Source organism: Klebsiella sp. Sb-30 (assembly GCF_057652795.1).
This window is the reverse complement of record NZ_CM172749.1, coordinates 4,522,256-4,579,142: the sequence shown is the minus strand read 5'-3', so window position 1 is coordinate 4,579,142 and position 56,887 is coordinate 4,522,256. Positions and strand designations below refer to the sequence as shown.

Below are 56,887 nucleotides of genomic sequence, written 5' to 3'. Positions count from 1 at the left end.
GCCAGATGGCGGCGGTGGCCTTCGCCAGCGTGGCGCGCCAGGACGTCGAAAACGCCCGGCTGATGATTCCGTCATTGGTGCAGGCACAGAAGCTGAATGAAGATCAAACCCAGGAGCTGCGGGATATCGTTGCCTGGCGCCTGATGGGCAACGATGTGACCGAAGAGCAGGCCGTCTGGCGCGATGACGCTATTATGCGTTCGCAATCCACCGCGCTAGTAGAGCGCCGGGTGCGAATGGCGCTGGGCGCCGGGGATCGCCACGGGTTGAATACCTGGCTGGCCCGCCTGCCGATGGAGGCGAAAGAGAAAGATGAGTGGCGCTATTGGCAGGCGGATCTGCTGCTGGAGCGCGGGCGCGATGACGAAGCAAAAGCGATTCTCCGTTCGTTGATGCAGCAGCGTGGTTTCTACCCGATGATTGCCGCCCAGCGTCTGGGAGAGGATTTCACCTTCCGGATCGATAAAGCGCCAGAGAATCTCGATCCTGCGCTGACCTCCGGGCCGGAAATGGCTCGGGTACGCGAGCTGATGTACTGGAATATGGACAACACCGCCCGCAGCGAATGGGCAAATCTGGTGACCAGCCGGACGAAAGAGCAGCAGGCGCAGCTGGCGCGCTATGCCTTCAACCAGCACTGGTGGGATCTCAGCGTACAGGCAACCATCGCCGGGAAGCTGTGGGATCAGCTGGAGGAACGTTTCCCGCTGGCCTACAACGATCTCTTCGCGCGTTATATCAGCGGCAAAGCCATTCCGCAGAGCTATGCGATGGCGATTGCTCGCCAGGAGAGCGCGTGGAACCCGAAAGTCCGTTCTCCGGTTGGCGCCAGCGGCCTGATGCAAATCATGCCGGGTACGGCGACCCATACGGTGAGTATGTTCAGTATCCCAGGCTACAGCAGTCCGTCGCAACTGCTGGATCCCGAGACCAATATCAATATTGGCACTAGCTATCTGCAGTATGTATACCAGCAGTTTGGCAATAACCGCATTTATGCTTCCGCGGCCTACAACGCCGGTCCGGGGCGGGTGCGAACCTGGCAGGGTAATAGCGCCGGGCGCATCGATGCGGTGGCGTTTATCGAGAGTATTCCGTTCTCGGAAACGCGGGGTTATGTGAAGAACGTACTCTCCTACGATGCCTATTACCGTTACTTTATGGGACAGAAAGCGTCGATGCTGAGCGATGCGGAGTGGCAGCAGCGTTACTGATGCTCAGCAGATTACGCGTGACAAAACGGGCTGAACGCCGCGCTGTTACGCGAAAGCCATAGAGTATTGACCGGAGTATGTTATGCTTTGTACTCGTTAATGAGTACATCCGACAGGCGGCCTTGGTCGCCTGTCTCAACATGGCGGCGTAACATGACCCAACAATCCCCTTATTCAGCGGCTGTAGCCGAACAGCGTCATCAGGAATGGCTTCGCTTTGTGGCGTTACTCCAGCAGGCGTACGCCGACGATCTGCATCTGCCATTGCTGCAATTAATGCTGACGCCCGACGAGCGCGAGGCGCTGGGCACGCGCGTACGGATTATTGAAGAGTTGCTGCGTGGCGAGATGAGCCAGCGCGAGCTGAAAAGCGAGCTCGGCGCCGGAATTGCCACCATTACCCGTGGCTCTAACAGTCTGAAATCAGCGCCACCCGAGCTACGACAGTGGCTGGAGCAGGCGCTGCTTAACGGTAAATAAGGTTATGGAACGGGCTTAATGCCAGTACTACCGCCTGGTGGTAGACGCTGCTGCGCGTGAGCTTCCCGGCGGTAAAGACGCCGATAGCCCCTTCTTTACGACCAATTTCATCGATGCCGGTATGTTGTGACATCACCGGCCCTAGTGCTTCCCCGGCACGCACTTTTTCCAGAATCACCGCCGGCAGCGGCAGCGTCGCCGAGCGCGCTTCGCCGCGCTGATGACGATCCTCGATCACTACCCAGCTAAAGGTGCTGCCCTCATCGATCCCGGCTTCAATGGCCACCCAGAAGTCAGCATTTGGCTGCACGGCGCGCGCATTGGCGACCCTGTTTCGTGCGCCAGCACGCGTTTCCTCGTTACCAAACGGTTGTTCCGGCACACCACTCTCGACGGAGATGGACTCAATGTGGCAGGATCCTTCGCCGAAGATCTCGTTAAAAGCCTGTAGAATTGCCTGAATTTTGGCGGGATTAGTGGTAGCTGAGACAACATGGTGCATAATCAAACAACTCAGAATAAATTTACGTCATCGCAGTATACTCCAAATCGTTTTCGTTGCAGCGCGCGACGCCGGCAACCGAAATTGTGAAGAGCACAGAACGGAAAAATAGCATGTTACAGGTACACCTTGTTCGCCATGGCGAAACGCAGTGGAACGCCGAGCGGCGCATTCAGGGCCAGTCAGACAGCCCGTTAACCCCTCACGGCGAGCGCCAGGCCTGGCAGGTCGGCGAACGCGCCAGAACGTTAGGCATTACGCATATCATTGCCAGCGATTTGGGGCGTACGCGCCGGACGGCAGAGATTATCGCGGAAGCCTGCGGTTGCGATGTCATCCTTGATTCACGGCTGCGTGAGCTGGATATGGGGGTTCTTGAGAAACGTCATATCGACTCGTTAAGCGAGGAAGAAGAAGAGTGGCGTCGCCGGTTGGTTGATGGGACCCCGGACGGCCGTATCCCGCAGGGGGAGTCGATGCTGGAGCTGAGCGAGCGTATGCACGCGGCGCTGGCGTCCTGCCTGGAACTGCCTGCCGGAAGCCGGCCGCTGCTGGTGAGTCACGGTATTGCGCTGGGCTGTCTGGTCAGTACGATTCTGGGGCTGCCGGCACACGCGGAACGCCGCCTGCGTCTGCGTAACTGCTCAATTTCTCGCGTTGATTATCAGCAGAGTCTGTGGCTGGCATCGGGCTGGGTCGTGGAAACCGCGGGGGATGTGTCGCATCTTGACGCCCCCGCGATGGATGAACTGCAGCGTTAACGACGAATCGGGATCAGGTATTCGCAACGCAGCTGAATCGGCGTTTCTTGATCCCGGCTTTCATCCTCAGGGAAGAAGCGTTCGATATCCAGACCCTTGCGGCGGGTAAGGTTCAGCATTGGCATGCAGGTGCCATACACCGTCAGGATAAACTCCTGCAGTCCGCTTCCTAACCCTTCATAAGTGAACATCACATACTCGCCGCCTTCCAGAATTATCGGATGGGAGTTGTGCAGGTGGCCGTTGGCCATCTCCGGCGTCAGCGCAGTGGTGTAGAAGACCTCTTGCTCGTCATCTTTCTCGAGACTAGGACGCGGTTCATGCAGACCGTACAGCGTAGGCGGAATCGACGGTGAATTGCCGAGGAAATCACGCCAGAACTGAACGCGCATCTGGTTACGGAAGTCGGAGATCTCCTCCAGCTTGCAGGTGTAACTCTGAGTGATGCCAATCAGCTGGGTATTGCTCAGGGTGACAAACTCATGCTGCGGCATTGTGAATTCACCCAGGCGCAGCGGGGGACGCATCCCGTAAGAGCTCCAGTCAGGAGAGCGGCGGTACAGCGCCGGCGTTAACGAAAACTGCTTTTTAAACGCGCGGGTGAAGGTCTGCTGCGAGTCGAAACGATACTGTAGCGCAATGTCGAGAATCGGGCGGGCGGTCAGGCGCAGGGCGACCGCTGATTTGGATAAACGGCGAGCGCGAATATAGGCACCGATGGCTTGGCCGGTCACGTCTTTAAACATTCTTTGCAAATGCCACTTGGAATAACCCGCCTTGGCTGCCACATTATCTAGTGAGAGCGGTTGATCCAGGTGACCTTCCAGCCAGCTAAGGAGATCGCGAATAATCCCTGCTTGATCCATAAAATGTCCTCATCCTTAAACTCAGGTGCCTGCTACTAAGGTAGCGGATAATAGCATTTTTTGATGTTTTAGCATTCAGTGTTTTTTTTGCTTATAAATGCGATTTGTCAGCAAGTTTTTTAGCTGTTTTGGTAACGCTGTGATCTATAAACCTTTTCCGCTGAGTCTATAATCATCACTTAGCAAAATTTTAAGAAAATGGTAACAATATGAAATACAAGAGGTTAGTTGCGGGGCTGCTTTTACTGGCGGGATGTCAGGTTGCGCAGGCGGAACAAATTGGCTCCGTCGATACCGTATTCAAATTCTTTGGTCCGGATCATAAAATCGTCGTTGAGGCTTTCGACGATCCGGATGTTCAGAACGTAACGTGCTATATCAGCCGGGCGAAAACCGGCGGGATTAAGGGCGGTCTGGGTCTGGCGGAAGATACGTCAGATGCGGCAATTTCTTGCCAGCAGGTAGGGCCGATCGAACTGAACGATAAAATCAAAAACGGTAAGTCGCAGGGCGACGTGGTTTTCCAGAAACGTACTTCGCTGGTGTTTAAAAAGCTGCAGGTGGTCCGTTTTTACGATAGCAAACGTAATGCGCTGATCTACCTCAGCTATTCGGATAAAGTCGTTGACGGTTCGCCGAAGAATGCGCTCAGCGCCGTGCCTATCATGCCGTGGAATAAATAACGCGGCGCATCGTGGCATCTGATTCGCACATAAAAAAACGGCGCATTAAGCGCCGTTTTTACGTTGCGGGAGCAGGAAAACGAATGTTATTCCTGCAGGTCACCGCAGAAGCGATAACCTTCGCCGTGAATCGTGGCGATGATTTCCGGCGTATCCGGAGTAGATTCGAAATGCTTACGAATGCGACGGATGGTCACGTCAACGGTACGGTCGTGCGGCTTAAGCTCACGGCCGGTCATTTTCTTCAGCAGTTCAGCACGTGACTGGATCTTGCCCGGGTTCTCGCAGAAGTGCAGCATCGCGCGGAATTCACTGCGCGGCAGCTTGTACTGCTCACCATTTGGGCTGACCAGCGAACGGCTATTGATATCCAGTTCCCAGCCGTTGAACTTGTAGCTTTCTACGCTGCGACGCTCTTCGCTCACGGTACCCAGATTCATGGTACGGGAGAGGAGGTTGCGTGCGCGAATAGTCAGTTCACGAGGGTTGAACGGTTTAGTGATATAGTCATCAGCGCCGATTTCGAGGCCCAGAATCTTATCAACTTCGTTATCGCGGCCGGTAAGGAACATCAGCGCGACGTCAGCCTGTTCACGCAGTTCACGCGCTAACAGGAGACCATTTTTACCTGGCAGGTTGATATCCATGATCACCAGGTTGATATCATTTTCAGACAGGATCTGATGCATTTCCGCGCCATCGGTCGCTTCGAACACATCATAACCTTCTGCTTCGAAAATACTTTTTAACGTGTTGCGTGTTACCAACTCGTCTTCAACGATAAGAATGTGCGGGGTCTGCATGTTTGCTACCTAAATTGCCAACTAAATCGAAACAGGAAGTACCAAAGTCCCTGACCTGCCTGGTACATGTCGCAAATTAACATGCCCGGCGTAACATGACTAAAGTACGTAATTGCGTTCTTGATGCACTTTCCATCAACGTCAACAACATCATTAGCTTGGTCGTGGGTACTTTCCCTCTGGACCCGACGGTGTCAAAAACGGCTGTCATCCTAACCATTTTAACAGCAATATAACAGGCTAAGAGAGGCTGAACACCCCATAAAACTACGCTTCGTTGACATATATCAAATTCAATTGTAGCACGTTAACAGTCTTGTGAAATCATTGCATTAAAATGCTATTTATAGTCACAAATCTTACACAGCTCAAATGGTTGCGCTGGTAAATTGATAAACATGTTGAATCCAATGACCGTTCAGCGCGGTTGCGACAAATATCATTGGCAAACATATGGATAAATGCGTTCTGTTAACATACTCCGTCCCGTGGTTCGTTGGAAACAGTTTAGGCTTTTTTATGGGTAATAACGCGCAATTTTAGTGATTTTTGTTGCAAATTTGTAAATTTTCGCCGCGTAAAATGGGGATGCTTTTCATTTTCGCCGCGTGAGAGAGTAGAAGAGAGCCACCATGCACGTATCTATTGTATTAGTCGCCCCGGCCAGGGCAGAAAACGTTGGCGCGGCGGCACGCGCGATGAAAACAATGGGTTTTCGCGACCTGCGTATCGTTGACAGCGATGCCCACCTTCAGCCTGCGGCGCGTTGGGTTGCGCATGGATCCGGAGATATTCTCGATAACATAAGCACTTATCCAACGCTGGAACAGGCGCTGCATGACGTTGACTTTACCGTTGCGACAACGGCCCGCAGCCGGGCGCGCTTCCATTACTACGCCACGCCGCAGCAGCTGCTGCCGCTGATGGCGGAGAAAGCCGGGTGGATGAACCATGCGGCGCTGGTATTTGGTCGGGAAGATTCCGGGCTGACTAACGAAGAGCTGGCCTTGGCTGATGTGCTGACCGGCGTGCCGATGGTGGCCGACTATCCTTCGCTTAACTTAGGGCAGTCGGTGATGGTTTATTGCTATCAATTGAGCGCGTTGGTTCAGCAGACGTCGGCCGTTTCTGCCGGCGTCGATGAAAATCAGCTGCAGGCATTACGTCTGCGGGCGCTCGATTTATTGACCCGACTGGGCGTGGCTGAAGACCTCAAACTGACCGACTGGCTCCAGCAGCGAATTGGGCTTTTAGAGCAGCGAGACACCGCAATGTTGCACCGATTACTACACGATATTGAAAAAAACCTGCCAGAGTAAAATTCTGCTATAAGTTTTAAATATGGTTATATCTGCCAGTATCAAGCGCCGCGTATCGCAAATTCAGGTGAATTGTCAGGTCATTGTGGCGCATTGGCCCGCTGCAGCGTAGCGGGTGAAATGTAAAAATTCGTTGACTTAAACCGGCAGATACTTTAACCAATATAGGCACAGGACACAGACAGATAAAAATTACAGAGTACACAACATCCATGAAACGCATCAGCATGATGACAACCATTATCACCATCACCATTACCACAGGTAACGGTGCGGGCTGACGCGTACAGGAAACACAGAAAAAAGCCCGCACCTGAACAGTGCGGGCTTTTTTTTCGACAAAAAATCTAGGGGTAACAACCATGCGCGTGTTGAAGTTCGGCGGTACATCAGTGGCAAATGCAGAACGTTTTCTGCGGGTTGCCGATATTCTGGAGAGCAATGCCAGGCAGGGGCAGGTAGCAACCGTCCTGTCTGCCCCGGCGAAAATTACCAACCATCTGGTTGCGATGATTGAAAAAACCATCGGCGGCCAGGACGCGCTCACCAATATCTCCGACGCTGAACGCATTTTTGCTGAACTGCTGCAGGGCCTCGCCGACGCGCAACCGGGGTTCCCGCTGGCACAGCTGAAAGCCGTTGTCGCGCAAGAGTTTGCCCAGATTAAACACGTGCTGCACGGTATCAGCCTGCTTGGTCAGTGCCCGGATAGCGTCAACGCCGCGCTGATTTGCCGCGGTGAGAAGCTATCTATCGCCGTCATGGCGGGCCTGCTGGAAGCTCGCGGGCACAAAGTTAGCGTGATAAATCCCGTCGAAAAACTGCTGGCCGTTGGCCATTACCTCGAATCCACTGTCGATATCGCTGAATCGACTCGCCGCATTACCGCCAGCCAAATTCCGGCCGACCATATGGTGCTGATGGCCGGGTTTACCGCCGGGAACGAAAAAGGGGAGCTGGTGGTGCTGGGACGCAATGGCTCAGACTACTCTGCTGCCGTGCTGGCCGCCTGCCTGCGCGCCGACTGTTGTGAAATCTGGACCGACGTCGATGGGGTATATACCTGCGACCCGCGTCAGGTTCCCGATGCGCGTCTGCTGAAGTCGATGTCATATCAGGAAGCGATGGAGCTCTCCTACTTCGGGGCGAAAGTTCTGCATCCGCGCACCATTGCTCCTATCGCTCAGTTCCAGATTCCCTGCCTGATCAAGAATACCGGTAATCCACAGGCGCCAGGCACGCTGATCGGCGCCAGCCTTGATGAAGACGGTCTGCCGGTCAAAGGCATTTCTAACCTCAATAATATGGCGATGTTTAACGTCTCCGGTCCGGGGATGAAAGGCATGGTCGGTATGGCCGCCCGCGTGTTTGCCACCATGTCCCGCGCCGGAATTTCAGTCGTGCTGATTACCCAGTCGTCATCGGAATACAGCATCAGTTTCTGCGTCCCGCAGAGCGACTGTGCACGCGCAAAACGGGTGATGGAAGATGAGTTCTATCTGGAGCTGAAAGAGGGCCAGCTGGAGCCGCTGTCGATCATGGATCGTCTGGCGATCATCTCCGTGGTGGGAGACGGTATGCGTACGCTGCGCGGGATCTCGGCGAAGTTCTTCGCCGCGCTGGCCCGCGCTAATATCAATATCGTGGCGATTGCCCAGGGCTCTTCCGAGCGTTCTATTTCCGTGGTGGTCAGCAATGATGATGCGACCACCGGAGTACGCGTAACTCACCAGATGCTGTTCAACACCGATCAGGTGATTGAGGTCTTTGTTATCGGCGTCGGCGGCGTCGGCGGCGCGCTGATTGAACAGATCAAGCGTCAGCAGGGCTGGCTGAAGAACAAACATATCGACCTGCGCGTCTGCGGCGTGGCTAATTCACAGGCCTTGCTGACTAACGTGCACGGGCTGAATCTCGAGAACTGGCGCGCGGAGCTGGCCGAAGCGAAAGAGTCGCTGAACCTGGGCCGCCTGATTCGTCTGGTCAAAGAGTACCATTTGCTGAACCCGGTTATCGTCGACTGTACCTCCAGTCAGGCGGTCGCCGATCAGTACGCCGATTTCCTGCGCGAGGGTTTCCACGTGGTGACGCCGAACAAAAAGGCCAATACCTCCTCGCTGGATTACTACCATCAGCTGCGCCATGCCGCCAGCAGCTCGCGACGCAAATTCCTCTACGACACCAACGTTGGCGCCGGTCTGCCGGTAATTGAAAACCTGCAAAACCTGCTCAACGCTGGCGATGAGCTGCTGCACTTCTCCGGTATTCTTTCCGGATCTCTGTCGTTTATTTTCGGTAAGCTGGATGAGGGCATGAATCTCTCCGAGGCAACAACGCTGGCGCGCGAGATGGGGTATACCGAACCGGATCCGCGAGACGATCTTTCAGGCGTCGATGTTGCGCGCAAGCTGCTGATTCTGGCTCGTGAAACCGGCCGTGAGCTGGAGCTGTCTGATATTGTCGTCGAACCGGTACTGCCTGCACAATTTGATGCCAGCGGCGACGTTGAGAGCTTTATGGCACGCTTGCCTTCGCTGGATAACGAGTTTGCTTCCCGGGTTGCCCAGGCTCGTGATGAAGGTAAAGTCTTGCGTTACGTCGGTAACATCGAAGAGGATGGAACCTGTCGCGTGAAAATTGCCGCCGTTGACGGTAACGATCCGCTGTTCAAAGTGAAAAATGGTGAAAACGCCCTGGCCTTTTACAGCCATTATTATCAGCCGCTGCCGCTGGTGCTACGCGGCTATGGTGCAGGTAACGACGTTACGGCGGCCGGTGTGTTTGCTGACCTGTTGCGCACCCTGTCATGGAAGTTAGGAGTTTAAGATGGTCAAAGTATATGCCCCGGCTTCCAGTGCCAATATGAGCGTCGGGTTTGATGTGCTGGGCGCGGCGGTGACGCCGGTCGATGGCACCCTGCTGGGGGACAACGTTTCGGTCGAGGCGGCGGACAGTTTCAGCCTGCAAAACGTTGGCCGCTTTGCCAGCAAGCTGCCCTCAGCGCCGCAGGAAAACATTGTTTACCAGTGCTGGGAGCGTTTCTGTCAGGAAATCGGCAAAAAGGTTCCGGTGTCGATGGTACTGGAAAAAAACATGCCGATTGGTTCCGGTCTCGGCTCCAGCGCCTGTTCTGTCGTCGCCGCGCTGGTGGCGATGAATGAATTCTGCGGTAAGCCGCTGAATGAGATGCGCATGCTGGCGCTGATGGGGGAGATGGAAGGGCGCATTTCCGGCAGTATCCACTATGACAACGTTGCGCCCTGCTACCTGGGCGGCATGCAGCTGATGATTGAAGAGAATGGCATCATCAGCCAGCAGGTTCCGGGTTTTGACGAATGGCTGTGGGTGCTGGCTTATCCGGGAATTAAAGTTTCGACGGCGGAAGCGCGTGCCATCCTCCCGGCGCAGTATCGCCGCCAGGACTGTATCGCTCACGGTCGTCACCTGGCGGGCTTTATTCATGCCTGCTACACCCGCCAGCCGCAGCTGGCAGCGAAATTGATGAAAGATGTAATTGCCGAACCGTATCGCACCAAACTGCTGCCGGGCTTCAGCGAAGCGCGTCAGGCGGCGATGGAGATCGGTGCGCAGGCGTGCGGCATCTCAGGCTCCGGCCCGACGCTGTTTGCGCTATGCGATAAGCCGGAAACCGCGCAGCGCGTCGCGGACTGGCTGGGCACGCATTATCTGCAGAATCAGGAAGGCTTCGTTCATATTTGCCGGCTGGATACGGCGGGCGCACGAGTAGTGGGATAACCAATGAAACTCTATAATTTAAAAGATCATAACGAACAGGTCAGCTTTGCGCAGGCCGTTACGCAGGGGCTTGGCAAGCAACAGGGGCTGTTCTTTCCGCACGATCTGCCGGAATTTAGCCTGACTGAAATTGACGACATGCTGGAGATGGATTTGGCCTCCCGCAGCGCCAGAATTCTGTCGGCCTTTATTGGCGACGAGATCCCGCAGGAGATCCTCAAAGAGCGCATCGCCGCCGCTTTCACCTTCCCGGCTCCGGTCAGCAAGGTGCAGGATGATATTGGCTGCCTGGAGCTGTTCCACGGCCCGACGCTGGCGTTTAAAGATTTCGGCGGCCGCTTTATGGCGCAGATGTTGACCCATATCGCCGGCGACAAACCGGTGACGATTCTGACCGCCACCTCCGGTGATACCGGCGCGGCAGTTGCGCATGCGTTTTACGGCCTGCCGAATGTCAAAGTCGTTATTCTGTATCCGCGCGGCAAGATCAGCCCGCTGCAGGAAAAACTGTTCTGCACCCTGGGCGGCAACATTGAAACCGTGGCGATTGATGGCGATTTCGACGCCTGCCAGGCGCTGGTGAAACAGGCGTTTGACGACGAAGAGCTGAAGGTTGCTCTGGGCCTGAACTCGGCGAACTCCATCAATATCAGTCGTCTGCTGGCGCAGATTTGCTACTACTTCGAAGCGGTCGCACAGCTGCCGCAGGAAGCCCGCAACCAGCTGGTCATCTCCGTACCGAGCGGTAACTTTGGCGATCTGACCGCCGGTCTGCTGGCGAAGTCTTTAGGGCTGCCGATTAAGCGCTTTATTGCCGCCACCAACGCCAATGATACCGTGCCGCGCTTCCTGCAGGACGGCAACTGGGCGCCGAAAGCGACTCAGGCGACGCTGTCTAACGCCATGGACGTCAGCCAGCCGAACAACTGGCCGCGCGTGGAAGAGCTGTTCCGTCGCAAAATCTGGCGTCTGAACGAGCTGGGCTATGCCGCCGTGGACGATGAAACCACCAAACAGGCGATGCGCGAGCTAAAAGCTATTGGTTACACCTCAGAGCCGCACGCCGCCATCGCCTGGCGCGCGCTGCGCGACCAGCTGCAGCTGGGCGAATACGGTCTGTTCCTCGGTACCGCGCACCCGGCGAAATTCAAGGAGAGCGTCGAAGAGATCCTCCAGGAGACGCTGCCGCTGCCGAAAGAGCTGGCCGATCGCGCCGACCTGCCGCTGCTGTCGCATAATCTGCCGGCGGATTTCGCCGCGCTGCGCCAGCTGATGATGGGCAAAGCATAACGGCCTTTTTTCGCCGCACGATGTTCTCAGGCCGGGCCTCTACGCCCGGCTTTTTTATCGGCGAAAAAGGAGGAATTATGCAGAAAAAAGGCAGGGAAAATGGATGAATTACCAATAAATGCCGGGGGGCAAAGATTAGGATTGCGGAGAATAACCCGCACCGTTGCTCAGGGGTAATCTTTGGTTATCGCCCCCATGCGGGGACTGTTAATGAAGGGGAAACCTATGTCAACGCTGAAGTCTGTGATCCTTGCGCTTTCGATGTCGCTGGTGGCTCCTGCTGTGGTTCACGCATCGGAGATCACGCTGGTGCCGGCAGTCAAACTGCAAATTGGCGATCGCGACAATTACGGTAACTACTGGGACGGCGGTCGCTGGCGCGACCACGAATGGTGGGGCCGTCATTATGACTGGCGCGATAACCACTGGCGCGCACACGATGAGCATCGCCATGATCATCATGATGACCACGATCGCGGCCGCGGCCCGGATCGTGACTGGCGCCATCACTAAGTCTTCCCTCCCGGTCGCCATGAGGGCGGCCGGGAAGGGAATTAGCGTTCGTGGCGTTTAAAGACCATCTCATCTTTCTGACCGGAGGCTTCGGCGTCGAAGAAATAGCCTTCGCTGTTGAAACGGGTTAGCTGTTCAGGCTGGGTTAAGCGGTTTTCAATGATATAGCGGCTCATTAACCCGCGCGCCTTTTTGGCATAGAAACTGATCACTTTAAACTGGCCGTTTTTCTCATCGAGGAACACGGGCTTAATGATTCTTCCCTGCAACTGTTTTGTCTTCACCGACCGGAAGTATTCGTCAGAAGCCAGGTTAATCACGATATCATCTCCCTGAGCTTTCAGCGCCTGATTGAGTTTATCGGTAATCACCTCGCCCCAGAACTGGTAGAGATCTTTGCCTTTGCTATTTTCCAGCTTAATGCCCATTTCCAGACGATAGGGCTGCATCAGATCCAGCGGGCGCAGCACGCCGTAGAGGCCGGAAAGCATACGCAAATGTCGCTGGGCAAAATCGAAATCGTCTTCGCTGAGGGTTTCTGCCTGCAGTCCGGTATAAACGTCGCCTTTAAAAGCCAGAATGGCCTGGCGCGCGTTTTGCGGCGTGAAGTCCGGCTGCCAGTCATGAAAGCGGGTCGCATTCAGATCCGCCAGCTTATCGCTGATGCTCATCAGTTTGCCGATCTGTGGCGCCGAGAGCCGGCGCGCGACGCCGATCAGCTCCTGGGAATACTCCAGAAGTTCAGGCTGGGTGTAGCGTGCTGTGGCCAGCGGGCTTTGGTAGTCGAGCGTTTTGGCTGGTGAAATAAGAATCAGCATATCCGGTCCTTGCAGGGAATTTTCCGTGACTTTAACAAAAAAAGAGCGCGGTGGGATCGATAGCTGCGATTGCCGCGCTATTCACGCGGCACTTCATCCCAGGCTCCAGGCGCCAGCTGCTGGTTAATTTCCGGGTAGCGCGTGGCGTCAAAGGTCGGTCGTACGCCCAGTCGTCGCTGGGTGAGATAATCACTGGCCAGGATCCGTACCGTAGGCGACAGCAGTAAAATAGCGGTCAGGTTAGTGATGGCCATCAGCGCCATAATGGTATCCGCCAGCTGCCAGACAACCGGCAAACCGACCAGCGTGCCGGCGATAACCATGACCAGAGTGAGGATCCGCAGCGCCCAGATATGACGAGGGCTGTTAATGCGCAGAAATATCAGGTTATTTTCAGCGTAGATGTAGTTTGCGACGATAGAACTGAAGGCAAAGAGCAGCACGACGATCGCCACGAATCCCGCCCCCCAGCCGCCGACCAGTGATGTCATGGCGTGCTGGATGCTCTGGATACCGTTCGCGGCATCTTCCGCGTCGTCCAGCGGCGCCAGCATGATAATGACGGCGCTGGCGGTACAGATAACTATCGTATCGATGAGGACGCCAATCATTTGCACGATCCCCTGCGCCGCAGGATGCGGAGGCCAGGAAGCCGCTGCCGCCGCGGCGTTAGGCGTTGACCCCATCCCCGCTTCGTTCGAGAACATACCGCGCTGAAAACCACTGGTCAGCGCCTGGCTGATGGTATAGCCCACTGCGCCGGCAGCGGCTTCCTGCCAGCCGAACGCGCTGCGGAAAATGGACTCGAAAATGGCCGGCAGCGCCGTAATGTGCCAGAGGCCAATCAGCAGGCTGGTGGTCACCCAAAGCAGAGCCATCAGCGGCACAATCCACTGCAATAGCTTCGCCACGCCCCGCAAACCCCGCACGATAACCAGCAGGATCACCAGTGCCAGCGCGCAACCGGTAACGATAGCGGGAAGGTCAAAGGCATAGGTCATCGCATTCGCGATGGAGTTGGCCTGCACGGTGTTAAAAATAACCCCATAAGCCAGCAGGAGCAGGATAGAAAACACGATGCCCATCCAGCGCATTCCTAAACCCCGGGACATATACCAGGCCGGGCCACCGCGAAATTGCCCGTGGGCATCGCGTTCTTTGTAGAGCTGGGCAAGAGAACATTCGGCAAAGCTGCTGGCCATGCCGAGCAGCGCAGAAACCCACATCCAGAAGACGGCGCCGGGTCCGCCGGCGGAGATAGCCAGCGCGACGCCGACCAGGTTGCCGCTGCCCACGCGCGCCGCGAGGCTGGTGCACAGGGCCTGGAAAGAGGTTAATCCGCCGGGCTGAGGCTGGAGGCTTTTCTTTAGACTTTTCCCAAACTGGCGAACATAACGAAACTGAATGAATTTTGTTCGCCAGGTAAACCAGATGCCGGCGCCCAGTAACAGATAAATCATTACGGAGCCCCAGAGTATTTCATTGATAAAAGAGAAAAAATCAGGCATTAACCATCCTCTTGTCCATGCCGGAACGCTAGTGTAAGCGTTACCAATTCAGTGACAATCCCTTAGCTTTCAGAGAATTAATTCATCCAGTTTATCACACTCTGCGCTCTTGCATGGTCCGCAGTTGCGCTGAACATGCAGCGTGTTATCATCTTGGCAGACCGGTTACATCCCCTTAACTGCTGTTTAAGAGAAACACTATCATGACGGATAAATTGACTTCTCTGCGTCAGTACACCACTGTCGTAGCTGATACCGGAGATATTGCGGCAATGAAGCTGTATCAGCCTCAGGATGCCACGACTAACCCTTCTTTGATCCTCGGCGCGGCTCAGATTCCTGAGTACCGTAAGCTGATTGATGACGCTGTCGAGTGGGCCCGCGGCCAGAGCAGCGATCGCGCTCAGCAGATTATCGATGCTTCCGATAAGCTGGCGGTGAACATTGGTCTCGAAATTCTTAAGCTGATTCCAGGCCGTATTTCGACCGAAGTTGATGCGCGCCTCTCGTATGACACCCAGGCATCTATCGCGAAAGCGAAACGCATCATCAAACTGTATAACGATGCGGGCATCGGCAACGATCGCATTCTGATTAAACTGGCTTCCACCTGGCAGGGTATTTGCGCTGCCGAGCAGCTGGAAAAAGAAGGCATCAACTGTAACCTGACTCTGCTGTTCTCCTTCGCTCAGGCTCGCGCTTGTGCTGAAGCGGGTGTATTCCTGATCTCTCCGTTCGTTGGTCGTATTCTCGACTGGTACAAAGCGAACACCGATAAGAAAGAGTACGCGCCGGCTGAAGATCCGGGCGTCGTTTCCGTCAGTGAGATCTACGAGTACTACAAGCAGCACGGTTATGAAACTGTCGTGATGGGCGCAAGCTTCCGTAACGTCGGTGAAATCCTTGAGCTGGCCGGCTGCGATCGCCTGACTATCGCTCCGGCTCTGCTGAAAGAGCTGGCGGAAAGCGAAGGGGCTATCGAGCGTAAACTGGCGTTCAGCGGCGAAGTAAAAGCGCGTCCGGAACGCATCACCGAAGCCCAGTTCCTGTGGCAGCACAACCAGGATCCGATGGCGGTGGACAAGCTGGCGGAAGGTATCCGTAAGTTTGCGATCGACCAGGAAAAACTGGAAAAAATGATCGGCGACCTGCTGTAATCATTTGGGCGTGGCCGGGCTCCCGGTCACGCTACTTCTCCTGAACTCTGTCTGTATTTCCTTCCAGCGTGTATCATTCCGTCTAATTGTACTGTTTGAACGGAATAACGATGAATACCTTACGAATCGGCTTAGTTTCCATTTCCGATCGCGCCTCCAGCGGCGTCTATCAGGATAAAGGCATCCCGGCACTTGAAGAGTGGCTGGCGCGTGCGCTGACGACCCCCTTTGAGCTCGAGACCCGTCTGATCCCTGACGAACAGGTGATTATCGAACAAACGCTGTGTGAGCTGGTTGACGAGATGGCCTGCCATCTGGTGTTAACTACCGGCGGGACCGGTCCGGCCCGACGTGACGTGACGCCGGATGCCACCCTGGCCGTCGCCGACCGCGTTATGCCAGGATTTGGTGAGCAAATGCGCCAGGTTAGCCTACACTTCGTTCCGACGGCTATCCTTTCTCGTCAGGTTGGCGTTATCCGCAAGCAGGCGTTGATTTTGAATCTGCCGGGCCAGCCGAAAGCCATTCAGGAAACCCTTGAAGGCGTTAAAGATGCTGACGGCAAGGTTCTGGTGCACGGGATCTTCGCAAGTGTACCTTATTGTGTACAGTTGCTGGAGGGGCCGTATGTGGAGACAGACGCGGAAGTTGTAGCGGCTTTTCGCCCAAAAAGCGCGAGGCGCGAAACTTTATCCTGAATTTAATACTTTCCTGACATAACCTGCATTGTCGGTGGTGTGCCGTTTTATTTACGATATAGTGTTTTTTACTTTACACATTTCGTGATGACACCTACACACCTCTGGATGAATCGCTCGTTATGTCACAACATACCCGACCTCTGAATCGACAAGATTATAAAACCCTGACGCTGGCCGCCCTTGGCGGCGCGCTGGAGTTTTATGATTTCATTATCTTTGTCTTCTTCGCCGCCGTCGTTGGCGAACTGTTCTTCCCGGCGGATATCCCGGAATGGCTGCGTCAGGTGCAGACCTTCGGCATCTTTGCCGCGGGCTACCTGGCGCGTCCACTGGGCGGCATTATTATGGCCCACTTCGGCGATCTGGTCGGGCGCAAGAAGATGTTCACCCTGAGCATTCTGCTGATGGCATTGCCGACGCTGGCGATTGGTCTGCTGCCGACCTACGCGTCGACAGGCATTGCCGCGCCGCTGCTGCTGTTGCTGATGCGCATTCTGCAGGGGGCGGCTATCGGAGGGGAAGTGCCCGGCGCCTGGGTTTTTGTCGCCGAACACGTGCCGGAAAAGCGCATTGGTATCGCCTGCGGCACCCTCACTGCGGGCCTGACGGTTGGCATTCTACTGGGATCGGTGGTCGCGACGCTGATTAATACCAGCCTGACGCCGCAGGGGATTCACGACGGCGGCTGGCGTATTCCCTTCCTGTTAGGCGGCGTATTTGGTCTGGTGGCCATGTATCTGCGTCGTTGGCTGCAGGAGACGCCGATATTTCTCGAAATGCAGCAGCGTAAGGCGTTAGCACAGGAGCTGCCGGTCAAATCGGTGGTGCTGAAACACCAGAAAGCGGTTGTGGTTTCCATGCTGCTGACCTGGCTGTTATCCGCCGGCGTGGTGGTGGTGATCCTGATGTCACCGGTCTGGCTACAAAAGCACTACGGTTTTGCCCCGGCCATCACCCTGCAGGCCAACAGTATTGCCACCATTATGCTCTGCATCGGCTGTCTGCTGGCAGGGCTGGCGGCGGATCGTTTTGGCGCCAGCCGCACGTTCATCGTCGGCAGTTTGCTACTGGCGCTCTCCAGCTGGGCGTTCTATCACCTTTCCGGCAGCAGTCCACAGCAGCTGTTCCTGCTGTATGGCACGGTGGGATTATGCGTCGGGGTTGTGGGCGCCGTACCTTACGTCATGGTGCGCGCTTTCCCGGCGGAGGTTCGCTTTACCGGCATTTCCTTCTCATATAACGTCTCTTACGCCATTTTTGGCGGTCTGACGCCGATTGCCGTGACCATGCTGATGGGCGTTTCGCCGATGGCACCTGCATGGTACGTGCTGGCGCTTTCGCTGATGGGGCTGGGATTAGGGATCTGGCTGCGCCAGGGGATGAACCGTGATGTGGCTGCCGCCGGCGGGGAGTTGCAGCGCCTGCCTTAACGTTCTGCAACGTTCTGCGAGCAATACCCTCGCCCGTCGGGACGAGGGTATTTTTTATCAATGAGGTGCGCCGATCGGCAGTACGGTGCGACCAAACTGTTCGTTCAGTACTTCACCCATCGCCAGATAAATAGCGCTACCGCCGCAGACTAAACCAATCCAGCCCGCGATTTTTACGAGACCTTCATTATCTGCCAGGTGACCGATTGCCAGCAGCGCAAACAGAACGGTCAGGCTGAGGAAAACGAATTGCAGCATTCGTGCGGCTTTCAGGGTACCGAAGAACATAAACAACGTGAAGACTCCCCACAGACCGAGATACATGCCGAGGAAGTGCGCATCAGGTGCTTCTGCCAGGCCCATTTTCGGCATGAGAAGAATAGCGACCAACGTCAGCCAGAAGGCGCCGTAGGACGTAAAAGCGGTTAAACCAAAGGTATTGCCTTTTTTAAATTCCAGCAGGCCTGCGAAAATCTGCGCAATACCGCCGTAAAAAATGCCCATCGCCAGGATAGCTACATCAAACGCGAACAGGCCGCTATTTGCCAGATTAAGCAGAATAGTGGTCATGCCGAAGCCCATAAGGCCCAGCGGTGCCGGATTAGCCAACTTAGTGTTGCCCATAATTCCTCAGAATAATGATTAGAAAGGGAAGCATTACCCCGCCACTCGGTGACGGGGCGCGGCATCATAATGAGGCGCAGGGTAACTGTCTATGATCTGGCGGGGTATTTTTCGCCAATTTACGCTGGCGCGGATAAATGGCGATCGTTCGCTATCGGCAGCCGGGTGCGGAGGCGTCTGGCGGGACGCGTGTTATCGATAAAAGCCGCTTTTTTACCGGTTTATTCAGTCGGCCTTGTTTATTCGTCTCTTTACCCGGCAAGAAAGTGAAAAATTTTTTTGCTTGCCCCCTTGAGGAAGCGGTGGGCGACCCCATCTTGTAGTCAACCGCAGTGAATGAACCTGAAAAAAATGATGTCTGGGCAGTTGAAACCATAGGTTTCGCCCTTATTACAGGTTTACAACCACATGTTGATCGAATTTTTAGTGGAGACGTTTAGATGGGTAAAATTATTGGTATCGACCTGGGTACTACCAACTCTTGTGTAGCGATTATGGATGGCACTACTGCACGTGTGCTGGAGAACGCCGAAGGCGATCGCACCACGCCTTCTATCATTGCTTATACCCAGGATGGTGAAACTCTGGTTGGTCAGCCGGCTAAACGTCAGGCAGTGACAAACCCGCAAAACACCCTGTTTGCGATTAAACGCCTGATTGGTCGCCGCTTCCAGGACGAAGAAGTTCAGCGTGACGTATCCATCATGCCGTACAAAATCATCGGCGCCGACAACGGCGACGCATGGCTTGATGTGAAAGGTCAGAAAATGGCGCCGCCGCAGATTTCTGCTGAAGTGCTGAAAAAAATGAAGAAAACGGCTGAAGATTACCTGGGTGAGCCGGTAACTGAAGCGGTTATCACCGTACCTGCATACTTCAACGATGCTCAGCGTCAGGCAACGAAAGATGCCGGCCGTATCGCAGGTCTGGAAGTCAAACGTATCATCAACGAACCGACCGCCGCTGCACTGGCTTACGGTCTGGATAAAGAAGTCGGCAACCGTACTATCGCGGTTTACGACCTCGGTGGTGGTACCTTCGATATCTCTATTATCGAAATCGACGAAGTTGACGGCGAAAAAACCTTCGAAGTTCTGGCAACCAACGGTGATACCCACCTGGGTGGTGAAGACTTCGATAGCCGTATGATCAACTACCTCGTTGATGAGTTTAAGAAAGATCAGGGCATTGACCTGCGTAACGATCCGCTGGCCATGCAGCGTCTGAAAGAAGCGGCTGAAAAAGCGAAAATCGAGCTTTCTTCCGCTCAGCAGACCGACGTGAACCTGCCGTACATCACTGCAGATGCCACCGGTCCGAAACACATGAACATCAAAGTGACTCGTGCGAAACTGGAAAGCCTGGTTGAAGATCTGGTGAACCGTTCTATCGAGCCGCTGAAGGTTGCGCTGCAGGACGCGGGTCTGTCCGTGTCTGACATCCAGGACGTTATCCTGGTTGGTGGTCAGACTCGTATGCCAATGGTGCAGAAGAAAGTGGCTGAGTTCTTTGGTAAAGAGCCGCGTAAAGACGTTAACCCGGATGAAGCTGTGGCGATCGGTGCTGCGGTTCAGGGTGGTGTACTGACTGGTGAAGTCAAAGACGTTCTGCTGCTGGACGTTACCCCGCTGTCGCTGGGTATCGAAACCATGGGCGGCGTGATGACTGCGCTGATCAACAAGAACACCACTATCCCGACCAAGCACAGCCAGGTGTTCTCTACTGCAGAAGACAACCAGTCTGCGGTAACCATCCACGTGATTCAGGGTGAGCGTAAACGCGCTTCCGATAACAAATCACTGGGTCAGTTCAACCTGGATGGGATTAACCCGGCACCGCGCGGTATGCCGCAGATCGAAGTCACCTTCGACATCGATGCTGATGGTATCCTGCACGTGTCCGCCAAAGACAAAAACAGCGGTAAAGAGCAGAAAATCACCATTAAGGCCTCTTCTGGTCTGAACGAAGAAGAAATTGCCAAAATGGTTCGTGATGCGGAAGCGAACGCTGAATCTGACCGTAAGTTCGAAGAACTGGTTCAGACCCGTAACCAGGGCGACCATCTGCTGCACAGCACGCGTAAGCAGGTTGAAGAAGCGGGCGACAAACTGCCGGCTGACGACAAAACTGCCATCGAGTCTGCGCTGACCGCGCTGGAAACTTCACTGAAAGGTGAAGACAAAGCGGACATCGAAGCGAAAATGCAGGCGCTGGCTCAGGCTTCCCAGAAGCTGATGGAAATTGCTCAGCAGCAACACGCTCAGCAGCAGGCTGGCGGTGCTGAAGCTTCTGAAAGCAACGCGAAAGACGACGATGTCGTTGACGCCGAGTTTGAAGAAGTGAAAGACAAAAAATAATCGCCCTTTGAACGGGTAAAACACTGGCACGGGCGAAGAGGTTTCCTCTCCGCCCGTGCACGCATGTTAAGGGGCTGAAAAACACCAATGGCAAAGCAAGATTATTACGAGATTTTGGGCGTTTCCAAAACAGCGGAAGAGCGTGAAATCAAAAAGGCTTACAAGCGCCTGGCCATGAAATACCACCCGGACCGTAACCAGGGTGATAAAGAAGCCGAAGCGAAGTTTAAAGAAATTAAAGAAGCGTATGAAATCCTGACTGATGACCAGAAGCGTGCGGCCTACGATCAGTACGGCCACGCCGCCTTTGAACAAGGTGGCATGGGCGGCGGCGGCGGCGGTTTTGGCGGCGGTGCCGATTTCAGCGATATCTTTGGCGACGTGTTTGGCGATATCTTCGGCGGCGGTCGTGGCCGTCAGCGTGCGGCGCGTGGCGCTGACCTGCGCTACAACATGGACCTGACGCTGGAAGAAGCCGTTCGCGGCGTGACTAAAGAGATTCGCATCCCGACGCTGGAAGAGTGTGACGTCTGCCACGGCAGCGGCGCGAAAGCCGGTAGCAAACCGCAAACCTGTCCAACCTGTCACGGTGCCGGTCAGGTGCAGATGCGCCAGGGCTTCTTCGCCGTTCAGCAAACCTGTCCGCATTGCCAGGGACGCGGTACGCTGATTAAGGATCCGTGCAACAAATGCCACGGTCACGGCCGTGTCGAGAAGACTAAAACCCTGTCGGTCAAAATCCCGGCTGGTGTTGATACCGGCGATCGTATTCGTCTTTCAGGCGAAGGCGAAGCGGGCGAGCACGGCGCTCCGGCTGGCGATCTGTACGTTCAGGTCCAGGTTAAGCAGCACGCTATCTTTGAGCGCGAAGGCAATAACCTGTACTGCGAAGTGCCGATCAACTTCACCATGGCTGCCCTCGGCGGCGAGATTGAAGTCCCGACGCTGGATGGCCGCGTCAATCTGAAGGTGCCTGGCGAAACGCAGACCGGTAAGCTATTCCGCATGCGTGGCAAAGGCGTGAAATCCGTACGCGGTGGCGCGCAGGGCGATCTGCTGTGCCGCGTGGTGGTTGAAACGCCGGTAGGGCTTAATGAAAAACAGAAACAGCTGCTGAAGGATCTTCAGGAAAGTTTTGGCGGCCCAACGGGTGAAAAAAACAGCCCGCGCTCCAAAAGTTTCTTTGATGGCGTGAAGAAATTCTTCGACGACCTGACGCGCTAATCTACTGCGATTCTGAAAAGCCACTTTATTGTTAAAGTGGCTTTTTTGTTTCCAGCCCGCTATCTGTTAATGATGGCTGAATCCCTCCGGTCAGAGTCGCACTTTGCCGTCTGTCTTGTATCGTAAAAAACGAGCTATAACGCAATAATAATCTTATTTTTTCGAAGTGTTATGGCGACTAGAATAGTTTCATCGATGAATTAGCCTTATAGAGAGAGTAAAAGTGAAACATCTGCAGCGTTTTTTCAGTAGCGATGCTTCAGGGGGCATTATCCTCATTTTTGCGGCCGCGTTGGCCATGCTGTTGGCTAATACTGACGCGACCAGCGGTATTTACCATTCCTTTCTGGAAACACCCGTTCAGCTGCGTGTTGGTGCGTTAGAAATCAATAAGAACATGCTGCTGTGGATTAACGATGCGCTGATGGCCGTCTTCTTCTTACTGATTGGCCTGGAAGTGAAGCGAGAGATGATTCAGGGGGCGCTGGCCAGCCGCCGGCAGGCCGTTTTCCCGGTCGTGGCTGCCTTGGGTGGGATGATTGTCCCGGCGCTGATCTACCTGGCGTTTAATGCTCAGGATCCGATTACCCGGGAGGGGTGGGCTATTCCGGCGGCGACCGATATCGCTTTTGCGCTGGGCGTGCTGGCGCTGCTGGGCAGTCGCGTACCGCCGGCGTTGAAAATCTTCCTGATGGCGCTGGCGATTATCGACGACCTGGGCGCCATTATCATCATTGCCCTGTTTTATACCAGTGACCTTTCCGTCCTGTCGCTGGGCGTGGCGGCTGGGGCGATTGCCGTGCTGGTCGCGCTCAATCTTTGCGGCGTCCGACGCACCGGTATCTATATCCTGGTCGGCGCGGTGCTATGGACTGCGGTCCTGAAGTCCGGGGTTCATGCGACGTTAGCCGGGGTGATCGTTGGCTTTATGATCCCGCTTAAGGAGCAGGGCGGTAAATCACCGGCTAAGCAGCTTGAGCATGTCCTGCATCCGTGGGTGGCTTACCTGATTCTGCCGCTTTTCGCCTTCGCTAACGCAGGCGTCTCGCTGCAAGGGGTAACGATTGAAGGACTGACGTCACTGCTGCCGCTGGGGATTATTGCCGGGCTGTTTATCGGCAAACCGCTGGGTATCAGCCTGTTCTGCTGGCTGGCGTTAAAACTGAAATGGGCATCGCTGCCGGAAGGGACGACCTGCAAGCAGATTGTGGCGGTCGGCATTCTGTGCGGGATTGGCTTCACGATGTCGATTTTCATCGCCAGTCTGGCCTTCAGCAGCGTTAACCCTGGCTTAATCAACTGGGCCAAGCTGGGCATCCTGATTGGATCGGTCCTGTCGGCCGTGACCGGGTATATGATACTACGCAGGCGTATTGCGGATACCACGACGGCTTAACATTCGACGGGGAGCCTGTAAGGGCTCCCCTGGCATTATCAGGGAGAGAAACATGTCGCATATTAATTACAACCACCTGTATTACTTCTGGCACGTTTACAAAGAAGGTTCTGTTGTCGGCGCCGCGGAGGCTTTATTTCTGACGCCGCAGACCATTACCGGGCAAATCAAAGCGCTCGAAGAGCGTTTGCAGGGGAAATTGTTTAAACGCAAGGGGCGGGGGCTGGAGCCGAGTGAACTGGGCGAGCTGGTATTCCGCTATGCGGACCGCATGTTCACGCTGAGCCAGGAGATGCTCGATATTGTGAACTACCGCAAAGAGTCTAACCTGCTGTTCGATGTCGGCGTTGCCGATGCTTTGTCGAAACGACTGGTGAGCGGGGTGCTGGATGCGGCGGTAGTGGATAATGAACAGATTCATCTGCGTTGCTTTGAGTCGACCCACGAAATGCTGCTTGAGCAGCTCAGCCAGCACAAGCTCGATATGATCATCTCAGACTGCCCCATCGATTCCACCCAGCAGGAAGGGCTGTTCTCCGTACGTATCGGCGAGTGCAGCGTGAGCTTCTGGTGTATGAACCCGCCGCCGGAAAAACCGTTCCCCGCCTGTCTGGAGGAGCGTCGTCTGCTGATCCCCGGTCGGCGCTCGATGCTGGGACGCAAGCTTCTGAACTGGTTCAACTCCCAGGGGCTGAAGGTCGAGATTCTCGGTGAGTTTGACGATGCGGCGCTGATGAAGGCGTTCGGTGCGGCTCATAATGCGATTTTTGTCGCGCCGACGCTTTACGCGCATGACTTCTATCAGGACGAGACGATTATTGAGATCGGACGGATGGAGAATGTGATGGAGGAGTATCACGCCATTTTTGCCGAAAGGATGATTCAGCATCCGGCGGTGCAACGGATTTGCAATCGCGACTATTCGTCACTCTTCACGACGCCGCAGCCGTAACTGACAGGCATAAAAAAACCCGCTTTCGCGGGTTTTTTTACAAAGCGATAACAAGCAGACGATTAAGCCAGTTTGTTGATCTGAGCGGTCAGGTTTGCTTTATGACGCGCAGCTTTGTTTTTGTGGATCAGACCTTTAGCAGCCTGACGGTCCACGATTGGTTGCATTTCGTTAAATGCTTTCAGTGCAGTAGCTTTGTCGCCAGCTTCGATAGCTGCGTATACTTTCTTGATGAAAGTACGCATCATAGAGCGACGGCTAGCGTTGTGCTTGCGGGCCTTTTCAGACTGAACGGCGCGCTTCTTAGCTGATTTGATATTAGCCAAGGTCCAACTCCCAAATGTGTTCTATATGGACAATTCAAAGGCCGAGGAATATGCCCGTTTAGCCTTCTTTTGTCAATGGATTTGTGCAAATAAGCGCCGCTTAAAACAACGACGCTTTATTACGTAGTGATGGCGCAAGATTCTACCAGCTTGTTGCTGGCGAATACAGCCTTTCCACCATAAAAATCGCTGGGCTCGGGTAGTTTTTGCCGCATTCCCGCGCTGAGTTGATGAATTCCCGGGATCTTTCGGTTAAGAGGTGCAATCGCTGGTTAACGTCGTCAGTTGTACAAGGTATACTCGGACGATTTTCACTGTTTTGAGCCAGACATGAAGCTGATACGCGGCATACATAATCTCAGTCAGGCGCCGCACGGGTGCGTGCTGACCATTGGTAATTTTGACGGTGTGCATCGCGGGCATCAGGCGCTGCTGCAGCGTTTGCGCGCCGAGGGCCGCCAGCGTGGTTTACCGGTGGTGGTGATGATTTTCGAACCACAGCCGCTGGAGCTGTTTGCCGCCGATAAGGCGCCCGCCCGTTTGACGCGTCTGCGGGAAAAGCTGAGCTATCTGGCTGAAAGCGGCGTCGACTATGTGCTGTGCGTGCGCTTTGACCGCCGCTTCGCCGCCCTGACCGCCCAGGATTTTATCAGCGAACTGCTGGTGCGCCGGTTAGGCGTGCAGTTCCTCGCTGTGGGGGATGATTTCCGCTTTGGCGCTGGTCGCCAGGGGGATTTCTTGTTATTACAGAAAGCCGGGGCGGAATATGGTTTTGACGTAACCAGCACCCAAACTTTCTGCGAAGGCGGCGTACGTATCAGCAGCACGGCGGTGCGCCAGGCGCTGGCGGATGACGACCTTGTGCAGGCGGAAAACCTGCTGGGTCATCCCTTTACGATCTCCGGACGCGTGGTCCACGGCGATGAGCTGGGGCGCACTATTGGTTTTCCGACGGCGAACTTACCGCTACGCCGTCAGGTTTCCCCGGTAAAAGGGGTCTATGCGGTGGAAGTAACAGGACTGGGCGACAAACCGCTGGTGGGCGTCGCCAACATTGGCACCCGTCCAACGGTTGCTGGCGTTCGCCAGCAGCTGGAAGTGCATTTGCTGGACGTTGTAATGGACCTTTATGGTCGCCATATAGACGTAATACTGCGTAAAAAAATACGTAACGAGCAGCGATTTGCGTCGCTTGATGAGCTGAAAGCGCAAATTGCACGTGATGAGTTAACGGCCCGCGAGTTCTTTGGGCTGGCCAGGCAGGCATAAGTCTGTTGGTGTTTATCAAACCGAAATACGGAACCGAGAATCTGATGAGTGACTATAAATCCACCCTGAATTTGCCGGAAACAGGGTTCCCGATGCGTGGCGATCTCGCCAAGCGCGAACCGGGAATGCTGGCGCGTTGGACCGATGATGACCTGTACGGCATCATCCGTGCAGCGAAAAAAGGCAAAAAAACCTTCATTCTGCATGATGGCCCTCCTTATGCGAATGGCAGCATTCATATTGGTCACTCGGTTAACAAGATTCTGAAAGACATTATCGTTAAGTCCAAAGGACTGACGGGCTATGACTCGCCTTACGTTCCAGGTTGGGACTGCCACGGTCTGCCGATCGAGCTGAAAGTGGAGCAGGAATATGGCAAGCCGGGTGAGAAATTCACCGCCGCTGAATTCCGCGCCAAGTGCCGCGAATATGCCGCGACCCAGGTTGACGGCCAGCGTAAAGACTTTATCCGCCTGGGCGTGCTGGGCGACTGGTCGCGTCCGTACCTGACCATGGACTTCAAAACCGAAGCCAACATCATCCGTGCGCTGGGTAAAATCATTGGCAACGGCCACCTGCACAAAGGCGCGAAGCCGGTGCACTGGTGCGTTGACTGCCGTTCTGCGCTGGCGGAAGCAGAAGTCGAGTATTACGACAAAACGTCTCCTTCTATCGACGTCGCGTTCCACGCGGTAGACAAAGCCGCGGTGCTGGCGAAATTCGGCGTTGCCGATGTTACCGGCCCGGTATCCCTGGTTATCTGGACCACCACCCCGTGGACCCTGCCTGCCAACCGCGCTATCTCCCTGTCGCCGGAATTCGACTATGCGCTGGTGCAGGTTGCAGGTCAGGCACTGATCCTGGCGAAAGATCTGGTTGAAAGCGTGATGAAACGCGCGGGTATGGCGGATTACACCATCCTGGCGGCGGTGAAAGGTGATGAACTGGAGCTGATGCGCTTTAAGCATCCGTTCCTCGACTTCGACGTTCCGGCGATCCTCGGCGACCACGTTACCCTCGATGCGGGTACCGGTGCGGTGCATACCGCCGGCGGCCACGGTCCGGACGACTACACCATCAGCCAGAAATACGGTCTGGAAATTGCTAACCCGGTCGGCCCGGACGGTTCCTACCTGCCAGGGACCTGGCAGGCGCTGGACGGTATTAACGTCTTTAAAGCGAACGACATCATCGTCGAGATGCTGCGCGAAAGCGGCGCGCTGCTACACGTTGAGAAAATGCAGCACAGCTATCCATGCTGCTGGCGTCACAAGTCGCCGATCATCTTCCGTGCGACCCCACAGTGGTTCGTCAGCATGGATCAGAAAGGCCTGCGCGCGCAGTCGCTGAAAGAGATCAAAGGCGTGCAGTGGATCCCGGACTGGGGCCAGGCGCGTATCGAATCGATGGTGGCCAACCGTCCTGACTGGTGTATCTCCCGTCAGCGTACCTGGGGCGTGCCGATGTCTCTGTTTGTGCACAAAGAGACCCAGGAACTGCACCCGAACACCCTGGAACTGATGGAAGAAGTGGCGAAGCGCGTTGAGGTGGACGGTATTCAGGCGTGGTGGGATCTCGACTCCCGCGACATCCTCGGTGCCGATGCCGACAGCTACGAGAAAGTGCCGGATACTCTGGACGTATGGTTCGACTCCGGTTCTACCCACTCTTCCGTGGTTGACGTACGCCCGGAATTCTCCGGTCACGCCGCCGATATGTACCTGGAAGGTTCTGACCAGCATCGCGGCTGGTTCATGTCCTCGCTGATGATCTCCACGGCGATGAAGGGCAAAGCGCCGTACCGCCAGGTGCTGACGCACGGTTTCACCGTTGATGGTCAGGGACGTAAAATGTCCAAATCCATCGGTAACACCGTCTCTCCGCAGGATGTGATGAACAAGCTGGGCGCGGATATCCTGCGTCTGTGGGTGGCGTCGACCGATTACACCGGCGAAATGGCGGTCTCTGACGAGATCCTTAAACGCGCCGCCGACAGCTATCGTCGTATCCGTAACACCGCGCGCTTCCTGTTGGCGAACCTTAACGGTTTCGATCCGGTCAAAGACATGGTGAAACCGGAAGAGATGGTGGTGCTCGATCGTTGGGCGGTAGGCTGCGCGAAAGCGGCGCAGGAAGATATCCTGAAGGCCTATGAGTCTTACGACTTCCACGAAGTGGTGCAGCGCCTGATGCGCTTCTGCTCCATTGAGATGGGCTCGTTCTACCTCGACATCATCAAAGATCGCCAGTACACCGCGAAAGCGGACAGCGTGGCGCGTCGCAGCTGCCAGACCGCGCTGTTCCATATTGTGGAAGCGCTGGTTCGCTGGATGGCGCCGATCATGTCCTTCACCGCAGACGAAATCTGGGGCTACCTGCCGGGTTCCCGCGAAAAATACGTCTTCACCGGTGAGTGGTATGAAGGTCTGTTTGGCCTGGCCGACGACGAAGCGATGAACGACGGCTTCTGGGACGATCTGCTGCAGGTACGTGGCGAAGTCAATAAGGTCATCGAGCAGGCGCGTGCTGACAAGCGGGTGGGCGGTTCTCTGGAAGCGGCGGTCACGCTGTATGCCGATGCCGATCTGGCCGCGAAGCTGAACGCGCTGGGCAGCGAATTACGATTTGTCCTGTTGACCTCCGGGGCGACGGTTGCCGATCATGCACAGGCGCCGGCTGATGCCTGGCAGAGTGAACTGCTGAAAGGTCTGAAAGTCGTGCTGAGTAAAGCCGAAGGCGAGAAATGCCCACGCTGCTGGCACTACACCAGCGATGTCGGCAAGGTGGCGGAACACGCGGAAATCTGCGGTCGCTGTGTCAGCAACGTCGCCGGAGACGGCGAAAAACGTAAGTTTGCCTGATGAGTAAATCTGTCTGTTCAACGGGGCTACGCTGGCTTTGGGTCGTCGTAGCCGTGCTGATTATTGACCTGGGCAGTAAATTCCTGATCCTCCAGAACTTTGCTCTGGGGGATACGGTATCGCTGTTTCCGTCGCTTAATCTGCACTATGCGCGTAACTATGGCGCAGCTTTTAGTTTCCTTGCCGATAGCGGCGGCTGGCAGCGCTGGTTCTTTGCCGGCATTGCCATCGGTATCTGCGTGATTCTGGCGGTCTTGATGTATCGCTCAAAAGCCACGCAGAAGCTGAACAACATTGCCTACGCGCTGATTATTGGCGGTGCGCTGGGGAATTTGTTTGATCGGCTATGGCATGGTTTCGTCGTCGATATGATTGATTTCTACGTCGGGGACTGGCATTTCGCCACCTTCAACCTCGCTGATACCGCAATTTGTATCGGCGCAGCGCTGATTGTGCTGGAAGGCTTCCTGCCTTCTAAAGAGAAAAAAGCCGCATAAACATTGCCGGATGGCGCTGGCGCTTATCTGGCCTATAATGTACTGCGCTCCTTGTCGGCCCGGTAAGCGTAGCGCCACCGGGCAAACAGGCGGCTGAAATTTTAAAGAGCAAACCTGCATGTCTAAATCCGTACAGAGCAACAGCGCGATCATCGTTCACTTCACGCTGAAACTGGATGATGGCTCAACGGCTGAATCCACCCGCAATAACGGCAAACCTGCCCTGTTTCGCCTTGGCGACACCTCCCTGTCTGAAGGTCTGGAACAACAGCTTCTTGGTCTGAAAGAGGGGGAGAAAAAGGTATTCTCGCTGGAGCCCGATGCTGCGTTTGGCATACCAAGCCCGGATCTTATCCAGTATTTTTCCCGCCGCGAATTTATCGATGCGGGCGAGCCGGAAATCGGCGCGATTATGCTCTTTACCGCAATGGATGGCAGCGAAATGCCCGGCGTGATTCGTGAAGTGAACGGCGATTCGATCACCGTGGATTTCAACCACCCGCTGGCCGGGCGCACCGTCCATTTTGATATTGAAGTGCTGGAAATCGATCCGGCGCTGGAGGAGTGAAATGCAGATCCTGTTGGCTAACCCGCGCGGCTTTTGCGCCGGCGTTGACCGCGCTATCAGCATTGTCGAAAACGCGCTGACGCTCTACGGCGCGCCGATCTATGTGCGTCATGAAGTGGTGCATAACCGCTATGTGGTCGATAGCCTGCGCAAGCGCGGCGCCATTTTTATCGAACAGATTAGCGAAGTGCCTGATGGCGCGATCCTGATTTTCTCCGCGCACGGCGTCTCTCAGGCGGTACGTAATGAAGCGAAAAACCGCGATCTGACGGTCTTTGACGCGACCTGTCCGCTGGTGACCAAAGTGCATATGGAAGTCGCCCGCGCCAGCCGTCGCGGCGAAGAGTCGATCCTGATTGGCCATGCCGGTCACCCGGAAGTGGAAGGGACGATGGGCCAGTACAGCAACCCGGAAGGGGGAATGTATCTGGTGGAATCACCCGATGATGTCTGGACGCTGGATGTGAAAAACGACGCCCGGCTGTCGTTTATGACGCAGACCACCCTCTCGGTAGATGACACTTCGGATGTGATCGACGCGCTGCGCGAACGTTTCCCGAAAATCGTCGGGCCGCGTAAAGACGATATCTGTTACGCAACGACCAACCGTCAGGAAGCGGTTCGCGCGCTGGCGGAACAGGCCGATGTCGTGCTGGTGGTGGGGTCGAAAAACTCCTCTAACTCCAACCGCCTGGCGGAGCTCGCTCAGCGGATGGGGAAAGCAGCCTATCTGATTGACGACGCGACGGATATTCAGGAAGCGTGGGTCAAAGAGGCCGCGTGCGTTGGCGTGACCGCAGGCGCATCGGCCCCGGATATCCTGGTGCAGAACGTGATTGCGCGTCTGCAGGCGCTGGGCGGTGGAGAAGCCGTCCCGCTGGAAGGGCGTGAAGAGAATATCGTTTTCGAAGTACCGAAAGAGCTGCGGGTTGATGTCCGTGAAGTAGACTAAGTTCTTTCGCCGGCGGATGTGAGAAGATGCCAGACTTAACGTCTGGCATTTTTTTTGGGAGAAACGATGCGCTTACCGATCATTCTTGATACCGATCCCGGCATTGACGACGCGGCGGCGATCGCCGCCGCGCTATTCGCCCCCGAGCTCGATCTGCAGCTGATGACGACGGTGGCGGGGAACGTGTCGGTGGAAAAAACCACGCGTAACGCCCTGCAGCTGCTGCATTTCTGGCAGGCGAAGGTTCCTCTGGCTCAGGGAGCGTCGATGCCGCTCTTGCGCCCGCTGCGCGATGCGGCCTCCGTGCACGGCGAGTCCGGCATGGAAGGGTATGATTTTGTCGAGCATGACTGTCAGCCATTGCCGAAACCGGCCTTTCAGGCCATTCGCGATGCGCTGATGCATGCTCAGGAGCCGATTACGCTGGTGGCGATTGGTCCGTTGACCAATATTGCGCTGCTCCTGACGCAGTACCCGGAATGTCGCTTTAATATTCGCCGGCTGGTGATCATGGGCGGTTCCGCCGGGCGCGGTAACTTTACGCCTAATGCGGAGTTCAATATTGCTATCGATCCGGAAGCCGCGGCCAGCGTATTTCGCAGCGGTCTGGAGATCGTGATGTGCGGGCTCGACGTGACGAACCGGGCAATGCTGACGCCGGAGTACCTTGCCACGCTGCCCGCGTTGAACAAGACCGGAAAGATGCTCCACGCGCTGTTCAGCCATTATCGCAGCGGCAGCATGAGCAGCGGGCTGCGCATGCATGACCTGTGCGCCATTGCCTGGCTGGTGCGCCCTGAACTGTTTACCCTGCAACCGTGCTTTGTGGCGGTGGAAACGCAGGGGACCTGGACATCCGGCACCACCGTCGTCGATATCGAAGGGCGACTGGGGCAGCCGGCGAACGCGAACGTTGCGCTGGCGCTGGATGTGGACGGTTTTCAGCGCTGGGTGGCGGAAGTGTTGGCCCTGGCGCCGTAAGCAGCCAGACGACCGTCAATTTTCTCGCTCAGAAAATCAATCATGGCCCGCATTCTGGCGGGCATATGTTTATTGCCCGACCACAGCAACCACAGCTGTCCGGTATAGCTACTGATAAACTCCCATTCTGCCAGAACCTGGACGATATCGCCCCGGGCCAGCGCGTCGCGGGCGGTAAACAGCGGCAGGCTGCCGATACCTAAATGCTGCTGCACCGCATCAAGGCGCACGGCAGTATGGTTGGCGGCGTAGCGTCCGTGAGTCTGGATAGTTTCCGTTTTACCCGCCCGTCGGAATTTCCAGCGTGAGTCGGCCGGCGTTTCGCCCAGGCTGATGCAGCTGTGAGCGCGCAGCTCCGCCGGCGTTTGCGGCGTGCCATGCTGCTGCAAATAATCCGGTGTGGCGCAGATCACGTGGGTCACCGGCATCAGCGGCTTGCCGTGTAGCCCGGGAGAGGGGCTGTGGGTAATCCGCAGCGCCAGATCAATACCATCATCAATCAGATCCAGATAGCGGTCCTCAAGCCGCAGACAGACGTCCACGCCGGGGTAGCGGGTGAGAAACTCCGTCATTAACGGATGAATCACAAACCGCCCGACGGCCTTCGGCACGCTGAGCGTCAGTTTGCCCTGCGCCACTTCCTGCGCACTGCTGGCGGAATCCATCGCCTGGCGAGCCGATTCCAGCATCTCCTGTGCGTGCGCATACACCGTTTTCCCGGCATCGCTCAGGCGTAATTTACGCGTGCTGCGGTGCAGCAGCTTACAGCCCATTTGCTGTTCCAGCCGCGAGACGCTGCGGCTGATCGCCGAAGGCGTTGCTCCGGAAATACGGGCGACGGCAGAAAAACTGCCCTGATCGACAATTTGCACGAACAGGGCAAGGTCGGGGAGTAAATTGAGATTCATTTGTGCCCTTGAGGCAAAAGTGCATTGATGAATGACGGGATTATCGTCATGGATAATATCAATATACTGTCCTGACTGAGAGGAGGACAACCATGACTGAACGTCTTTATTACACCTGCGATGAGACCGAGATGCGAGCTCTGGTCGTGAGTTGCCAGAGTGAGGCCGATGGCCGTTACGCTATTGAGCTGAACCAGACCTTGTTTCACCCGCAGGGCGGCGGGCAGCCGGCCGATCGCGGCTGGATTGGCGGTATTGCTGTTGAAGGCGTGGTGGCGCGAGGCGACAGCGTCCTGCACATTGTCGCGCAACCGCTGCCGCCTGGAGAGGTGGAGATTCGGGTGGATGAGGCTGCCAGGCGTCTGCACTCGCGGCTGCACTCAGCGGGGCATCTGATAGGCCTGGCGGGCGAGCGGGCTGGCTGGCGCCCGGTCAAGGCGCACCACTGGCCCGGAGAAGGGCGGATAACGTTCACCGCTATCGGGTCCGCCATCGTGCCGGAGGCCAGTGCACTGCTGGCGACGATCGCGGGCTGGCAGGCGGAAAATCTGCCGCGGCATCTGACTTTTGAGGATGGGCGGCGTCAGGTCGGATTTGGGTCATTACCGGCCTATCCCTGCGGCGGAACGCATGTTGCCAGCCTGTCTGAACTGGGGATGGTGACGATTAGCCAGGTAAAAATCAAAAAAGGTCAGCTGATCGTGAGTTATACGCTGGAGTGAGCGGCGACGCTGGCGGATTTTTGTGTGATATCAGTTGCAAAGTCGCCCGACTCATCTGAGGTTAATCGATTAATCTGCTAATCTTATTCTGTTGTTCTCCTCGGGCCGGAGACAAATATGAATCCTTCCTTTATTCAGCCACCGCAGGTGGTCTGGGCCAGCGGCGCACTTGCCGATGGCCCGTTGTTACGTAAATCAACGCGCATTGCGGATCTTGCGCAGGTGTTCGCCGATGAGCGCGCGCGTCAGGGAATGGTGGGCGAGCTGGTCGTTTATGATGTGGAAATGCTTGATACCTCTTCAGCGGAAGGGGCGCTGTATACCGGCGTCACCCATCTTTATCCCGGAAAAGTGGGCAACGAGTATTTTATGACCCGCGGGCATTTTCATGCCCGTCGTGAACAAGGCGAAGTCTACTTTGGTCTGCGGGGAAGTGGTCTACTGCTCCTGCAAGATGAGCAAGGGCAAGCGCGCTTTGAGCAGGTTTTTGCCGGGTCAGTACATATTATTCCAGGGTTCACCGCGCACAGGCTGATTAATACCGGGGGCGATACGCTTTCCGCGCTGGCGGTCTGGCCCGGCGTCGCGGGGCACGATTACGCAGCGCTGGCAAACGGCTTTGCGCTGCGGGTCTTTGAAGAGCATCGGACTCTCCAGGTAAAGGCGGTGCAGAATGACGAAATCTGACTGTTGTTACGGGCTGGATATGGCGATTCATCATCGACCGCTGGGTTTTAGCTACGGCAATGATGTCACCGGGCCGATGCCGGAAATCCGTCGTCTCGATCAGATTCGCGCTTCGCTGCGCGATCCCCACTGCGAAGGGCCGGAGGAGGTGTATGCCATCGCCATGGATGTGGCGCGGATGCAGGATCGTGAAGAGCTGAAAAAACGGATGTTGCTGTTTGGCGTGGTGACCTATGCCGCCGGGCGACTGGGGGATGAACCGGTTCGCAGTCAGGGACATGTCCATCGCATCAGCCAGCACAGCGGCTGGTCGCCGCCGGAGCTGTATGAAATCTGGCAGGGGAAAGCCATTATCTACATGCAAGAGTATGTGGAGGACGACCCCGGTCGCTGCTTTGCGGTCATCGCCGGGCCGGGAGAAAAGGTACTGGTGCCGCCCGGCTGGGGCCATGCCACCATTTCGGCGAGCCCGGATGAACCCTTAACTTTTGGCGCATGGTGCGATCGCGAGTACGGCTTTGAATATGATGCCGTGCGCGCCCGAAAAGGGCTGGCCTGGTATCCGCTGCTGCAGGATGAACAGATTATCTGGTTGCATAATTCGCACTATATTCCCGGGCGCTTACAGGCTATTACCCCCCGGCAGTATACGGAGTTTGGCATTACCTCCGCGCCAGTTTATCAGCAGTTTATTGACGATCCTGCCCGCTTCCAGTTTATCTCCCGTCCGGATAAGACAGCGGAATTATGGCGGAATTTCCATCCATAGCAAAACCGGGGCATGCCCTAATGCCGATCGTTTAAGGGGCGGCTGACCGATCCGGCAGAGGTGTAAGAATCAGCCATCTCAAAGAGATTGCCGATTTTTTATGGGCGCTGTCAGGTTTTCAACATATCTGCAGGAGTTTCTGTCCCGTCGTTCGCACAAACCACCGTTTACCGGCATCCGCTGGCCTGCGATAAACCCAAAAAATGCGGGTCACCTTTAAGTGACCCGCATTAGGGCATTGCCCCGGTTTTTTGACGTTGGGCGGATATTCACGCTATCCGCTGCGTTTGTCCCGGCCCGCGCGACGCGACCGGGACATTTTCACAACACCATCCGATATCAGCCGGCAAACAGACCGCTCACCACGCCGAGTGCGGCCAGTACCAGCAGCAGCACCATCGCTTTTACCGGTGAAACCCCGCGTTTGGCCATCAAATACCACGTCCCCAGCACCACCACAAGCGGCAGCAGCTGCGGGAAGATGCCATCCAGCATCTGCTGAACGTGAATATTGACCCCGTCTTTGGTGACGAATTCCAGCCCGGTTCCGAGTTTAACGTAGCTTGCCGCAACGCCACCCATGACGAAAACGCCCAGCAACGACAAGGCTTCACGCAGGCGGGTAGACTTACTGCTGACCAGCATCTCTACCGATCCGGAACCCATTTTGTAGCCTTTGAGAAACAGAAACCAGGAGCCGGGAATAATGATGCCCAGCCAGGCGACGGTATAGAACAGCGGCCCGAGAATACTGCCGCCGGCCGCCAGCGCCATACCGATACTCAGCAAAATCGGGATAAGCATGCCGGGGATCATTGAATCACCGATCCCGGCGATCGGCCCCATCAGGCCGACTTTCAGGGTGTTGATCGTTTCACCATCGATCGGTTCGCCGTTGGCTTTTTTCTCCTCCAGCCCCAACGCCATACCGTTGACGATCGCGCCGATCTGCGGCTCGGTGTTATAGAACGATGCGTGACGGCGCAGCATTTCGGTGCGCTGGGCGGCATCGGGATAGAGTTTTTTCGCCACCGGCAGCATGCTCAGGCAAAAGCCGAAGGATTCCAGGCGTTCAAAGCTCATTGAAGAGAGGTTGTGCATCATCCACGCGCGCCAGCAGCGGCGCAGGTCTTTGCGGGTCAGGGTACGTTCTTCCATCAGAATTCATCCTCATCATCGATGACCGGTTTTGCGCCAGTGCTCTGCTGCGGCTCCGGTTTGTAGTTGTAATGGATTAACGCCAGCAGCGAGCCCACGATCACCAGCGCGACCATATTGAGCTTTAAAAAGACGATGCAGACGAAACCGACGAGAAAATAGATCAGCATGGTGTAGTTTTTGATGATCTGTTTGAGCAGGATAGCGATCCCCACCGCAGGCAGAATGCCGCCCAGCACGTTCATCGTCGACAGAATGATTTTGGGCAAACTGTCCATAAAACTACTGATGTACTGCGCACCGAAATAGACGGCGATAAAAGTCGGTACGAAGCGTAAAACGAAGTTCGTCGCCTGGGGCCAGATGGCGCTGTTGAGATAAATTCCGCGTTCGTCGCCACGATCCAGCGCAACATCGGCCCGATGGTTCCAGAAAGAGTTCAGTACCATCATGGCGTTAAACAGAATGGTTCCGGCGATACCGATGGTGGCCGCCAGCGCCACCGCTACTTCCGGTCCTTTCCCTGACAGGATCCCGAGGGCGATGGCCGGGTAAGCGACAAAGTTAAGGTCGGCCGGCATCGACCCGCCCGGTGTCACCATGGCGATATAGACGGCCTGGACCGCCACGCCGATCATAATGCCGGTTTTGACATCGCCGAGAATAAGCCCGACCAGCATGCCGGAAACCAGCGGCCGGGTGATCAGATACCAGCCGCCGGTCAGCCCCAAAAGCCAGGGGCTACTGAGGGCGCCCAGATAGCAAAGAAAGCCTATCAATGTCGCTTCGATAATCATCATCCGCTCCTTATTTCAGCTTCTGCCGGGCGTCCTGCCAGCTGTAACAGCCGGCATCCGGGACCAGGCGGAATTCAACAAGATGTCCGTGCTGCACCAGCCAGTCAAAGGCGGCTATCTCCTCCGCGTTGACCGATTGGTTCGGGCCAATGGTTCGGGTATCGGCGCGGGCGCTCATTGGGCCAACGTTAATTTTGCCGTTGGCATTTTTCAGGCTGATACCGGCTGCTTCGATGCGCTGGAGCGTGACGGGGGATTTGCCGATCACGAAGTAACGCTTATCGCTGGCGATCACTTTGGGCAATTTTTCGATAGCTGTCGCGGTGTCGAACAGCCAGACTTTGGTGTCCTGAACCGCGCCTTTCATCACGGATGAGAGCAGCGGATCGGCCGCGACGGCATCGTCAATGGCGACGATGCCGTCGCAGGGCAGCTCTTTGGCCCAGCGTGTCACGAGCTGCCCATGAATAACGCGGTCGTCGATACGTACAAAAGAGATACTCATAGCGGTTTCCTTTAAAAATCATCGGACTGAACGGATATCGTCGGGGCAGCCATGACCAGTGTCGGTACGGTTAACGCCAGCAGCTGTGCGGCAGCATCGTGCACATCCGTTAAATGGTGAACCTCGTCGCTTTGCAGCAGCATCGGAAAATTGACCCCCGCCACGACGGCGACCGGGGGGATCGTCTGAGAGGAAAACGCGTGCTGGCAGGCGATGTTCCACGGCGTACCGCTTTGCATATCGCACAGCACCAGCACGCCATCGGCGTTTTGTCCGGCGCTGGCCAGCGTGCGGGCGAAATCCTCTCTGAAGCCTTCAATGCCAGCCTGCTCGCCGAGCGTCACGGCGAAGACATGAGGTAATTCGCCGTAAACCATGCGGCCGCTTGCAAGCAGGGCGTTCGCCAGCGGGCCGTGGGTGGCAACAATAACGTTGATCATGCGCTTATCCTCTTACCCAGGCTTTAATGGTGGCGAGCGGCTGTCCTGAGCCTTTGCCCGACGGTGAAATGCGATACTCGCCCACTGCGGCGGGAATAATAAAGGTCTCGGCATAGTGGACGACGAAAGGCGCGAAGGCGCCGCTCGGGCTGTCGACGATGGCCTCATCACCTTCGACCAGGTTGAGAACGTTCACTCCACCCTGAGTATGATGAGTGACCGGCGCGGTGAACCAGTGGCGGCGGGTTTCGATAAATTCACGCTCGTGCATCCCGGTTCGTTCTTCACGCCAGCCTTCGCCTTCGGCCACGGGTTCGACCTGGTTTACCAGGTTGTCGGCAACCCAGCGGGTGTCACGCTGCCAGTCGATAACCTGCTCCCCGTGCTCCAGATGGACGGGGCGCGGCAGACCATCTAAACCTAAACGCCCCCAGTCCCACAGCTTGAAAGTAAAAATGTACGGCGTGGCGCTGATTTCGAGGACCATCGTGCCGCTGCCCGAACAGTGAACCGTGCCGGCAGGGATCAGGAAGTGATCGTGCTTGCGTGCCGGGATCTGGTTAACAAAGCGGGCATCGTCGAAGGTTTTCTCCCCGCGCGCGGCGGCCTTGAGATCGTCCAGCATCGCCTGCGGCTCGATTCCGGTTTTGGTTCCGAGATAGACCACCGCGTGCGGTTGCGCTTCGAGAATGTAATAGCTTTCATCCTGGGTATAGTGCATCCCAAACTGTTGCTGGATGTACTCGGTGACGGGATGAACCTGGAAGCTCAGGTTCTGGCCGCCGATAGTGTCGAGAAAATCAAAGCGGATGGGAAATTCAGCGCCAAACCGGGCGTGAACCTTCTCACCCAGCAGCGCGCGAGGGTGAAGTAAAACCAGGTTTTGTGAGGGGATCTCGATCCGCACCTGACCAAAGCGCAGTAACAGGCTGTTTTCCTCGGGCACGCAATCAAAACACCATGCGTAATTGGGCGCGGAGGGATCGAGATCGAATTGCTGTTTCATCCACTGACCGCCCCAGACGCCGGGATCGAAGAACGGGGCGACGCGGAACGGACGGGTGGTGGTTTGCCGGAGGCCGGCGCGTAGCGCTTCGCCGCTGACCAGCGTCGGCGCCTCTTTTTGCGTGGTATCAAGCAGATAGTCGGCTCGTTTGAGCAGCGGCGTTTTGTGGCGATCGAAGACGCGCCATTCGATAAAAAAGGCGCGCTTATAGCGACGGAGGATGTCCTCGTCCTGGTTGTCCGCCCCCCAGTTTCCGAGGCCGTCATGGCGCATGCGCTGCTGAATTTCCCAGCGCGGCATATCGGCATAGACCAGCACATCGCCCGGATGAGCGAGCGCGGCGCCGGGACCATAAATAACGATGAGGCCTTCGGTCACGGCATCGACCTGCTGACGCAACTGATGTAACTTGTCGGCGTTAAAAAACTCCTCCAGGTGATGACAGGAGAGGACCCCGAAAACACGGTCATCGGTCAGGTTACGCGCCAGCAAATCGTGGAGCGCCTGCTGATCGCGGCGGGCGGATTCGACGTTCAGCACCCGCGTCGCGTTCAGTGACGGCAGCAGACGCTGCTCCAGTTCGTCAAGCCGGACGCCGGGATAGCAGTCCACAACCAGTACGGTTCTGGAGGAGGCTGAAGCCCTGAGGTTAAGCGTCGCTTCGATGGATTCCCAGCCCTGCCAGGCCTGGTCGTCATAACCCTGAACCGTAACTTCAGGGAATTTATCATAGGTCGTTTGCATTATCTGTCTCCGTATTGGCTAAATGAAGATTAATCGATTAACCTTGTTTTGACAGTATGGTTAACGCGATTAACCCGCCATAATGAGCAAGTAAAGCGGCAAGATGGGCGTTATTGTGAGTCCTGTCACAAGGAAAAATGCAATTTTTAGGTTATTCGATTAACCTTCGCTAAACGAACGGGAGAGATCATGACAACAGTGACGCTGGCACAGGTGGCTGAACGGGCAGGGGTATCCACGGCCACCGTTTCGATGGTGTTGCGTAACCGCGGGCGGATTTCGCAGGCTACGCGCGAACGTGTGCTGAAGGCGCTGGATGAAACTGGCTATGTCTACAATCAGACCGCCGCCAATCTGCGTAATCGCAGCAGCAACCAGGTTGGGCTGCTGCTGCATGACATCACCAACCCGTTTTACGGTGAGATGACGGCAGGCTTAAGCCATGAAATGGAGCGGCATGATTTGCTGTTATTTCTGGCCAACAGCGAAGAGTCAGGCGAGCGGCAGCAAAAGTTTGTCGACTCGCTGATGCGCAATAGCGCCTGCGGCATGGTGCTGTGCGCGGCGCGGGAAACTCCGGCCTCATTTTTTGAGGCGCTGAAAAGACGCAATATTCCCGCCATTATGGTGGTGCGCCCGCTCAGCGATCCGGATTTTGATTTTGTCGGGACCGATAACTTTCTCGGCACGCAGATGGCCACGGCACACTTGCTGAAAATGGGGCACCGACAGATTGCCTTTATCGGCGGTAGCCTGAGTTCCGGTACCCGGGCACAGCGTATTGGCGGGTTCACCAGCACGCTCCTGGAGAGCGGGATCTCGCCGCGTCCGGAGTGGATCGTCACGGCTCAGGCCAGCCAGATCGACGGCGCGAAAGTGGCCGAAGCGCTGCTGACCCGCTATCCGCAAATCACGGCCGCAGTTTGTTACCAGGATATTGTTGCGCTGGGCGTGATGCAGGCGCTGCGTAAAACCGGGCGTGAGCCGGGACGTGATTTTGCGCTGGTGGGATTTGACGATATTACCGAAGCCGCGCTGGTTCAGCCGGCGTTGACGACCGTTTCGGTGGCAGCGAAGGAGATTGGCCGCAAAGCCGGCGAGCTGCTGTATAGCCGTATTCAGGGCAATGATGAACCGCCGAAGCGCATTATTTTGCCGCCGGCGCTGGTGGTTCGGGAATCCTGCGGTTTTCGGCACAGGATTAACGCTCCGGACGAGTGAGAAACGATGCCGGCGTATAGTTTTTACTGATATCGAACGCCGTTTGTCATAAATTTCTAATTATCGGTGTTTTACAGTAGCGGCTCATCGACGGGCTGGTTAATCTGGAAACAATTTACGTTAAGTTAACAAAAGAGAATAGCTATGCATGATGCACAAATCCGCGTGGCCATCGCAGGCGCGGGCGGCCGGATGGGACGCCAGTTAATTCAGGCAGTACAGCAGATGGACGGCGTGGCGCTGGGCGCTGCGCTGGAGCGCGAAGGTTCTTCCCTCCTTGGGAGCGATGCCGGTGAGCTGGCCGGGGCCGGTAAAGCGGGTGTCGCGGTGCAAAGCAGTCTTGCGGCGGTCAAAGATGATTTTGATGTGCTAATCGATTTCACCCGTCCGGAAGGTACGTTAAACCACCTTGCTTTCTGCCGCGAACACGGCAAAGGGATGGTGATTGGTACCACCGGTTTTGATGAGGCCGGGAAACAGGCCATTCGCGATGCGGCGCAGGATATTGCCATCGTTTTCGCGGCCAACTTCAGCGTCGGCGTCAACGTGCTGTTAAAGCTGCTGGAGAAAGCGGCGAAGGTGATGGGCGACTACACCGATATCGAAATTATTGAAGCGCACCACCGCCACAAAGTGGACGCACCGTCGGGCACCGCACTGGCGATGGGCGAGGCGATTGCCGGCGCGCTGAACAAAGATCTGAAGGATTGCGCGGTCTACAGCCGTGAAGGGCATACCGGCGAACGCGTCCCTGGGACCATCGGCTTTGCCACCGTGCGCGCCGGGGATATCGTTGGCGAGCATACCGCTATGTTTGCCGATATTGGTGAGCGTATTGAAATCAGCCACAAGGCATCCAGCCGGATGACTTTTGCCAATGGTGCCGTTCGTTCCGCATTGTGGTTAAAAGATAAGAAATCAGGCCTTTTCGATATGCGTGACGTGCTTGATCTCAATGCTTTATAAGGTTTATTACCCATCGTGATGTGGTTATTGCATTCAATATGTAATTGATTGCAAAGGGCAATATTTTATTGCCCTTTTTATTTTTTGCTTCTTCATCAATAAAAGATGATGAAGTGGCTATAATATTAACTTATCCCTTCGTTTTTTGTTGTGTTATTGTAAATCTTGACCATCTGGTCTACTTTTTTGCTCTTGCACGCTCTGTTTTGCAATCTTCCAGGTCCGCAAGCGTTTTCTCTGCATAGTTTGTTGATCTTTTTGCCTGCTAACGCAGTGCTGAGAGGTCAGTGACGTGAAAAGAGATAAAAAATATCGGCTTTAAGTTGACTTTTACCCGACATCTCTCCAGAATGCCGCCGTTTGCCAGAAATCCATAGGTAAGCAAATTTGCATTGATTCATGTCATGCACATGCATTAATATGCAAATAAAGTGAGTGAATATTCTCTGGAGGGTGTTTTGATTAAGTCAGCGCTATTGGTTCTGGAAGACGGAACCCAGTTTCACGGTCGGGCCATCGGGGCAACGGGCACGGCGGTTGGGGAAGTCGTTTTCAATACTTCAATGACCGGTTATCAAGAAATCCTCACTGATCCTTCCTATTCCCGCCAAATTGTCACTCTTACTTATCCCCATATTGGTAATGTCGGCACCAACGCCGCCGATGAAGAATCTTCTCAGGTACATGCGCAGGGTCTGGTCATTCGCGACCTGCCGCTGATTGCCAGCAACTTCCGCAATACCGAAGACCTCTCTTCTTACCTCAAGCGCCATAACATCGTGGCGATTGCCGATATCGATACCCGTAAGCTGACGCGTTTGCTGCGTGAAAAAGGCGCACAGAACGGCTGCATCATCGTGGGTGATAACCTGGATGCGCAGCTGGCGCTGGAAAAAGCCAAAGCGTTCCCGGGCCTGAACGGCATGGACCTGGCGAAAGAAGTCACCACTTCAGAAACCTACAGCTGGACGCAAGGAAGCTGGACGCTGGCGGGCGACCTGCCGGAAGCGAAAGCGGAAAGCGAGCTGCCGTTCCACGTTGTAGCCTACGATTTTGGCGCCAAACGCAACATCCTGCGCATGCTGGTTGACCGCGGCTGCCGTCTGACGGTTGTGCCGGCGAAAACCTCTGCCGAAGAGGTGCTGAAGATGAATCCGGACGGTATCTTCCTGTCCAACGGCCCTGGCGACCCGGCGCCGTGCGATTACGCCATTGCCGCGATTGAGAAATTCCTCGAGACCGATATTCCGGTATTCGGCATCTGCCTCGGCCATCAGCTGCTGGCGCTGGCGAGCGGTGCGAAGACCGTTAAGATGAAGTTCGGCCACCACGGCGGCAACCACCCGGTTAAAGATATCGATAATAATGTGGTGATGATTACCGCCCAGAACCACGGTTTTGCGGTAGACGAAGCCTCCATGCCGTCTAACCTGCGCGTGACCCACAAGTCGCTGTTCGACGGAACGCTGCAGGGCATCCACCGCACTGACAAACCGGCGTTTAGCTTCCAGGGCCACCCGGAAGCGAGCCCAGGCCCGCACGATGCCGCGCCGTTGTTCGACCATTTTATTGCATTAATTGAGCAGTACCGCCAGTCCGCGAAATAATCAGGAGAAAAGAGCCATGCCAAAACGTACAGACATAAAAAGCATCCTGATTCTTGGCGCTGGCCCGATCGTTATCGGCCAGGCTTGCGAATTTGACTACTCTGGCGCCCAGGCCTGTAAGGCCCTGCGTGAAGAAGGTTACCGTGTCATTCTGGTGAACTCCAACCCGGCCACCATCATGACCGACCCGGAAATGGCCGATGCGACCTATATTGAGCCGATCCACTGGGAAGTGGTGCGCAAAATTATCGAAAAAGAGCGTCCGGATGCGGTACTGCCGACTATGGGCGGCCAGACGGCGCTGAACTGCGCGCTGGAGCTGGAACGTCAGGGCGTGCTGGCCGAATTCGGCGTCACCATGATCGGCGCCACCGCCGACGCGATTGATAAAGCGGAAGACCGCCGTCGCTTCGATGTGGCAATGAAGAAAATCGGTCTGGATACCGCACGTTCCGGTATTGCGCACACCATGGAAGAAGCGCTGGCGGTGGCCGCTGACGTGGGCTACCCGTGTATCATCCGTCCCTCCTTCACTATGGGCGGCACCGGCGGCGGTATCGCTTACAACCGTGAAGAGTTCGAAGAAATTTGTGCCCGCGGGCTGGATCTCTCTCCGACCAACGAACTGCTGATTGATGAATCGCTGATCGGCTGGAAAGAGTACGAGATGGAAGTGGTGCGCGATAAGAACGACAACTGCATCATCGTCTGCTCCATCGAAAACTTCGACGCCATGGGCATCCATACCGGTGACTCCATCACCGTCGCCCCGGCGCAAACCCTGACCGATAAAGAATACCAGGTGATGCGTAATGCATCGATGGCGGTGCTGCGCGAAATTGGCGTCGAAACCGGGGGCTCTAACGTGCAGTTCTCCGTTAACCCGAAAGACGGCCGCCTGATTGTTATCGAAATGAACCCGCGCGTATCACGCTCCTCCGCGCTGGCATCCAAAGCGACCGGTTTCCCGATTGCCAAAGTGGCGGCCAAACTGGCGGTCGGCTACACCCTGGATGAGCTGATGAACGACATCACCGGCGGCCGCACGCCGGCCTCGTTCGAACCGTCCATCGACTATGTCGTGACCAAGATTCCCCGCTTCAACTTTGAAAAATTCGTTGGCGCTAATGACCGCCTGACCACCCAGATGAAATCCGTGGGTGAAGTGATGGCGATTGGCCGCACCCAGCAGGAATCCCTGCAGAAAGCGCTGCGCGGCCTGGAAGTAGGGGCCACCGGTTTCGACCCGAAAGTCAGCCTCGACGACCCGGAAGCGCTGACCAAAATTCGCCGTGAGCTGAAAGATGCCGGCGCCGAGCGTATCTGGTACATCGCCGATGCGTTCCGCGCGGGGCTGTCCGTGGACGGCGTCTTCAACCTGACCAACATCGACCGCTGGTTCCTGGTACAAATTGAAGAGCTGGTACGTCTGGAAGAGAAAGTGGCTGACCTTGGCATCACCGGTCTGACGCCTGACTTCCTGCGTCAGCTGAAGCGTAAAGGCTTTGCCGATGCTCGTCTGGCAAAACTGGCCGGCGTTCGTGAAGGTGAAATCCGTAAGCTGCGTGACCAGTACGACCTGCACCCGGTCTACAAGCGCGTGGATACCTGCGCGGCGGAATTTGCCACCGATACCGCCTACATGTACTCCACCTATGAAGACGAATGTGAAGCGAACCCGTCCGTTGACCGCGATAAAATCATGGTCCTTGGCGGCGGCCCGAACCGTATCGGTCAGGGTATCGAATTTGACTACTGCTGCGTACATGCTTCACTGGCGCTGCGTGAAGATGGTTACGAGACCATTATGGTTAACTGTAACCCGGAAACCGTGTCTACCGACTACGACACCTCCGACCGTCTGTACTTTGAGCCGGTGACGCTGGAAGACGTGCTGGAAATCGTGCGTATCGAGAAGCCGAAGGGCGTTATCGTCCAGTACGGCGGCCAGACGCCGCTGAAACTGGCGCGTGCGCTGGAAGCGGCCGGCGTACCGGTTATCGGAACCAGCCCGGATGCGATTGACCGTGCCGAAGACCGTGAACGTTTCCAGCAGGCGGTTGACCGTCTGAAGCTGAAACAGCCGGCGAACGCCACCGTGACCACCATTGAGATGGCCGTTGAGAAGGCGAAAGAGATTGGCTACCCGCTGGTGGTGCGTCCGTCCTACGTCCTGGGCGGTCGGGCGATGGAAATCGTCTACGACGAAGCCGACCTGAAGCGCTACTTCCAGACCGCGGTCAGCGTCTCGAACGACGCGCCGGTTCTGCTGGACCGCTTCCTTGACGATGCGGTCGAAGTCGACGTTGACGCTATCTGCGACGGCGAAATGGTGCTGATTGGCGGCATCATGGAGCACATCGAACAGGCGGGCGTGCACTCGGGCGACTCCGCATGTTCTCTGCCGGCCTACACCCTGAGCAAGGAAATTCAGGATGTGATGCGTGAGCAGGTACAGAAGCTGGCCTTTGAACTGCAGGTCCGTGGCCTGATGAACGTCCAGTTCGCGGTGAAAAACAATGAAGTGTACCTGATTGAAGTGAACCCGCGTGCGGCGCGTACCGTACCGTTCGTCTCTAAAGCCACCGGTATCCCGCTGGCCAAAGTAGCGGCGCGAGTGATGGCTGGCCAGACCCTGGCCCAGCAGGGCGTCACCAAAGAAATTATCCCGCCGTACTACTCGGTGAAAGAAGTGGTGCTGCCGTTCAACAAATTCCCGGGCGTTGACCCGCTGTTAGGGCCAGAAATGCGCTCTACCGGGGAAGTGATGGGCGTGGGCCGTACTTTCGCCGAAGCGTTCGCTAAAGCGCAGCTGGGCAGCAGCTCAACGATGAAAAAACAGGGCCGCGCGCTGCTCTCCGTTCGCGAAGGCGACAAAGAGCGTGTCGTAGACCTGGCGGCGAAACTGCTGAAGTTTGGTTTCGAACTGGATGCGACTCACGGTACCGCGATTGTGCTGGGTGAGGCGGGGATCAACCCACGTCTGGTGAATAAGGTGCATGAAGGTCGTCCGCATATTCAGGACCGTATTAAGAATGGCGAATACACCTACATCATCAACACCACCGAAGGTCGTCAGGCGATTGAAGACTCCAAGCTGATTCGCCGCAGCGCCCTGCAGTACAAAGTGCATTACGACACCACCCTGAACGGCGGTTTCGCGACGGCGATGGCGCTCAACGCCAACGCCATCGAGAAAGTGACCTCGGTTCAGGAAATGCACGCGCAAATTAAAAAGTAAGCTGCCTCGATAATATCGGGTCGCGGAACAACAAGGGTTGACGAGAAATCGTCGGCCCTTTTTTTATCCGCGCCATCTTCGGAGAGTTCTGCTTTTCACGGTCCGTCCGGTGAGGCTAACTATAGTTAGCATCATAACGATATCAATTGACGGAAAGACAGGAGGATACAATGCGGAACAAAATTCTGATGGCATCCGCGCTGGCGGCGACGGCAATGTTGTTTGTGGCGGGCTGTTCATCGAACCAGTCGCTGAAAACGACCGACGGTAAAACGATCGTGACTGATGGCAAGCCGCAGGTGGATGATGATACTGGTATGGTGTCGTACAAAAATGCGGAAACCGGCCGGACTGAACAGATCAATCGCGATCAGGTGAAGTCGATGGATGAACTGGATAACTAAGGGTTATCCGGGGCCCCGCGACGGATCTCGTGGGGCTGATTACGGCGGGACCGCTACAGCAGAGCGTTATCTATCTTAACGATAATTTTGCGCAGCGGCGCGCCGGCATCCATCGCGCCCATCGGGCGGTGCAGTTCGCCCGGGAATAAAATGGCCAGCTCTTCCGGGTGCAGATGAATCAGCGTTTCGCTGCTGATTGCCTCACAAAAGCCAATATCATGGGCCTCTTTGAACGGCCCGTCCGGCGCGATCGGCAGACCTTTGTTGCCGGCGCCGATTATCTCAACGCCCGCCAGTACAATATGAATATCAATATACTGACGATGAAATTCCGGGCGCTGCTCCGACAGCGGACGCGTCTGACCCTCAACGACGGTAAAGAACAGGTTATCGCCATCGACGGTATATTTGCCCGGAGGCAGGGTGTGGGGATCCTGCTGCGCAACGGCCTGGAGCGCTTTTTTAATGACCGCCGGATAGAACGCATTTTTGGCGGCGGCGCTTAAGGTATCGATAATCATGCCGGAACTCCCTGTGCTGGTTGAGGGGTAAGTAATGTGAGCGATTGCGCCACGATGGTGGCGACGTCGGGGGCGATATCAACGGCGACGATATCACCCTCGCTGGCGTCCGGTGTTTCCAGGGCGGCAAACTGGCTGCGCAGCAGCGCTTCCGGCATAAAGTGGCCCTGACGTCGCTGCATGCGCTGGAGAATGCACTCATACTCCCCGGTCAGCCACAGAAAACGCAGATTACCGCTGCCTTCACGCAGGCGATCGCGATAGCGTTTTTTCAACGCCGAGCAGACCAGTACGCCGGATTCATTCTTTTGCTCGAGGCTGAAAATCACGTCGGCGATGCGCTCCAGCCAGGGCTGGCGATCGTCATCATCAAGCGGCTGGCTGGCGGCCATTTTGATGATGTTCTGCCGTGGATGAAGGTCGTCGCCGTCAATAAACTTTGCGCCAAGCGCCTGGGCCAGCGCCTGACCAACGGTGGTTTTGCCGGTGCCTGAAACGCCCATCAAAATAATGCATTGCCCTGCCATAATGCGCTCCTTAATCAGACGGCAACCAGCATGCCGCCGTCGACAAACAACAGATGACCATTGACGAAATCGGATGCTCTGGAGGAGAGGAACACCGCCGCACCGACCAGCTCTTGCGGATCGCCCCAGCGGTTGGCTGGCGTGCGTTTGCACAACCAGTCGGTAAAGGCGCGATCGTCCACCAACGCCTGGGTCATGGCGGTTTTAAAGTAGCCCGGTGCGATACCGTTGACCTGAATGTTATAGCGCGCCAGCTCGACGCACATGCCGCGGGTCAGCATTTTGACCGCCCCTTTGGCGGCGGCATAAGGCGTAATGGTGTCGCGTCCCAGTTCGCTCTGCATGGAACAGATATTGACGATTTTTCCGCGCTGGCGGCTCACCATACGTTTAGCCACGGCCTGCGAGACCAGAAATACCGCGGTTTGGTTCACGGAAATAACATCGTTCCATTCCTGTACCGGAAATTCGGTAAACGGATGGCGACGCTGAATACCCGCATTATTGAATAACACATCAATCGCGCCGATTTCTTCTTCGATTTTAGCAATCGCATTTTCGACAGCATCGGCATCGGTTACATTAAATACGGCCGAATGAGCAATCGCGCCTTCATCACGTAATTTCATCACCGCATCATCTGCCCGGGACGCTGAAATATCGTTGATAATGATTTCGGCGCCATATTGTGCAAGGCCCTGCGCCATGACAAAACCAATGCCTTGTCCTGCGCCAGTAATTAAAATACGTTTGCCTTGTAAGCTGAAAAGATCTTTCATCTTGATATCCTGATTAACGGCTGAATATAAATGACGGTGTGCGCTTTTATTCCTGATCCACAAAAAGGTGAAGCGGAAGAACCTGTGCTCTATATCACGGATTTTTGCCGCTTAAATCTGTGACAGAGATCACTCAAAACAGTGTTACGAAAAAGGGTTACGTTAAACGTGAAGCCGCGTGGAAATTACCGCTGCTCAAGGGGTTAACGCTGGAAGGGTTCGATTCTCTTTTTCTTCAGCGGCAGGCATAATGGCCTGATGCAGTGGATGTATTTGACGGGTCGATAGATGAAAGCACAACGCATTACGCTCAATGATATTGCAGCGCTGGCTGGCGTAACCAAAATGACCGTCAGCCGCTATTTACGTACGCCGGATAAAGTGAAACCGGAGACGGCGGAGCGTATCGCCAGCGTGATTGCAGAAATTGGTTACGAGCCCGATCCCGATAATCCGGCGATGACCAGCGTCGCCGTCCCACGCATCGGCGTGCTGATTCCCTCTTTTCATAATCAAATCTTCGCCGACCTGCTGGCCGGCATCGAGTCGGTGACCGCGGCCCACGGCTACCAGACGCTGGTGGTCAATTACGATTACGACCGTCAGCGTGAAGAGGAGCAGATTGCCGCCGTACTGGCCTTTCATGTCAAAGGCTTGCTGCTGACTGAGTCGCTCCATACGCTGCGGGCGGACAAATACCTCAATGCGGCGAAGATTCCGATCGCGGAGGTGATGGGGCTGGCGGAGAACCCGGGGCGAATCAATGTCGGTTTTGACAACTTCAAAGCCGGTTTTGACATGACCACGATGCTGCTGGCGAGCGGCAAGCGGCGCATTATCTATTTTGGGTCAATGTCCGATGTCCGCGATGAACAGCGCTACGCCGGCTACTGTCAGGCGATGGAGAATGCCGGACTGCCGACGGGGCGCATTGCCCCCAATAAGGTGTCGTCGGTGTCGATTGGCACCGGCATGATGAATCTGGCGCGGCAGATGTACGCCGCGATGGACGGGATCCTCTGTACTAATGATGACCTGGCGGTAGGCGTGTTACAGGAGTGCCTTGCATCGGGTATCGCAGTGCCGCAGGAGCTGGCGATCGCCGGTTTTCATGGCCTGGAGATTGGCCAGATCGTCACCCCGCGGCTGGCAAGCGTCCTGACCCCACGCTATGAAATGGGTAAGGTAGCTACTGAGATTTTAATTAAGAAAATCAAAGGGCTGCCAACCATAGAGAAAGTCGATCTGCACTACCGCCTGTCGATGGGCGAAACCATTTAATCCTGCCTGAACGGCGGCGCAGTCGTGTTAGCAGAACGTTAACGCCTCGTCGCTTGTCCCCGCTTAAAACCGGGTTTTTGTCTTAGCGATCACGGACGCGGTAACAGTAATTTTTAACACGATTCAGCGTGATGCAGATCGCAAAACGTTCGGCTAAAAAACCGTTTGATAGTGGCTACCGTCGTAATGAACCGTCAAACAGGTGATCTGATGAAGAGTACTATTACCCGCGCCATCCTCTTAGTGGCCCCCGTTATTGATGCTTTGCAGGAACAGCTGGCGGCCGACTTCCCGCTGCTGCGTCTGTACGAGCAGGAGGATCCCATCGCCTTCCTGCGTGAGCAGGGAGAGAATATTGCAGCCGTTGTCACCCGAGGGGATATCGGGGTACAGAACAGCGTCCTTGAACTGCTGCCGCACGTGGGTCTGATTGCCATTTTCGGCGTTGGCACCGATGCGGTGGATTTAGAGTACGTTCGCTCCCGGCAGATTCAGGTCTCCATCACTTCCGGCGTGCTGACCAACGACGTGGCGGACCTGGCGATGGGACTGCTGCTGGCCGGTTCCCGCAATCTGTGTCAGGGCGATCGTTTTGTACGTGAAGGCCGCTGGGAGAAGGGAGGTATGCCGCTGGCTACTCAGGTGAGCGGGAAACGTATCGGCCTGCTGGGGATGGGGAATATTGGTCAGGCGATTGCCCGCCGCGCCCGCGGTTTTGATATGCAGGTGCTTTATCACGACCGTAAACCGGTCCCGGGGCTGGATTACCAGTGGTGCGCCGATCTGCATACGCTGGCCCATGAGAGTGATTTTCTGGTGCTTGCCGCCTCCGGCGGTGAGGCAAATCGCGGGCTGATCGATTTTTCGGTCTTCAACGTCATGCCGAAACATGCGTGGCTGATTAATATCGCCCGCGGTTCGCTGGTGGATGAAAAGGCGTTGATTCAGGCGTTACAAAACGGTGTTATCGCCGGTGCTGCCCTCGATGTTTTTGAAGATGAGCCTCATGTCCCGGCAGAATTGATCGCGCTCGATAATGTGGTGTTGCAGCCGCACGTGGCCAGCGCCACCCATGAAACCCGACAGAAAATGAGCGAAGTGGTTTTGGCAAACGTCACGGCTTATTTCTCCGGTAACGTATTGCCGAACGCCATTAATTAATTCTCATCTCTTATTTCTGTGCCCGGCTCTAATTTAATGACAACAATAACCTCTGCATAGAGAGTACGAAATATGAATGATAAAATTCCCAGCACCCGCTGGCTGCGTATTATCACGCCGGTGTTGATTGCCTGTATTATTTCGTTTATGGATCGGGTGAATATTAGTTTTGCTTTGCCCGGTGGCATGGAAGCTGATTTAGGTATTACCAGTCAAATGGCCGGTGTGGCCAGCGGAATATTTTTTATTGGTTATTTATTTCTGCAAATACCCGGCGGGCGTATTGCGGTAAACGGCAGCGGTAAACGCTTTATTGCGTGGTCGCTGATGGCCTGGGCGGTGGTGTCGATTGCCACCGGTTTTGTGACCCATGAATATCAACTGCTGGTTCTACGCTTTATTCTCGGCGTATCCGAGGGCGGGATGCTACCGGTGGTGCTGACGATGGTCAGCAACTGGTTCCCGGAAAAAGAGCTGGGACGTGCCAATGCCTTCGTCATGATGTTTGCTCCGCTGGGCGGCATGCTGACCGCGCCGGTCTCCGGGGCGATTATTGCCGCGCTCGACTGGCGCTGGCTGTTTATTATCGAAGGCCTGCTGTCCGTGGTAGTGCTGGCGGTGTGGTGGTTTATGATCAGCGACCGTCCGGAAGAGGCGCGCTGGCTGCCGGAGGCAGAGCGTCACTATCTGGTTACCACGCTGGCCGCAGAGCGGGCGGCAAAGCTGGCGGAAGATGCGGTCAGCAACGCGCCGGTCAAAGATGTTTTCCGCAATAGCGGGCTGATGAAGCTGGTGATCCTCAACTTCTTTTATCAGACCGGCGATTACGGCTATACCCTGTGGCTGCCGACTATTCTGAAGGGGCTGACCGGCGGCAGTATGGCCAGCGTCGGTTTTCTGGCGGTGCTGCCGTTTGTGGCCACGCTGGCGGGTATTTATGTGATTTCGCTATTCAGCGATCGCAGCGGCAAACGTCGTCTGTGGGTACGCTTCTCGCTCTACAGCTTCGCTGCGGCGCTGGTGGCCTCGGTGGTACTGCGTGAGCACGTGGTGGCGGCCTATATTGCGCTGGTGATTTGCGGTTTCTTCCTTAAATCGGCTACCAGCCCGTTCTGGTCGATGCCGGGGCGTATCGCTTCCGCGGAAGTTGCCGGTAGCGCACGAGGGGTGATTAACGGCCTGGGCAATCTCGGCGGCTTCTGCGGTCCTTATCTGGTTGGGGTGATGATCTATCTGTATGGCCAGAACGTGGCGGTCTGCGCGTTGGCAGGATCGCTCCTCATTGCCGGGACCATGACCTTCCTGCTGCCGAAACGCTGCGATCTTGAGATCGGCGAGCCCGCTGTCGCCGTCAGCAAGCAGCCGCGAAATGCCTGAAGGGTGTTGAGATAAAAGCAGGTTGTGATTGTAAGCACTTCGATTAACTGACTACACTCTTGCTGATTACAACGAGAGTTAACGCAGGCTAATCAATGATTCTGATAATTTATGCCCATCCCTATCCGCATCACTCGCATGCGAATAAGCGGATGCTTGAGCAGGCAAGGACGCTGGATGGCGTAGAAATACGCTCCCTCTATCAACTTTACCCCGATTTTAATATCGACGTCGCCGCCGAACAGGCGGCGCTGGCACGCGCCGAGCTGATTATCTGGCAGCATCCGATGCAGTGGTACAGTGTGCCGCCGCTAATGAAACTGTGGATGGATAAAGTGTTATCGCACGGCTGGGCTTACGGACATAACGGCATCGCCCTGCGCGGTAAATCGCTGATGTGGGCGGTGACCACCGGCGGCGGCGAGAGCCACTTTGATATCGGTGCATTTCCCGGGTTTGATGTGCTTTCCCAACCGCTCCAGGCGACCGGTCTCTACTGTGGAATGAAGTGGCTGCCGCCTTTCGCCATGCACTGCACATTTATCTGCGACGATGAAACCCTTCAGGCGCAGGCACGCCGCTACCGACAACGCCTTATCGAATGGCAGGAGACGCATCATGGATAGCCATACGCTGATACAGGCGCTGATTTATCTGGGATCCGCCGCGCTGATTGTGCCGATCGCCGTACGCCTTGGGTTAGGGTCGGTACTCGGCTATCTGATTGCCGGCTGTATTATCGGGCCGTGGGGGCTGAGGCTGGTGACCGACGCCGAGGCGATTTTGCACTTTGCTGAAATCGGCGTGGTGCTGATGCTGTTTGTGATTGGTCTGGAACTCGACCCGCAGCGTCTGTGGAAGCTACGCGCGTCGGTGTTTGGCGGCGGCGCCTTGCAGATGGTGGTGTGCGGCGTACTGATTGGCCTGTTTTGCATGTTGCTGGGGATGCGCTGGCAGGTGGCGGAGCTGATCGGCATGACGCTGGCGCTGTCGTCGACGGCGATCGCGATGCAGGCGATGAACGAACGTAATCTGACGGTCTCACAGATGGGGCGGAGCGCATTTGCCGTCCTGCTGTTTCAGGATATCGCGGCGATCCCGCTGGTGGCGATGATCCCGCTGCTGGCCGCCAGCGGTGGCTCTACGACGCTGGCGGCATTTGCCCTGTCCGCGCTCAAGGTGGCTGGCGCGCTGGTCCTGGTGGTGGCGCTGGGGCGCTATGTGACCCGTCCGGTATTACGCTTCGTGGCCCGTTCCGGTCTGCGCGAAGTGTTCAGCGCCGTAGCCCTGTTCCTGGTCTTCGGCTTTGGCCTGCTGCTGGAGGAGGTCGGACTGTCGATGGCGATGGGGGCCTTCCTCGCCGGCGTGTTGCTGGCGAGTTCGGAATATCGCCACGCGCTGGAAAGCGACATTGAGCCGTTTAAGGGGCTGCTGCTGGGGCTGTTCTTCATTGGCGTCGGGATGTCGATTGATTTCGGTACCCTGATGAGCCATCCGCTGCGCATTCTGGTTTTGCTGGTTGGTTTCCTGATCATCAAAGGCGCGATGCTGTGGCTGATTGCGAAGCCGCTCGGGGTGCCGCGCGCCCAGCGCCGCTGGTTTGCGGTTCTGCTGGGGCAGGGGAGTGAGTTTGCCTTTGTGGTATTCGGCGCGGCGCAGATGGCCGACGTACTGGATAGCGACTGGGCGAAAGCGTTGACGCTGGCGGTGGCGCTGTCAATGGCGGCAACGCCGATCCTGCTGGTACTGTTGACCCGCCTGGAGAAATCATCCCGCGGCGAGGAACGCGAAGCGGATGAGATTGATGAAGAGCAGCCGCGGGTGATTATTGCCGGCTTCGGCCGCTACGGGCAGATCGCCGGTCGTGTATTGCTCTCCGGCGGGGTGAAGATGGTGATCCTCGATCACGATCCTGACCACGTTGATACGCTGCGTAAATTTGATATGAAAGTGTTTTATGGCGATGCCACGCGCGTCGATATGCTGGAGTCAGCGGGGGCGGCAAAAGCCGAGGTGCTGATCAATGCGATTGACGATCCGCAGGTCAGCCTGCAGCTGGTTGAGCTGGCAAAAGAGCATTTCCCGCATCTGCAGATTATCTCCCGCGCCCGCGATGTGGATCACTATATCCAGCTGCGTCAGGCTGGCGTGGAGGCCCCGGAGCGTGAAACCTTCGAGGCGGCGCTGAAATCCGGGCGAACGGCGCTGGAGGCCCTGGGCCTGGGCGCTTATGAAGCGCGCGAGCGCGCCGACCTGTTCCGTCGCTTCAACCAGAAAATGGTCGAGGAGATGGTGGCGATGGCGGAAAACGACGCGGCTTCCCGCGTGGCGGTCTTTAAACGCACCAGCGACATGCTGACCACCATAATTAACGAGGATCGTAACCATCTGTCGTTGGTTCAGCGGCATGGCTGGCAGGGAACGGAAGAGGGTCGACACACCGGAGATATTGCCGATGAACCGGAGAGTAAACCTTCTGCCTGAGTCGTGCGGCGGCCGTTACGTTTTGTTTACAGTTAACATTTTGTTTTCAGTTTAGTTCCTCAGCAGGCGGCTCACGTAGCTTACGTGGGCCCGCCTGCAAATCCGAAAATTTTCTTATTCTTTACTCTCCGCGCAGTCGACGAAGTATTACGCTTTACGTATAGTGGCGGCAATTTTTTGCATTCGGGAAATTTTCAATGATCAGTCTGATTGCGGCGTTAGCGGTAGATCGCGTCATTGGTATGGAAAACGCCATGCCATGGGACCTGCCTGCCGATCTCGCCTGGTTTAAACGCAATACCTTAAACAAGCCGGTGGTGATGGGGCGTTTGACCTGGGAGTCTATTGGTCGCCCGCTGCCGGGGCGTAAGAATATCGTTATCAGCAGCCAGCCGGGCACCGACGATCGCGTGCAGTGGGTGAAGTCGGTTGATGAAGCGATCGCCGCCTGCGGCGACGTTGAAGAGATAATGGTGATCGGCGGCGGTCGTGTCTATGAGCAGTTCCTGCCGAAGGCCCGGAAGCTTTATCTGACGCACATTGACGCCGAAGTGGAAGGGGATACCCATTTCCCGGACTACGATCCGGATCAGTGGGAGTCGGTCTTCAGCGAATTTCACGATGCCGATGCGCAGAACTCGCATAGCTACTGCTTCGAGATTCTCGAACGTCGCTGAGGGTATGCCGGGCAGCGCGTAGCGTTGGCCGAGGCAAGATGATGATATCCCGGATACCGCTTACCGCTATCCGGGATTTTTTTCAGGAGGCTACCGCCTCGCCTTCGTCCGGCTCTTTCTGCCGGTTTGAGGGCTGAGTAAAGTACTGCTTGTCTTCCCAGCGCAGGCAGGTGAGATCCCCGCCCCAGCAGCAGCCGGTATCGAGGGCGTATATCCCCTCCGGCGTACCGCGACCTTCCAGCGAAGCCCAGTGACCAAACGCAATGCTGTACTCGTTGCTCACCGGACCGGGAATGGCAAACCACGGTTTTAACGGCGCAGGGGCGTTTTCCGGCGCTTCTTTGGCATACATATCCAGCTGCCCGTTCGGGAAACAGTAGCGCATACGGGTAAAGGCATTGGAGATAAAGCGCAGGCGGGCGAGACCGCTCAGCTCAGGGCTCCAGTTATTCGGCATATCGCCATACATCGCGTCGAGGAAGAACGGATAGGAGTCGCTGGCGAGCACGGCTTCAACATCGCGCGCGCACTGTTTTGCCGTTTCCAGATCCCACTGCGGCGTAATGCCCGCATGGGCCATCACCAGCTTTTTCTCTTCATCAATCTGCATCAGCGGCTGACGGCGCAGCCAGTTGAGCAGCTCGTCGGCATCCGGGGCTTCGAGCAGCGATTTCAGGCGATCTTTGGGTTTGTTGCGGCTGATGCCGGCGAAGACGGCCAGCAGGTGCAGATCGTGATTGCCGAGAACAAGGCGCACATTATCGCCAAGGGATTTAACGTAGCGTAAAACCTCCAGCGAACCCGGGCCGCGTGCGACTAAATCGCCCGTGAGCCACAGCGTATCGCTCCCTGGGGTAAACGCCACCTGCTTTAATAACGCGAGCAGTTCATCGTAGCAACCGTGAACGTCGCCAATAAGGTATGTAGACATTGTTTTAGTGAATGAGCGTTGGTACTGCGAGACGGAAAACAGGGATATCGATCGAGAACGGCGCGCCGTTCACGTCGATCATTTCATAATGTCCCTGCATGGTGCCCAGCGGCGTTTCAATGACGGCTCCGCTGGTATACTGGAATTCACCGCCTGCGGGAATATG

56 protein-coding genes, 1 pseudogene and 1 other annotated feature (2 of these 58 cut by a window edge) are annotated in these 56,887 nt (G+C 56.0%); of the genes and pseudogenes, 39 read left to right on the top strand and 18 right to left on the bottom strand.

Annotated elements, in window-relative coordinates:
• Both sltY and trpR read left to right on the top strand, forming a co-directional pair.
• Positions 1-1,214, top strand: partial view of a murein transglycosylase gene (gene sltY / locus AC236I_RS21405; RefSeq protein ID WP_004857677.1) — the 3' portion only. Its footprint begins 724 nt before the window's first position; only the last 1,214 of its 1,938 coding nucleotides appear in the window; its start codon lies off the left edge, out of view; it ends in the stop codon at positions 1,212-1,214.
• Positions 1,215-1,367: 153 nt separating this feature from the next.
• Entirely contained in the window at positions 1,368-1,694 is a 327-nt protein-coding gene (trpR, locus tag AC236I_RS21400) for a trp operon repressor (RefSeq protein ID WP_015585187.1), read from the top strand.
• Here trpR and yjjX read toward each other — a convergent pair.
• On the bottom strand, positions 1,681-2,196 hold the full coding sequence (gene yjjX, locus AC236I_RS21395; protein ID WP_004857681.1) for an inosine/xanthosine triphosphatase: 516 nt from the start codon (positions 2,194-2,196) through the stop codon (positions 1,681-1,683). The genes trpR and yjjX overlap by 14 nt on opposite strands.
• Positions 2,197-2,309: 113 nt before the next feature.
• Between yjjX and gpmB the strand changes: the two genes are divergently transcribed.
• Positions 2,310-2,957 carry a 2,3-diphosphoglycerate-dependent phosphoglycerate mutase GpmB gene (gene gpmB, locus AC236I_RS21390; RefSeq protein WP_004857683.1) on the top strand — a complete coding sequence of 216 codons (648 nt, stop codon included), beginning with the start codon at positions 2,310-2,312 and terminating at the stop codon, positions 2,955-2,957.
• On the opposite strand, the gene robA is transcribed toward gpmB, so the two are convergent.
• Entirely contained in the window at positions 2,954-3,823 is an 870-nt protein-coding gene (gene robA, locus AC236I_RS21385) for an MDR efflux pump AcrAB transcriptional activator RobA (RefSeq protein WP_004857685.1), read from the bottom strand. The two genes, gpmB and robA, sit on opposite strands and share 4 nt — an antisense overlap.
• 209 nt (positions 3,824-4,032) lie before the next feature.
• Between robA and creA the strand changes: the two genes are divergently transcribed.
• On the top strand, positions 4,033-4,506 hold the full coding sequence (gene creA, locus AC236I_RS21380) for a protein CreA (RefSeq protein WP_004857687.1): 474 nt from the start codon (positions 4,033-4,035) through the stop codon (positions 4,504-4,506).
• Positions 4,507-4,592: 86 nt separating this feature from the next.
• Here creA and arcA read toward each other — a convergent pair whose 3' ends face one another.
• Entirely contained in the window at positions 4,593-5,309 is a 717-nt protein-coding gene (gene arcA / locus AC236I_RS21375) for a two-component system response regulator ArcA (RefSeq protein WP_002887843.1), read from the bottom strand.
• Between the two features lie 95 nt (positions 5,310-5,404).
• On the opposite strand from arcA, the gene yjjY reads away from it, so the two are divergent.
• From yjjY to AC236I_RS21340, 7 genes are all read left to right on the top strand, one after another.
• Complete coding sequence (yjjY, locus tag AC236I_RS21370) at positions 5,405-5,545, top strand: YjjY family protein (protein ID WP_049268126.1); 141 nt, start codon at positions 5,405-5,407, stop codon at positions 5,543-5,545.
• A 396-nt stretch (positions 5,546-5,941) separates the two neighbouring features.
• Positions 5,942-6,628, top strand: coding sequence for a tRNA/rRNA methyltransferase (locus AC236I_RS21365; RefSeq protein WP_004857688.1), 687 nt, complete (start codon positions 5,942-5,944; stop codon positions 6,626-6,628).
• A gap of 212 nt (positions 6,629-6,840) precedes the next feature.
• Positions 6,841-6,909 (top strand): thr operon leader peptide, encoded by a 69-nt coding sequence (gene thrL / locus AC236I_RS21360; RefSeq protein ID WP_071824685.1) that lies wholly within the window; start codon positions 6,841-6,843, stop codon positions 6,907-6,909.
• Positions 6,848-6,965 (top strand) — a sequence feature (Thr leader region). Its footprint overlaps the gene before it by 62 nt.
• Before the next feature lie 25 nt (positions 6,966-6,990).
• Entirely contained in the window at positions 6,991-9,453 is a 2,463-nt protein-coding gene (gene thrA, locus AC236I_RS21355) for a bifunctional aspartate kinase/homoserine dehydrogenase I (protein ID WP_004857691.1), read from the top strand.
• 1 nt (position 9,454) lies between these two features.
• Positions 9,455-10,384 (top strand): homoserine kinase, encoded by a 930-nt coding sequence (gene thrB, locus AC236I_RS21350; protein ID WP_004857693.1) that lies wholly within the window; start codon positions 9,455-9,457, stop codon positions 10,382-10,384.
• 3 nt (positions 10,385-10,387) lie between these two features.
• Entirely contained in the window at positions 10,388-11,674 is a 1,287-nt protein-coding gene (thrC, locus tag AC236I_RS21345; protein WP_411294538.1) for a threonine synthase, read from the top strand.
• Positions 11,675-11,899: 225 nt separating this feature from the next.
• Positions 11,900-12,187 (top strand): DUF2502 domain-containing protein, encoded by a 288-nt coding sequence (locus AC236I_RS21340; RefSeq protein WP_032716546.1) that lies wholly within the window; start codon positions 11,900-11,902, stop codon positions 12,185-12,187.
• A 41-nt stretch (positions 12,188-12,228) separates the two neighbouring features.
• Here AC236I_RS21340 and yaaA read toward each other — a convergent pair whose 3' ends face one another.
• Positions 12,229-13,005 (bottom strand): peroxide stress protein YaaA, encoded by a 777-nt coding sequence (gene yaaA / locus AC236I_RS21335; protein WP_004857698.1) that lies wholly within the window; start codon positions 13,003-13,005, stop codon positions 12,229-12,231.
• 77 nt (positions 13,006-13,082) lie between these two features.
• Positions 13,083-14,513: an alanine/glycine:cation symporter family protein gene (locus AC236I_RS21330; protein ID WP_015585184.1), complete on the bottom strand. Its 1,431-nt coding sequence runs from the start codon at positions 14,511-14,513 to the stop codon at positions 13,083-13,085.
• 203 nt (positions 14,514-14,716) lie between these two features.
• Between AC236I_RS21330 and tal the strand changes: the two genes are divergently transcribed.
• The 3 genes from tal to AC236I_RS21315 all read left to right on the top strand — a co-directional run bounded on the left by tal (position 14,717) and on the right by AC236I_RS21315 (position 17,801).
• Positions 14,717-15,670, top strand: coding sequence for a transaldolase (tal, locus tag AC236I_RS21325; RefSeq protein ID WP_004857701.1), 954 nt, complete (start codon positions 14,717-14,719; stop codon positions 15,668-15,670).
• A 110-nt stretch (positions 15,671-15,780) separates the two neighbouring features.
• Positions 15,781-16,368: a molybdopterin adenylyltransferase gene (gene mog, locus AC236I_RS21320; RefSeq protein WP_015585183.1), complete on the top strand. Its 588-nt coding sequence runs from the start codon at positions 15,781-15,783 to the stop codon at positions 16,366-16,368.
• 122 nt (positions 16,369-16,490) lie between these two features.
• Positions 16,491-17,801, top strand: coding sequence for an MFS transporter (locus tag AC236I_RS21315; protein WP_004857704.1), 1,311 nt, complete (start codon positions 16,491-16,493; stop codon positions 17,799-17,801).
• Between the two features lie 57 nt (positions 17,802-17,858).
• On the opposite strand, the gene satP is transcribed toward AC236I_RS21315, so the two are convergent.
• Entirely contained in the window at positions 17,859-18,425 is a 567-nt protein-coding gene (satP, locus tag AC236I_RS21310) for an acetate uptake transporter (RefSeq protein ID WP_004857706.1), read from the bottom strand.
• A 440-nt stretch (positions 18,426-18,865) separates the two neighbouring features.
• Between satP and dnaK the strand changes: the two genes are divergently transcribed.
• The 4 genes from dnaK (at position 18,866) to nhaR (ending at position 24,354) form a co-directional block, all read left to right on the top strand.
• On the top strand, positions 18,866-20,782 hold the full coding sequence (gene dnaK / locus AC236I_RS21305) for a molecular chaperone DnaK (protein WP_004857708.1): 1,917 nt from the start codon (positions 18,866-18,868) through the stop codon (positions 20,780-20,782).
• An 87-nt stretch (positions 20,783-20,869) separates the two neighbouring features.
• Complete coding sequence (dnaJ, locus tag AC236I_RS21300; protein WP_004857710.1) at positions 20,870-22,006, top strand: molecular chaperone DnaJ; 1,137 nt, start codon at positions 20,870-20,872, stop codon at positions 22,004-22,006.
• Positions 22,007-22,229: 223 nt separating this feature from the next.
• Positions 22,230-23,402 carry a Na+/H+ antiporter NhaA gene (nhaA, locus tag AC236I_RS21295; protein WP_064359593.1) on the top strand — a complete coding sequence of 391 codons (1,173 nt, stop codon included), beginning with the start codon at positions 22,230-22,232 and terminating at the stop codon, positions 23,400-23,402.
• A 52-nt stretch (positions 23,403-23,454) separates the two neighbouring features.
• Positions 23,455-24,354, top strand: a complete 900-nt coding sequence (gene nhaR / locus AC236I_RS21290; protein ID WP_004857714.1) for a transcriptional activator NhaR — start codon at positions 23,455-23,457, stop codon at positions 24,352-24,354.
• 62 nt (positions 24,355-24,416) lie between these two features.
• Here nhaR and rpsT read toward each other — a convergent pair whose 3' ends face one another.
• A complete protein-coding gene (rpsT, locus tag AC236I_RS21285; protein WP_003018940.1) occupies positions 24,417-24,680 on the bottom strand; it encodes a 30S ribosomal protein S20 in 264 nt (87 codons plus the stop codon).
• A 119-nt stretch (positions 24,681-24,799) separates the two neighbouring features.
• On the opposite strand from rpsT, the pseudogene AC236I_RS21280 reads away from it, so the two are divergent.
• The 7 genes and pseudogenes from AC236I_RS21280 to rihC form a co-directional block, all read left to right on the top strand.
• Positions 24,800-25,003, top strand: a pseudogene (locus tag AC236I_RS21280) (DUF2575 domain-containing protein); the annotation flags it as partial.
• Between the two features lie 7 nt (positions 25,004-25,010).
• Entirely contained in the window at positions 25,011-25,949 is a 939-nt protein-coding gene (gene ribF / locus AC236I_RS21275) for a bifunctional riboflavin kinase/FAD synthetase (RefSeq protein WP_004857719.1), read from the top strand.
• A gap of 44 nt (positions 25,950-25,993) precedes the next feature.
• On the top strand, positions 25,994-28,810 hold the full coding sequence (gene ileS, locus AC236I_RS21270; protein WP_104896598.1) for an isoleucine--tRNA ligase: 2,817 nt from the start codon (positions 25,994-25,996) through the stop codon (positions 28,808-28,810).
• The gene (gene lspA, locus AC236I_RS21265) at positions 28,810-29,307 is read left to right on the top strand and encodes a signal peptidase II (protein WP_004857723.1); all 498 of its coding nucleotides are present in this window, start codon (positions 28,810-28,812) and stop codon (positions 29,305-29,307) included. Before ileS ends, lspA begins: the two co-directional genes overlap by 1 nt.
• Before the next feature lie 118 nt (positions 29,308-29,425).
• Positions 29,426-29,875: an FKBP-type peptidyl-prolyl cis-trans isomerase gene (gene fkpB / locus AC236I_RS21260; RefSeq protein ID WP_075808893.1), complete on the top strand. Its 450-nt coding sequence runs from the start codon at positions 29,426-29,428 to the stop codon at positions 29,873-29,875.
• Between the two features lies 1 nt (position 29,876).
• Positions 29,877-30,827, top strand: coding sequence for a 4-hydroxy-3-methylbut-2-enyl diphosphate reductase (gene ispH, locus AC236I_RS21255; RefSeq protein ID WP_004857727.1), 951 nt, complete (start codon positions 29,877-29,879; stop codon positions 30,825-30,827).
• A gap of 66 nt (positions 30,828-30,893) precedes the next feature.
• Positions 30,894-31,808 carry a ribonucleoside hydrolase RihC gene (rihC, locus tag AC236I_RS21250; RefSeq protein ID WP_015585181.1) on the top strand — a complete coding sequence of 305 codons (915 nt, stop codon included), beginning with the start codon at positions 30,894-30,896 and terminating at the stop codon, positions 31,806-31,808.
• Here rihC and AC236I_RS21245 read toward each other — a convergent pair.
• Positions 31,769-32,716, bottom strand: coding sequence for a LysR family transcriptional regulator (locus AC236I_RS21245; protein WP_162661681.1), 948 nt, complete (start codon positions 32,714-32,716; stop codon positions 31,769-31,771). The two genes, rihC and AC236I_RS21245, sit on opposite strands and share 40 nt — an antisense overlap.
• Positions 32,717-32,808: 92 nt before the next feature.
• Between AC236I_RS21245 and AC236I_RS21240 the strand changes: the two genes are divergently transcribed.
• The 3 genes from AC236I_RS21240 to AC236I_RS21230 all read left to right on the top strand — a co-directional run bounded on the left by AC236I_RS21240 (position 32,809) and on the right by AC236I_RS21230 (position 34,894).
• Positions 32,809-33,438, top strand: coding sequence for an alanyl-tRNA editing protein (locus AC236I_RS21240; RefSeq protein WP_015585179.1), 630 nt, complete (start codon positions 32,809-32,811; stop codon positions 33,436-33,438).
• 117 nt (positions 33,439-33,555) lie between these two features.
• Positions 33,556-34,125 (top strand): glucose-6-phosphate isomerase family protein, encoded by a 570-nt coding sequence (locus tag AC236I_RS21235; protein WP_004857736.1) that lies wholly within the window; start codon positions 33,556-33,558, stop codon positions 34,123-34,125.
• Positions 34,112-34,894, top strand: coding sequence for a glucose-6-phosphate isomerase family protein (locus AC236I_RS21230; RefSeq protein WP_004857738.1), 783 nt, complete (start codon positions 34,112-34,114; stop codon positions 34,892-34,894). The genes AC236I_RS21235 and AC236I_RS21230 overlap by 14 nt, the downstream gene beginning before the upstream one ends.
• Before the next feature lie 339 nt (positions 34,895-35,233).
• Here AC236I_RS21230 and AC236I_RS21225 read toward each other — a convergent pair whose 3' ends face one another.
• Genes AC236I_RS21225 through AC236I_RS21205 form a run of 5 tightly spaced genes read right to left on the bottom strand, consistent with a single transcriptional unit; the run spans position 35,234 to position 39,544 of the window.
• Positions 35,234-36,052: a PTS system mannose/fructose/sorbose family transporter subunit IID gene (locus tag AC236I_RS21225; protein WP_004857740.1), complete on the bottom strand. Its 819-nt coding sequence runs from the start codon at positions 36,050-36,052 to the stop codon at positions 35,234-35,236.
• The gene (locus AC236I_RS21220) at positions 36,052-36,849 is read right to left on the bottom strand and encodes a PTS mannose/fructose/sorbose/N-acetylgalactosamine transporter subunit IIC (RefSeq protein ID WP_086817286.1); all 798 of its coding nucleotides are present in this window, start codon (positions 36,847-36,849) and stop codon (positions 36,052-36,054) included. The genes AC236I_RS21225 and AC236I_RS21220 overlap by 1 nt, the downstream gene beginning before the upstream one ends.
• Before the next feature lie 10 nt (positions 36,850-36,859).
• Complete coding sequence (locus AC236I_RS21215; RefSeq protein WP_004857744.1) at positions 36,860-37,354, bottom strand: PTS sugar transporter subunit IIB; 495 nt, start codon at positions 37,352-37,354, stop codon at positions 36,860-36,862.
• Between the two features lie 11 nt (positions 37,355-37,365).
• Positions 37,366-37,794 (bottom strand): PTS sugar transporter subunit IIA, encoded by a 429-nt coding sequence (locus AC236I_RS21210; RefSeq protein WP_004857747.1) that lies wholly within the window; start codon positions 37,792-37,794, stop codon positions 37,366-37,368.
• A gap of 4 nt (positions 37,795-37,798) precedes the next feature.
• Positions 37,799-39,544 carry a class I mannose-6-phosphate isomerase gene (locus AC236I_RS21205; RefSeq protein WP_162661673.1) on the bottom strand — a complete coding sequence of 582 codons (1,746 nt, stop codon included), beginning with the start codon at positions 39,542-39,544 and terminating at the stop codon, positions 37,799-37,801.
• A 189-nt stretch (positions 39,545-39,733) separates the two neighbouring features.
• On the opposite strand from AC236I_RS21205, the gene AC236I_RS21200 reads away from it, so the two are divergent.
• The 5 genes from AC236I_RS21200 to AC236I_RS21180 all read left to right on the top strand — a co-directional run bounded on the left by AC236I_RS21200 (position 39,734) and on the right by AC236I_RS21180 (position 46,983).
• Positions 39,734-40,765, top strand: coding sequence for a LacI family DNA-binding transcriptional regulator (locus AC236I_RS21200; protein WP_004857750.1), 1,032 nt, complete (start codon positions 39,734-39,736; stop codon positions 40,763-40,765).
• A gap of 144 nt (positions 40,766-40,909) precedes the next feature.
• Positions 40,910-41,731, top strand: a complete 822-nt coding sequence (gene dapB, locus AC236I_RS21195; protein WP_004857752.1) for a 4-hydroxy-tetrahydrodipicolinate reductase — start codon at positions 40,910-40,912, stop codon at positions 41,729-41,731.
• 458 nt (positions 41,732-42,189) lie between these two features.
• Positions 42,190-43,338, top strand: a complete 1,149-nt coding sequence (gene carA / locus AC236I_RS21190; RefSeq protein WP_004857753.1) for a glutamine-hydrolyzing carbamoyl-phosphate synthase small subunit — start codon at positions 42,190-42,192, stop codon at positions 43,336-43,338.
• Positions 43,339-43,354: 16 nt separating this feature from the next.
• On the top strand, positions 43,355-46,579 hold the full coding sequence (gene carB, locus AC236I_RS21185) for a carbamoyl-phosphate synthase large subunit (protein WP_004857755.1): 3,225 nt from the start codon (positions 43,355-43,357) through the stop codon (positions 46,577-46,579).
• A gap of 170 nt (positions 46,580-46,749) precedes the next feature.
• Entirely contained in the window at positions 46,750-46,983 is a 234-nt protein-coding gene (locus AC236I_RS21180; RefSeq protein WP_004857757.1) for a YgdI/YgdR family lipoprotein, read from the top strand.
• A gap of 53 nt (positions 46,984-47,036) precedes the next feature.
• Here AC236I_RS21180 and AC236I_RS21175 read toward each other — a convergent pair whose 3' ends face one another.
• From AC236I_RS21175 to idnO, 3 genes are read right to left on the bottom strand one after another with little or no spacing between them, the layout of a single operon-like run.
• Positions 47,037-47,504, bottom strand: coding sequence for a NanQ anomerase/TabA/YiaL family protein (locus tag AC236I_RS21175; protein ID WP_004857760.1), 468 nt, complete (start codon positions 47,502-47,504; stop codon positions 47,037-47,039).
• Positions 47,501-48,031, bottom strand: coding sequence for a gluconokinase (locus AC236I_RS21170; RefSeq protein ID WP_044349188.1), 531 nt, complete (start codon positions 48,029-48,031; stop codon positions 47,501-47,503). The genes AC236I_RS21175 and AC236I_RS21170 overlap by 4 nt, the downstream gene beginning before the upstream one ends.
• 14 nt (positions 48,032-48,045) lie before the next feature.
• On the bottom strand, positions 48,046-48,810 hold the full coding sequence (idnO, locus tag AC236I_RS21165) for a gluconate 5-dehydrogenase (protein WP_004857765.1): 765 nt from the start codon (positions 48,808-48,810) through the stop codon (positions 48,046-48,048).
• A gap of 288 nt (positions 48,811-49,098) precedes the next feature.
• Here idnO and AC236I_RS21160 point away from each other — a divergent pair, with 288 nt between their 5' ends.
• The 6 genes from AC236I_RS21160 to folA all read left to right on the top strand — a co-directional run bounded on the left by AC236I_RS21160 (position 49,099) and on the right by folA (position 55,790).
• On the top strand, positions 49,099-50,091 hold the full coding sequence (locus AC236I_RS21160; RefSeq protein WP_015585175.1) for a LacI family DNA-binding transcriptional regulator: 993 nt from the start codon (positions 49,099-49,101) through the stop codon (positions 50,089-50,091).
• Between the two features lie 210 nt (positions 50,092-50,301).
• Complete coding sequence (locus tag AC236I_RS21155) at positions 50,302-51,252, top strand: 2-hydroxyacid dehydrogenase (RefSeq protein WP_004857769.1); 951 nt, start codon at positions 50,302-50,304, stop codon at positions 51,250-51,252.
• Positions 51,253-51,324: 72 nt separating this feature from the next.
• Positions 51,325-52,629, top strand: a complete 1,305-nt coding sequence (locus AC236I_RS21150; RefSeq protein WP_004857771.1) for an MFS transporter — start codon at positions 51,325-51,327, stop codon at positions 52,627-52,629.
• A gap of 95 nt (positions 52,630-52,724) precedes the next feature.
• The gene (kefF, locus tag AC236I_RS21145) at positions 52,725-53,255 is read left to right on the top strand and encodes a glutathione-regulated potassium-efflux system oxidoreductase KefF (protein WP_004857773.1); all 531 of its coding nucleotides are present in this window, start codon (positions 52,725-52,727) and stop codon (positions 53,253-53,255) included.
• Entirely contained in the window at positions 53,248-55,113 is a 1,866-nt protein-coding gene (gene kefC, locus AC236I_RS21140; protein WP_004857776.1) for a glutathione-regulated potassium-efflux system protein KefC, read from the top strand. Before kefF ends, kefC begins: the two co-directional genes overlap by 8 nt.
• A gap of 197 nt (positions 55,114-55,310) precedes the next feature.
• The gene (gene folA / locus AC236I_RS21135) at positions 55,311-55,790 is read left to right on the top strand and encodes a type 3 dihydrofolate reductase (RefSeq protein ID WP_004857778.1); all 480 of its coding nucleotides are present in this window, start codon (positions 55,311-55,313) and stop codon (positions 55,788-55,790) included.
• A gap of 82 nt (positions 55,791-55,872) precedes the next feature.
• On the opposite strand, the gene apaH is transcribed toward folA, so the two are convergent.
• Both apaH and apaG read right to left on the bottom strand, forming a co-directional pair.
• Positions 55,873-56,721, bottom strand: coding sequence for a bis(5'-nucleosyl)-tetraphosphatase (symmetrical) ApaH (apaH, locus tag AC236I_RS21130; RefSeq protein WP_004857780.1), 849 nt, complete (start codon positions 56,719-56,721; stop codon positions 55,873-55,875).
• Between the two features lie 4 nt (positions 56,722-56,725).
• Positions 56,726-56,887: the 3' portion of a Co2+/Mg2+ efflux protein ApaG gene (gene apaG / locus AC236I_RS21125; RefSeq protein ID WP_004857782.1), read on the bottom strand. It continues 216 nt past the right edge of the window; only the last 162 of its 378 coding nucleotides appear in the window; its start codon lies off the right edge, out of view; the stop codon is at positions 56,726-56,728.

Bases quoted from the DNA above. Each gene is read 5' to 3' on its own strand.
- dnaJ (WP_004857710.1), top strand. From the start codon at position 20,870: ATGGCAAAGCAAGATTATTACGAGATTTTGGGCGTTTCCAAAACAGCG.
- thrB (WP_004857693.1), top strand. From the start codon at position 9,455: ATGGTCAAAGTATATGCCCCGGCTTCCAGTGCCAATATGAGCGTCGGG.
- rihC (WP_015585181.1), top strand. From the start codon at position 30,894: ATGCGCTTACCGATCATTCTTGATACCGATCCCGGCATTGACGACGCG.
- AC236I_RS21230 (WP_004857738.1), top strand. From the start codon at position 34,112: ATGACGAAATCTGACTGTTGTTACGGGCTGGATATGGCGATTCATCAT.
- ribF (WP_004857719.1), top strand. From the start codon at position 25,011: ATGAAGCTGATACGCGGCATACATAATCTCAGTCAGGCGCCGCACGGG.
- satP (WP_004857706.1), bottom strand. From the start codon at position 18,425: ATGGGCAACACTAAGTTGGCTAATCCGGCACCGCTGGGCCTTATGGGC.
- kefC (WP_004857776.1), top strand. From the start codon at position 53,248: ATGGATAGCCATACGCTGATACAGGCGCTGATTTATCTGGGATCCGCC.
- AC236I_RS21220 (WP_086817286.1), bottom strand. From the start codon at position 36,849: ATGATTATCGAAGCGACATTGATAGGCTTTCTTTGCTATCTGGGCGCC.
- yjjY (WP_049268126.1), top strand. From the start codon at position 5,405: ATGACTAAAGTACGTAATTGCGTTCTTGATGCACTTTCCATCAACGTC.
- AC236I_RS21215 (WP_004857744.1), bottom strand. From the start codon at position 37,354: ATGAGTATCTCTTTTGTACGTATCGACGACCGCGTTATTCATGGGCAG.
- AC236I_RS21365 (WP_004857688.1), top strand. From the start codon at position 5,942: ATGCACGTATCTATTGTATTAGTCGCCCCGGCCAGGGCAGAAAACGTT.
- thrA (WP_004857691.1), top strand. From the start codon at position 6,991: ATGCGCGTGTTGAAGTTCGGCGGTACATCAGTGGCAAATGCAGAACGT.
- AC236I_RS21235 (WP_004857736.1), top strand. From the start codon at position 33,556: ATGAATCCTTCCTTTATTCAGCCACCGCAGGTGGTCTGGGCCAGCGGC.
- dapB (WP_004857752.1), top strand. From the start codon at position 40,910: ATGCATGATGCACAAATCCGCGTGGCCATCGCAGGCGCGGGCGGCCGG.
- AC236I_RS21240 (WP_015585179.1), top strand. From the start codon at position 32,809: ATGACTGAACGTCTTTATTACACCTGCGATGAGACCGAGATGCGAGCT.
- AC236I_RS21225 (WP_004857740.1), bottom strand. From the start codon at position 36,052: ATGGAAGAACGTACCCTGACCCGCAAAGACCTGCGCCGCTGCTGGCGC.
- folA (WP_004857778.1), top strand. From the start codon at position 55,311: ATGATCAGTCTGATTGCGGCGTTAGCGGTAGATCGCGTCATTGGTATG.
- gpmB (WP_004857683.1), top strand. From the start codon at position 2,310: ATGTTACAGGTACACCTTGTTCGCCATGGCGAAACGCAGTGGAACGCC.
- trpR (WP_015585187.1), top strand. From the start codon at position 1,368: ATGACCCAACAATCCCCTTATTCAGCGGCTGTAGCCGAACAGCGTCAT.
- kefF (WP_004857773.1), top strand. From the start codon at position 52,725: ATGATTCTGATAATTTATGCCCATCCCTATCCGCATCACTCGCATGCG.
- thrC (WP_411294538.1), top strand. From the start codon at position 10,388: ATGAAACTCTATAATTTAAAAGATCATAACGAACAGGTCAGCTTTGCG.
- AC236I_RS21180 (WP_004857757.1), top strand. From the start codon at position 46,750: ATGCGGAACAAAATTCTGATGGCATCCGCGCTGGCGGCGACGGCAATG.
- AC236I_RS21200 (WP_004857750.1), top strand. From the start codon at position 39,734: ATGACAACAGTGACGCTGGCACAGGTGGCTGAACGGGCAGGGGTATCC.
- AC236I_RS21340 (WP_032716546.1), top strand. From the start codon at position 11,900: ATGTCAACGCTGAAGTCTGTGATCCTTGCGCTTTCGATGTCGCTGGTG.
- AC236I_RS21160 (WP_015585175.1), top strand. From the start codon at position 49,099: ATGAAAGCACAACGCATTACGCTCAATGATATTGCAGCGCTGGCTGGC.
- AC236I_RS21245 (WP_162661681.1), bottom strand. From the start codon at position 32,716: ATGAATCTCAATTTACTCCCCGACCTTGCCCTGTTCGTGCAAATTGTC.
- AC236I_RS21315 (WP_004857704.1), top strand. From the start codon at position 16,491: ATGTCACAACATACCCGACCTCTGAATCGACAAGATTATAAAACCCTG.
- yjjX (WP_004857681.1), bottom strand. From the start codon at position 2,196: ATGCACCATGTTGTCTCAGCTACCACTAATCCCGCCAAAATTCAGGCA.
- creA (WP_004857687.1), top strand. From the start codon at position 4,033: ATGAAATACAAGAGGTTAGTTGCGGGGCTGCTTTTACTGGCGGGATGT.
- idnO (WP_004857765.1), bottom strand. From the start codon at position 48,810: ATGAAAGATCTTTTCAGCTTACAAGGCAAACGTATTTTAATTACTGGC.
- robA (WP_004857685.1), bottom strand. From the start codon at position 3,823: ATGGATCAAGCAGGGATTATTCGCGATCTCCTTAGCTGGCTGGAAGGT.
- nhaR (WP_004857714.1), top strand. From the start codon at position 23,455: ATGTCGCATATTAATTACAACCACCTGTATTACTTCTGGCACGTTTAC.
- dnaK (WP_004857708.1), top strand. From the start codon at position 18,866: ATGGGTAAAATTATTGGTATCGACCTGGGTACTACCAACTCTTGTGTA.
- AC236I_RS21330 (WP_015585184.1), bottom strand. From the start codon at position 14,513: ATGCCTGATTTTTTCTCTTTTATCAATGAAATACTCTGGGGCTCCGTA.
- fkpB (WP_075808893.1), top strand. From the start codon at position 29,426: ATGTCTAAATCCGTACAGAGCAACAGCGCGATCATCGTTCACTTCACG.
- ispH (WP_004857727.1), top strand. From the start codon at position 29,877: ATGCAGATCCTGTTGGCTAACCCGCGCGGCTTTTGCGCCGGCGTTGAC.
- arcA (WP_002887843.1), bottom strand. From the start codon at position 5,309: ATGCAGACCCCGCACATTCTTATCGTTGAAGACGAGTTGGTAACACGC.
- AC236I_RS21170 (WP_044349188.1), bottom strand. From the start codon at position 48,031: ATGGCAGGGCAATGCATTATTTTGATGGGCGTTTCAGGCACCGGCAAA.
- AC236I_RS21210 (WP_004857747.1), bottom strand. From the start codon at position 37,794: ATGATCAACGTTATTGTTGCCACCCACGGCCCGCTGGCGAACGCCCTG.
- yaaA (WP_004857698.1), bottom strand. From the start codon at position 13,005: ATGCTGATTCTTATTTCACCAGCCAAAACGCTCGACTACCAAAGCCCG.
- AC236I_RS21175 (WP_004857760.1), bottom strand. From the start codon at position 47,504: ATGATTATCGATACCTTAAGCGCCGCCGCCAAAAATGCGTTCTATCCG.
- AC236I_RS21150 (WP_004857771.1), top strand. From the start codon at position 51,325: ATGAATGATAAAATTCCCAGCACCCGCTGGCTGCGTATTATCACGCCG.
- mog (WP_015585183.1), top strand. From the start codon at position 15,781: ATGAATACCTTACGAATCGGCTTAGTTTCCATTTCCGATCGCGCCTCC.
- AC236I_RS21205 (WP_162661673.1), bottom strand. From the start codon at position 39,544: ATGCAAACGACCTATGATAAATTCCCTGAAGTTACGGTTCAGGGTTAT.
- ileS (WP_104896598.1), top strand. From the start codon at position 25,994: ATGAGTGACTATAAATCCACCCTGAATTTGCCGGAAACAGGGTTCCCG.
- apaH (WP_004857780.1), bottom strand. From the start codon at position 56,721: ATGTCTACATACCTTATTGGCGACGTTCACGGTTGCTACGATGAACTG.
- tal (WP_004857701.1), top strand. From the start codon at position 14,717: ATGACGGATAAATTGACTTCTCTGCGTCAGTACACCACTGTCGTAGCT.
- carB (WP_004857755.1), top strand. From the start codon at position 43,355: ATGCCAAAACGTACAGACATAAAAAGCATCCTGATTCTTGGCGCTGGC.
- AC236I_RS21155 (WP_004857769.1), top strand. From the start codon at position 50,302: ATGAAGAGTACTATTACCCGCGCCATCCTCTTAGTGGCCCCCGTTATT.
- lspA (WP_004857723.1), top strand. From the start codon at position 28,810: ATGAGTAAATCTGTCTGTTCAACGGGGCTACGCTGGCTTTGGGTCGTC.